This is a genomic window from Novipirellula galeiformis (assembly GCF_007860095.1).
In the GTDB taxonomy this organism is placed as follows: Bacteria; Planctomycetota; Planctomycetia; order Pirellulales; family Pirellulaceae; genus Novipirellula; species Novipirellula galeiformis.
In genome coordinates this window covers 115344-173014 of sequence record NZ_SJPT01000009.1, presented here as the reverse complement: position 1 = coordinate 173014, position 57671 = coordinate 115344, and the positions used below count along the sequence as shown (strand labels likewise).

Below are 57671 nucleotides of genomic sequence, written 5' to 3'. Positions count from 1 at the left end.
GTGCATGTTGGTGGTGGCTTGCGGCTCGAAAAGTTGCCCAATCCCTTCGGTGATCCACTTCGGCGTATTGTTCAAGCGGCTGTGGACGCCGGTGTTAAAGGCCGATTGATGGGCGGCTTCGTGACGGACGGTTGCGGCGACCAACGAGAAGTGTCCACTGTCGTGGGTCATCACTCGATTGCTGTTGTTGGAATAGATTCCGGCAACGCGTGAGACATCAATTTTTTGCTTTTTAAACTCGTCGTACATCGCGTTTGAGTCGGGGAACACGATGGCGACCATGGGAAACCGGCCTTGGCGAACGTGCACGCCACGCTTGCTCATGTAAGCGACAAAGCCACGATGGGATTGCTCGAACAATTTTGCCCATCGATCGCCCCGGTTTTTAGGTTGGACGACCAGAAAGTTTTGGGTTGCGACGACTTCAAAGTCGCTGCCAAACTCCGCACGCAATTGGCTGCGCAGTTCGACTGCCGAGAGTGGCTGATAATCGCCATCGAGCGATTTTAGTTGCGTTTCGGGTTGGGTCGGGTCGATCGAATGCAACCATCCATCCCGCCCCATCACCACGATTTCTTGGGCTAATGAAACCAGGGGAATCCCTCGCTGAAGTCGTCCCGCAGCGGAAAATTCAATCAATCCACTGACTTGCCCCGTCGCCTTGTTTCCGCCGACAATCACGAACAACGCCAGCAATGTTAGGAGGCAAAAGCGAATTCGCTTGGAGGCCATCGATTCAATTCCATCGGTGCAGAAGGAGGGTGAGCGTTCACTGCAAAGGTAGGTTAGAATCGGAGGGATGCCCACAAACGTCTGTGTCGGTGAGGAACCTTCGTTAGGTCAACGGTGATGGAAATGATGATTAAGCCAATTTTGCCGATTCTGCTTCGTTTGAGTGTGGCGACGATTTTTATGGTCGCGTTGGCCGCGGTCGTGCGAAGTCAGGATCCCGCTGCGGAGCTCAAATCCGATGTGCTCCAATGGGTCGACGAGCTTGACGCATCGAGTTTGGCGAAACGCAAAGCGGCGGAAAACTCGCTGATTCAAGCGGGCCCTGAGGTGCTTCCGTTGCTACCTGAGCGTAAGCCGGGGATGTCGATCGAAGCTTCGGAACGACTCACACGCGTGCGGAAAACATTGCTTTCGCTGCGCACCAAAGCGGAGACTCAGCCCTCGGCGGTGGTGATTCGCTTGGACGGAGTAAAAACGGTCGGCGAGGCATTCGAAGCGATCAGCCGCGATAGCGGCGTGGAATTTGAATATCACGGTGACACGTCGGTACCGATTCAAGCGGTGGCAACTCCATTGTCGTTTTGGCATGCCGTGGATTTGATCTTGGATCAAGCCAATTTGGATGTCAACTTTTACGGGGGGGAACGCGAGAGTTTGCAAATTGTCACGCGTGAGTCTGATCGGCCATCTCGGGTCGACTCAGCGGCCTACGCCGGTGTCTATCGAATCGAACCCACGTCGGTCAATTCACGTCGCGTTTTGAATCATCCGAAACTGAGTGCTCTGAATCTCAGTATGGAAATCAGTTGGGAGCCACGGATGACGCCGATCGGTTTAAGTATTCCGATCGCTCAACTACGGGGGACACTCGACGACGGCGCCGCGCTCAAGCCACAAGAAACAGGCGAGACGATCGATATCGCAACCAACAGCGAGATTTCCTTTAGTGAGTTCTATTTGCCCATGCAATTACCCGCCGGGCAACCGGAGAAAGTCGAGTCGCTTTCCGGAGTCATCAAGGCGCTGTTGCCCGGCAAACGCCAAGTCTTTGAGTTGGCCTTGAGCGAGGTTGGCAACAAAAAGAAACTCGATGCCATGGAGGTGCAAGTCGAGGAATTGCGAAAGAACGGACCGCTGCACGAAATCCGTGTCGCGATCACCCTCGATGATGCTGGACGCTCACTTGAGAGCCATCGACAATGGATTTTTGAAAATAGTGCGTATGTCAAACGCCCCGACGGTTCTCGCGCCGATCACCTCGGCTACGAAGTTTACCGGCAAGCCGCCAATGGAGTTGGGATCGGTTACTTTTTTGATCTCGGCGATGCCGTTATCGATTCCACCTTGATTTACGAGTCACCCACCTCGGTCGTGCCGAATGAAGTCTCCTTCGTCCTTCAGGATATCCTGTTGCCATGATCCAACTAAAGCGATGGGGGTGCGTTTTTTTGTTGCTGAAAGTCCTGTTCTCGGCGGACTCGTTTGGCGAAGAAAAATGGAAGCCCGAAGATCCGTTTGCCGCAATTGATGGACAACCCATCTTTCTTGGCGAATTGAACTTGGTGCTCATCGAACGCTTTGGCGTGAATCAATTCAACCGGATTGATGTTCGCGTGCAACAGGCGACTGCGTCGTTGTTGGTGCGACGACATTTAGCACTGAGGTCGTTGCATGACCAAGGCGGCGACGCACTCACGTTACTAGTGGATCGTCAAATGGAGTCACTGCAGCGCGAGCTGAAGCGGCGTGGTAGTGATCTGCATCAATATGCAAAGGAACGTTACTCGACCGAAAAATCGGTTCGCGATGATCTCGATTTCAAGGTCTCCTGGGGACACTTTGTGAAGAGCCGATTAACCGAAGCGAATTTGCGACGTTTTTTTGAGAATCGAAAGTCGCATTACGGCGGCGGTCGCTGGGAAGTGTCTCAGATTTTTGTGGCTGCCGATTCGTCGGATCCTGATCAGGTCGACTCAATCCGCCATCGACTGAGCGACCTTGTAAAAGGGATCCGCGATGCCAGCGATGTCGGACTAGCGTTCGCGGCCGCGGCGCGAGACCACAGCAATTCGGTGTCCGCAGGCGACGGAGGGAGGCTGGGTTGGGTGACAAAGGAGGGCGATTTGCCCGCGAGTGTAATGCAAGTCGTCCGTAACACGGAAACCGGGGCGGTCAGTGACCCCGTGCAAAGTCCGTTGGGAATGCATGTGGTCTTTGTGCATCGATTTGAAGAAATGCCGATCGCCTTTGAAACGCTCTCGGACATTGCTCCGCTGCGTCGTGATGCGACGAAAGCTCTTTTGGAGAAGTTGGTGCAAAGTCAATCGCAGGCAAAAGTCGATTGGTTTATCGAAGCGTTACAACCTCCCGAAGGCAGTCGGCCGTCGCTCGATTCCGGTGCGGTGGACCACGAGGAATAAATGGAAATTACCCTTGCCTGACGTTTTCGTGCGTTGTGGCCTTCCCCAGGACGGGGCATTCTTGTCAGTACAGGGTGTCGTTACTTTTTTACAAAAATCATTGTTGATCCATGACTCAGCCCAATCATCCGGTTCCTCATTTACATTCCTTGGGCAAGATGACGGTCTTTTATATTCCGTCGCACAAATTGGATGATCCGCGGTTCTATCACGACACCGAGACGGCACGCTCGGCGATCCATCGCTTTTTGATGCAGCGATATCGCGCCTACACTCAAACACCAACGCCGGTCAAAGGCTATTGGATCGACGGACACGACGAGATGGTGCACGATGTGATGGAACGGTTTGAAGTCTCGTTCAACTATGAAGCGGAGTTTGATCGCTTGATCGAGTTCTTGGTGGCGATGTGCGTGCGGTTGAACGAAGACGCCATCTATGTCACTCGCGGTGACCACAGCTATCTCGTCTCACGCCAAGATGCCTAGACGCATTTTAAAAAATGATGGGGGATTCACGCCGTAGTTGCGTTCGCACAAACGCGGTCCACCGTCTGGCGACACTACCCCTTGAACAAGCAACTCCTACGCTTAATCCCACTCTTAATCTTAATCCCGTCTGTGCAAGCCCCGCTGGACCGTAACCAACCAGTGAAGATTAGGATTACGATTAAGAAATTAAAGGCGGCTGCCACGCCTATTCGGACAATCCTTGTCGCGAATGCAAACGGGCGACCATCGCGAACGTCGAGAACACCAATAACATGACGCTAAACAGAAAGTAGCCGGCCACGACTTGTCGATTTCCGATATTGGCGGGCTCGTCATTTTCAACCAGATTGGCATCGAGTGGCAATGAAAAGGCGGCGGAGAAGGGACTTGTGACGCCGAGCCACTCGGCGCTGGCAATCGATGCGGCGGGGAAATCAAGGATCGACAATAACGAGACGATCGTGGGCGGACCGACATACAACAGCAACAGCATGATGTAGGTCGACATCAACGCGATCGACGTTTTGCGAGAGTATAGCGAGCACAATTGGGCGATCGTGGCGTTCACCAAGCAAACCATTAACACGATCGCGAACATCCCCAGAACACTGGACCAATTGCTCCAATAGCTATAGTTCAGCAGTCCGCCAAGCAGCAGCGGCCAGAGTAAAAAGCATGTCAGGACCGCAGAGATGCGGAAGCCCACGATGAATTTGCCCCACAAAATTTGACTGGGTGTCAATGTGGTCGTTAACAGCAAGTCGAGGGTTTGTCGCTCACGTTCACTGGTCATCGAACCGGCCAAGAATACGGGGCCAACCAGCATATTGAAGACGATCACATAGACGGTAAACCAGGCAATCTTTTCATCCTGATAGAATAGGAACGCGCCCATCATCGGGATCGCTAACAACATGCTGATTTGAATCACCAACCTCAGCATCAACGTTCCCTGACTAAAAATCTCGCTGTGGATTTCTTTGTCATAAACCGGGTTCGCCCCATCGGCCATCAACTCAGATTTTTTGGGCGGAGCGAACAAGCGGTCCGGGAACTGGTCAGGCTGAATGACAAGCCCCACCGCTTCCTCGGCTTCACGCTCGAGGTCAATCACCTCTTTGCCTTCGCTGCCCACATCGGGCGGATAGAGCATCCGTCCGGCGGCCGCCGAGCACATCAGGATCACTGCCGAAAGTGCAAATGCGGGGATGACCAACACCGCTAATTTCAAACGCAACTCGCCTTGCCCCTCGAGCGATTGCCAAAACAAAATCGCTCCGATCACCAACGGCAGAATGAACAAATAGCTGACAACCAACGAGCTGCTTGTTCGCGAAAAATAGCTGCTGCAAAAGACGCCGATCGCGCCGAACAAAATGACTGAAACGATGAGCCCGAGGTATGCGGCAAGGACTTCGTAAACACTGACCCCACCGAGCGGTAGACACAACACAATGATGGGTAGCGACGCGAAGATCAGCATGCCCAGGTGCGTCAAACTCGCGACCATTTTGCCAAACACGATTGCGCCCGGTCGCAGCGGACTGGCGAGTAGCATTTCGTAGGTGCGACGCTCCTTTTCGCCGGTGATGGTGCCGGCCGCGAAACTGGGGGCCATCAACGAAGCGATCACATATTGGCCAAGAAAGAACAGGTTGACCAGCTTTGTTGCCGAAGGCGGATTGCGGGTCAAATCGAGGCGTTGTTCCGAAGGCCACGCCATCAGGACGACGGCGGCGAGCAATAATTGGTAAAGTCCAAGCAGCAAGAATGCACGGTGGGTACGCAGATTTCCGAGTAGCTCGCGTTGAAGAACGGGGTTTTCAAAAACGTACATACGCTAATCATTCGAGGAATGCAGGTTCTGCGGCAGGCCGGAAAGCAACGCGTTGCCAAGTCGTTCAAGTGAACAACCGCAGCACTGGAAACCAAGTTTATCGCAACCACTTACAGTGGTGTTTTCGCAGGCTGGCCAGCTTGTTCGGTGACGTACGTCGGCACGGCGTATCCGGGTAACCGAGTGCGGATGTTCGCGATCAGTTCGAGTCCTCGCTCGACCGGAACTTCGAAATGTTGGGTGCCTCGGACCCGATCGAGTTGATGCAAGTAATAAGGTTGGACGCGATGGTTGACGAGCTTCATGAACAAATCGACTAGTGTTTGCTCGTCGTCGTTCACTCCACGCAGCAGGACAGCTTGATTCAAAACGGGGATTCCCGCATCCACCAACATCTCCAAGCGGTCCATGACTGCGGAGTCTAACTCATTTGCATGGTTGGCGTGGACGACGAACCAGACCGTCGCACGCGTTTTTTGTAGTCGTTTACAGATCGCCGGCGTGACCCGTTGCGGAATCACGATGGGCATGCGGGTATGAAACCGGATGCGGCGGACATGATCAATCGCATCGAGTCGGTCGATCAGATCGAACAGCGGCGCGTCGGTTAGGGTCAAAGGATCGCCGCCGCTGAGGATCACCTCTTCGATGTCGCGGTGCGATTGAATGTATTGGATTGCGGGATCCCAGTTTTCGCGTCGCGAACCCGCCTCGCTATACGGGAATTCACGGCGGAAACAGTATCGGCAATGGACTCCACAAGCTCCCGAGACGATCAACAACGCGCGTCCCTCGTATTTGTGAATCAGCCCTCCGGCGGCCAAAGCATCCAAATCGCCTACAGGATCGGCGACGAAATCAGGGACGGAGGCCAATTCTTCGCTGACCGGTAGCACTTGACGCAGCAGCGGGTCGGCGAGGTCGCCGGGGGTCATCCGCTGTAAAAACTCCAGCGGGACAAAGGTGGGAAACGATTCCAAATTCCCGGGAAACGAGCTCGCCGGCAACTGTAGCCGTTCGAGCAGTTCTTTCCCCGAGCGAATCGCCTTGCGCATCGCGGTTTGCCAGTCTACAGGGACCTCTGCAGAGGTGGTGGAGGAGATCGGGAAATCATCGTGGGAACCGGGCAGGACAAGAACCCGCGATGTCGTTAGAATCGTGTCCGGTTGCCCGAGAGGGTCGGCCACTTGCCCATCGTCCGGCTCGCCGGGGGACGTTTTCTGGATCATGTAATTTCTGGGGTTGTCACCCCATTATTCGTAATACTAATACTCTGACTCGTAAAGACGGAACCATCGTCTATGGCTACTTATAACACAAGCGACTTCCGCAAAGGACTTAAGGTCCAAATTGATGGCGAACCATACATCATGACCGAAATGATGTTCGTCAAACCAGGAAAAGGCAACGCGTTCTACAAATGTAGGATGAAAAATTTGATCCGCCAAACCACCTTGGAACGGACCTACAAAGGGGGAGACTCGCTTGAATCGGCTGATGTCGAAACGACCGAGGTTCAATTTTTGTATCGCCAAGGTGACGAGTTCGTCTTCATGCATAACGAATCGTTTGAGCAATATGAAGTTAGCAGCGAAGTTGCCGGTGACATCTGGAAGTATTTGAAAGATGGCATGAGTTGTTCGATGACGTTGTACAACGGTAACGCGATTACCGTCGAACCGCCCAATCATGTCGAATTGGAAGTCACCGATTGCGTGCCCGGAGCCAAGGGTGATACCGCCACGAATGTGACCAAGCCGGCAACCGTGGAAACGGGCGCGGAATTTAACGTTCCTGGCTTTATCAAAATCGGCAACGTGATCAAGATCGATTCCCGATCGGGCGAGTACGTCGAGCGGGTCAGCAACTAGAGCAGGTAGGCAGGAGTCTTTCGGGAGATTAGCCGTTTTGACGTTAGCCACGGTTCAAGTGGTTTAACCGGGGCTAACGCCCAAGCGGCTATTGGGATTTCACCCAATCATTCTTGCCTCCCTGTTTACAGCGGTGTTGGAGTGGTTCGGATCGGTTTTAGCCGATTCGAGACCCCATGGCACTTTCGGGCTCGTTCTCCTGCGTTTGACTGGGAACGGAGCCTGTAACGGTACAAACGCCTGACATTAGCGTCCCCGACGCGTCGCCCGATGCAAACGCCCCGCAGGGCATGGTCATCTTTGCACCATTGGAGGGCGACATTTCATTCCGTCATTTTCATTCTTCTCCGCATTCTTACTGCCTATGAAATGAACGCCGGTGTGCGTTTTTTCTCTTTAATGCCATGGTCAACACGCTCTTCCTGCCTGAATTACGCGAAATGTTGGCCGAGAAAAATCGAGCCGAACTCGAAGAGTTTTGCACGACCCTGAACCCCGGGCGTACGGCGGAGTTCATGGAGGGGCTTTCCAACGAAGAGGCTTGGGAAGTCCTGCAGTTTGCCGAGGCTTCGCGGCGCTCGGAAATCTTTGGCTACTTCAATGAAGAACGCCAAGTGGCGATGCTCAGCGACCACGAACCGTCGCAGGTCGCCGCGCTCGTTGAAGAGATTCCAGCCGATGATCGTGTCGACTTAATCCAAGAGTTGTCGGACGAGCGAGTCCGAGAGATTCTGCCCTTGTTGCCAGTCAAAGATCGTCGCAACATCCAACGTCTCCGCTCTTACCAAGAGGAGACGGCGGGCGGTTTGATGACGACCGAGGTCGCCAAACTCGGCCAAAAGCTAACGGTGCGTCAAGCGCTGGATGAACTGGGACGACAGGCAAGCCAGCTCGAAACGATCTATTACTTGTACGTCGTTGACGAGGATGATTCGCTTCGCGGGATCGTCTCGACGCGACAATTGGTTTCCTCGCTGGCGCACCCCGAACTGACGCTGGGGGAGATGATGGAAACGGATGTGGTCGTCGCCTTGGTCAGCGAGGACCAGGAATCGGTGGCCCAGAAAGTGGAGCGATTTAACCTGTTGGCGATTCCAGTGGTTGACGCCAGTCGAAGGTTGCTAGGGATCATCACGCACGATGATGTGATTGACGTCGTGCGCGAAGAATTGACCGAGGATGCCCAGCGAATCGCTGCGGTGGCGCCGTTGGAGGATGACTTTCTCCGGATCCGGTTGCTGACCTTGTCCTGGAAACGCGGGATTTGGTTGACGATTTTGTTTTTCGCTGCGTTGCTCACCGCATTTGCACTGCGGCATTATGAAGAAGAACTAAAGCAATTTGTTTGGTTGGTGTGGTTCATTCCGTTGATCATTAGTGCGGGAGGAAATTCCGGCAGCCAATCGGCCACGCTCGTGATCACCGCGATGACGAGTGGGCAGGTGAAATTCCGCGACTGGCGCCGTGTCTTGGTTCGCGAGAGTATTGTGTCGTTGGTGTTGGGCGGATTTTTGGCGACCATTGGATTTTGCGTCGCGGTCATGGTCGCCCCCTCGTTTCATGACGCTCTGGTGATCCCCATCACCTTGTTAGCCGTCATTGTCTGCGGATGCATGTGCGGCGCCTCCTTGCCGATTGCGTTCAAACGTGCCGGTCTCGATCCCGCGTTGATGAGCAATCCGTTTGTGGCGGGGATCGTCGACATTTTGGGGATTGTCATCTACATCAATGTCGGACGGATGTTGCTCGGTTAAGGCGGCGGCAAAGCGTGGTGACGTCGAGCGGAGTCTCGATGCTGCATTCACTCGCAGCCTTTGTCGGTACGGTTTTACCTTCGTCAATGCGTTTTTCTCCTCCGCGATGGCGATTCCGGCGTTGTCCCATTGGCAATGGTGGTTACGTCCTCGCTGGTGAAATACAATGAAGCCGCCTTACCGACCCAATCGATCCCTTCCCCGCTGTCCTGCTAGGTCTCATATGACGTTGATGCAAAGAATGATCAAAACATCGACCCTCGTTCTGATTTCGCTATTGTTGCAGCCTGCGTTTGCGGCAGACTCGCTCTTCGTTGAAGCAGAGAGTTTTGAGCAGCCCGGCGGCTGGAAACTCGACACCCAATCGATCATGACGATGGGGTCGCCTTATTTGATCGCCCACGGGCTCGGAAAGCCGGTTGAGGATGCGACGGCTACTGTCGAGTTCCCGAGCACGGGAACGTACCACGTGTTTGCACGCACCAAGGATTGGGTCGCTCGCTGGGAAGCCCCCGGAGCCCCTGGGAAATTCCAAATCGCCGTGGACGGCGAGACGCTCGACCACACCTTCGGAACCCAAAACGCCGATTGGTTTTGGGAGGCCGGAGGGACGGTTGAAATCAGCGACACCAAGGCCACCGTGGCGTTGAAAGATCTAACTGGTTTCGACGGACGCTGTGACGCGATTTATTTCACCAAGTCGGGTGAGGAACCTCCAAACGAATCGATCGTGTTGGGGCCATGGCGTCGCAAGCAACTCGGTTTGGGGGACAAGCCGACGGAAAAAAGTGGCTATGACATCGTGGTCATCGGCGGCGGTTACGCGGGAATGGGGACCGCGATTTCCGCAGCGCGGATGGGATGCAAAGTGGCATTGGTGCAGAACCGTGGCGTGTTGGGCGGAAACGGATCGAGCGAAATTCGCGTTTGGGCGATGGGGCACGTTCGCCGAGGAAATTATCCTCGCGTCGGTGAAATCGTTACCGAGTTTTCCGATAACGCTACCAAGTCACCGGGCACCTACGAAGAGTTCGAGGATGCCAAAAAAGAAGCGATCGTGCGTGCCGAGCCCAAGATCGATTTGTTCTTGAACCATCACGCGTACAAGGTCGATACCAAAGACAACCAAATCGAAAGTGTGATGGCGTTTGACACTCGCACCGGCGATCAAATCCGTTTTTCGGGAACGCTGTTTGCCGATTGCACCGGCCATGCCACGATCGGGCATCTCGCCGGTGCGGATAGTGAAATGACGCCTGAGGGCCGCATGGGCATGAGCAACATGTGGGCTTGGGACGAAGCGGATCGCCCAACGGAATTCCCTGAAACACCATGGGCGCTACCGCTGAACATGGACGATTTTCCCTATCCACGTGACCATCATGGCCAATGGTTTTGGGAGAGCGGGTTTGATAAAGATCCAATCAACCATGCCGAAGCGATCCGTGACTGGAATTTGCGAGCGGTCTATGGAGCGTTCAATGCGATGAAAAACGGTGACGGTGCCGACAAGCACAAGAACGCCTACCTGACCTGGGTCGCTTATATCGGCGGCCCGCGTGAATCGCGTCGTTTGATGGGGGATATCGTGTTGACGCAGGACGATGTGGTCAACAAAGTGGCTTATCCCGACGGTTGTGTGCCGAGTACTTGGTCGATCGATCTGCACTATCCGAAAGAACAGTATGCTGAAAAGTTTCCCGACAACCCATTCATCTCAATCGCCGTCCATGATCGACGTATCGATCGCAACTACGGTTATCCGGTTCCCTATCGAACCTTCTATTCGCGAAATATCTCGAATCTGTTTATGGCAGGCCGTTGCATCAGTGTGACGCATCAGGCCTTGGGCACCGTGCGTGTGATGCGAACGTGCGGGATGATGGGCGAGGTCGTCGGCAAGGCGGCGAGTATTTGTGTTCGTCACGACTGTACGCCACGCGAAGTGTATGGCAAGTATTGGTCGGAGATGGCTGAGTTGCTCAATCAGCCCGGCAAAGCTCGTCGCGATACCGTCAACTCCGAGATCGTGGTGCCCGATGACGCGTTGCCATTGGCACCGCCGACCGGATTCCCCCCTCGTAAAAAGCCTAGCCGAGCGGGAATTGATCCGGCCAAAATCAGTGGTTTGGTGATCGATGATACCAAGGCGAAAAAGACGGGCGGTTGGACTGAGGGGACGGGGTTGCCAAAATTCGTCGGCTCACACTACCTCTACGGTGGCAAAAAAGGTGCCACGATTCGGTTCGAGTTTGCTGCACCGGCCCCAGGCCAACATCAGATCATGATTGCCTACCAGGCTCATGAAAACCGTAGCGATAAGGTGAGCGTGGAAGTCAAAACGGGCGACGATGTGGTTACCAAAATCGTCAACATGCAAACGGCACCTCCCGTCGACGACTTGTTTCTTTCGCTTGGTACGTTTGATCTGAAACTCGGTGAAGATTGCGCCGTGACGCTTTCGGCTGACGGTAGTGGGAATGTTCACGCGGACGCGATTCGTGTGGTTTCTGGCAAGTAATGACGCTGGATCCCGTCCATGCGGATCGATGGCAAATTCGTCGCCTCGTCGTGCACCTCGCACGCTTGGCGGTGTTTGTTTCGATCATCGCACTGATTCATCTTCAATACGCGAGCTCCTCGACCCGCGTGACTGCGATCGCGGATCTCTCGATCGACCAGGTCGCTGCGTTGTTTCCCGCTGCGACGTCGCTTGAGGGCGTTGCGAGTGACGATGGGCGGATGGAGGTTCGAGGTGCGGACGGCCAATCACTCGGATACGTCGTCCAGACCTCTCCGGAGAGCGATCACATCATTGGCTTTTCCGGACCGACCAATGTTTTGATCGGATTCGATCACCAGGATCATGTCGTTGGGATCTCGATCCTTTCCAGCGAAGATACGCGAGACCATTTGTTGGAAGTCCAGCGAAATGAGCGATTCATGTCCTCGCTCGATGGAAAATTAAGAGACGAGATCGGCGGCCACGCCGTTGTGGATGCGGTTTCCGGCGCGACGCTGACGAGCTTGGCGATTCAAGAATCGATGATTCACCGCTTGGGTGGCGAGGTGGGGTCGCTGCGTTTTCCCGCGCCGCTCTCATTGGACGACATCAGCGTGCTGTTTCCCGATGCGGATCGTCTCGAGCCCGATGCGGTGCACGGGGCGCTTTGGTCGGTCGATGCCGGCGGCGATCGGATCGGGCAAGTGTTGCGTAGTTCACCGGCGGCGGACAACATCGTCGGCTATCAAGGGCCGACGGAGACTTTAATCGGTTTTGACCGCGACGGAGCCGTTGTCGGAATCGCGATCGGGAAGTCGTACGACAACGAGCCCTACGTCGGCTATGTTCGCGAGGATTCGTATTTTCGCTCGACGTTTGCCGAGATGAAACTGAAGGAACTCGGCGAGGCCGATCTTTTCGAGATGCGAGTCGAAGGTGTCTCGGGAGCGACGATGACTAGCATGGCGGTGTCCGACGGAGTGGTCGAAGTCGCAAAAAAACATCTCGAAGATTTACAAAGGGAAGCGTCGCGACCGAAACGCCGTTCGGGGCTGCAAGTTTCTGTGCATGATATCGGCACGATGATCGTGATCCTTGCGGCCATCGTGATCGGGGCCACATCGCTGCGAGCCAGCAAGCGAATTCGGATTGCGTTTCAGTTGACGTTGATTGTGTACCTAGGTTTGATTGCCGGTAACTTGGTATCGCAAGCGATGATTGCCGGTTGGGCCAAGCATGGGGTGCCGCTGAAGATGGCACCGGGACTAACGATGCTGGTGATCGCAGCGTTTGCGTGCCCGCTATTTAGTAAACGGAATATTTACTGTTCGCACCTGTGTCCGCATGGGGCGGTGCAGCAATTGATCAAAGGGCGGATCCGTTATCAAGTCAAACTTGGGCATTCGCTTTCCAAGATTCTGATGCTGATTCCTGGTCTGTTGTTGCTGTGGTGTTTGTTGGTAACGATGATGGCGTTGCCATTCAGCTTGGTCGACATCGAGCCGTTTGACGCCTACGTATTTCGCATCGCCGGCTGGGCCACAATCGCGGTCGCGGTCGTCGGGATGGTCGCGTCGCTATTTGTGCCGATGGCTTATTGCCGATTCGGATGCCCGACCGGAAAGTTACTTGAATACTTGCGTTTTAACGCACGTAGCGACCGCTGGACCCTCCGTGATTGGGTGGCCCTCGGCTATCTCGGGCTGGCGTTTTTGCTGTGGATCCGCACGGTCAATTGAGACCGGTTTAGGGCCTCGTGTCGGTTGTTCCGCAGACCGGTGGCGTTCAGCAACGCTCCGCCGCCGCGAACGCGGAGCTCAATCACTTTCCACGTTCTTGCAGCGGTCTCGATTGCATCTGGTACACATTTCGACCGCCTACCCAGGTTTGCTCGACTTGAATGTCTTTGATTTCATCCACGGGACATTCTAGGATGTCTTTGCCCAGCACGATGAAATCGGCAAGCTTACCCACTTCCAAAGAGCCTTTCGTCTGCTCTTCAAAGGTGAGATAGGCGTTATGAGCCGTGTACATCCGAATGGCCTCGGCGCGGGTGATCTTTTGCTCGGGATGCAACGGAGCGGTCTCTCCTCGCGGCGTTCGCGCTAACATGATCCACATTCCGAGAAACGGATTGTAAGGGTTCACCGATCGCAAGCTGCCAATTTTCTGCATATGATCCGACCCGCCTCCGGCGATCACTCCTCCATCGAGCAAGCTTCGATAAGGCTGGAAATAGCTTAGCCGATCGTTGCCAAATTGTTTGGTCAACGTCTTGCCATCCAACCACAGCCACGCGGGCTGCAAATCGGCGACGACTCCTAGCGTTCGCATTAGCTTGATTGCTTCGGGGCTCATGAAATTACAGTGGGTGATACAAGGCCTCGTCTCGCGGACGGGAAACTCTTTGTTGATTTCCTCATAGACTTCGAGTAGCGCGTGGACGGCCCCGTCGCCGACCGAATGGGCGGTGAACTGCAATCCATTCTCCAGTGCCGTTCGCGCCATCCGCAGCAGTCGAGCGTGGGGGATGTACAGCAGTCCCCGGTATTCAGGATCGTTGATCGAATAGATCTCGCTAACGCCCCATGGCTTTCGCATGTAGGCGCTGCCGGTGAGCATGCCGCCGTCTAGAAAGACTTTGACGCCACGCACCCAGAGCATGTTGTCGTACGCATGCGCCGGGTGGGAGGTCACCTGCTTAATGTTTTTCTCCACTTCTTCGATCGGCAACTGCGCGTTGATGCCGTAGTAACAATAAACTCGGCAGGTGAGGGTCTGCTCGTCTTTGAGTTGTTGGTAGAGATCGACCGCCGACTTGCTGGCGTTACGGTCTGCGATACTCGTAATGCCCACCGAGTTGTAATCGGATAGCAGTGCCCGGAGTTGTTCTCGGCGGTCGAGTGGCGTCGCATTCCGGCTGGTCAATCGCGATTTGATCAATCGGGTGCAACTTCGCAGGATGCCTGTTAATCGACCGGTTTTCGGGTCACGCTCGAGGTAGCCCGGTCCGTCGTCGGAGATTTCAAAGTCTTCGTCGATGCCGCTGATCTCCAACGCCAACGAATTCACCGCTCCGTCGGGACCCGTGCGGAAAAAGACGGGATGGTGAGGCGCAACGCGGTCCAGTTCATCGCGAGTTGGAAACCGTTGATCCCGCAAACGAGTGATGAAGACTTGGCTGACGGTGATCCAATTGCCGGGCTCCAATTTCTCGGCACGAGATCCAATGTAGTCGAGCACTTCGGCGATCGACTCCATCTCAGGCACCGGGTGATCGAACTCATACATGGATGCCCCGGTCGGATGCACATGCGAATCGATCAGTCCAGGAAGGACGGTCTTGCCGGCCAGATCGATGCGACGAGTCTTCGGACCCGCGAGGGCAATCATCGCTTCATTGCTCCCCACGGCCACGATTTGTTCACCTTCCACGGCAAACGCCTCGGCAACGGTGAAGTCTTCATCGACGGTGATAATCTTCCCTCCATGGACGACCAAATCAGGAGGCGCCGCGGTCGCCGGGGCCGAGAAAACGCATGTCAACCACGCACCAAGTAAGAAAGGTCGCTTTACCAACATCAGGACGCTCTTGATTAAAGTTCGGTAGGAATGCAGCGGACCAGGGGCGGATCCTGTCGCAGCAGTGAAGTCCCCGCGGAACAGCGTTGGGGTGAAAATCACGCCTGCGGGCCTTGGGGCTGCATCATGGCGAAGGCACCATGGCGTTCTGATTCTATCTCAAACACGAGTGCGTTTGTCGCAAAGAACCAAACCCAGGGACAGAATTGAATTCAGTCATCTTAGGGATCGGGAATGTTTCCGGCGCGGTCTCGATGGCTCCGCTTGCCGGAGTTCCATGGGCTGCAATTTAGCGGAACGGATATCGGGATTGGATTGACATTGCAAAACAGAATGGGGATGCCGGGAAAGGGAGGGGCTCGCACCACACTCAATGCCTATCCGAGCATGACCTCAGGGCACTCGGGCGGTAAACGGCAACAACCGCTGCGCCATCCATTACGGTCTGACGCAGCGGAGTCGTGTTGTGGAAAGCCGCGAGACAATGGGTTACATCTCTTGGCTCACCTCGCTTCCGGCGCGAGTCGCTGCAGCCCGCCATAGGTTCAGCGAGACGGAGTCGCTGACAAACCGCACGCTGCCATCGACCATTGAAGTTTGTACGCCGCCCGCATGGGCGCTACGGGCGCTGACTAATGCGAAATTGTGATAGCCGTTGTGGCAATCGGGAACGTTGGCGTTGGGGGTGTAGTAGTGATTGAACATCGAATCGGCCATGTGGCCGTTGACCCATTTGGCCCCACGTTGCCCCGACCAAGCGGGAGCCGTTGCGGGGTCGCAAGCCGTAGGCGTCGTCTGCGTGGCCATCGACAATTCGACGACGCGGTGACGGTAGTCGGCATTGGGGGACGCTACGTTTTGGCCATCGCCCAACAATTGCTCGCCAAACGCCACCGTATGGCTGGTGCCATCGATCACGTCCCGGAATCCGATCCGCGAATTCGTGAAGAACAGCCCGTCGGCATTGGCCACCGACCCGTCGTCCGCGGCGTTCCCGGGAGCGTTAATTCCTGAGCCGCTCGAGCCAGGATAGCTGATCCCTCCATAGACCGAACCGGCGACAACCTCTCGGTCGCTGGGACAGGTAATGAATGGCAACGCTTGTTGGGCGGCGGAATCGTTTTGCGCCACCTGGGTCGCGTTGAAGCCGCTGCCAAAGGCGGTCAATGGCGGCACTTCATAGATCAATAGGTCCTGTAGGCTCGCTTGTTCGACAAACGGCAGCAATTGCGATTGCGGTGACCAAACAAAGGGGTATCCAAGGCTGCCCGGCGGGAAGACGCGATGAGCCGATTCGTAGTTGTGCAGCGCCAGAGTCAGTTGTTTCAAGTTGTTGGAACACTGCATCCGCCGGGCCGCTTCGCGGGCCGCTTGAACGGCTGGCAACAGCAGTCCAACCAGGACTCCGATGATCGCGATTACGACCAGTAGTTCGACAAGGGTGAAAGCCTTTGCGGGCCGCTGCCGTTGATTCCACATGCGGCAGACGGTTGGGGAGAACGCGGTTTTGATATTCGTCATGTTGGGAGAAAGCTAGATTGGTTGTGTTATTCAAAAATGGGGCGTGGGTGCCACGTTGGCAACAAGGCCCGCTTCGGCTGGGGACGCGCATGTTGTTAGGCATGAACGCATGCAGCGCAGCGACGCGAATCACGCCGACGACTCGGACGTAGAAACGAGCTAATGGAAAATCCGCTCTCATGGGACGATGGTCACGAACGCGCGAGACCAGCGTTGGAGAGTTGGCATTGACGTCGGTTGCCGCGGCGAAGACCACGCTCGATCGGTATCGAACGATGGGGATCAACGCAGCCGTAGCAGTAGCGGACGCTGGAGTCGCTATCTGCTTGGGTCGCCATCTGCGGGCGCAGACCGGATTACGAATGTTTCCGCATCGCGGAGCTATGGCACCGGCGGATCAGGAGCGGAGAAGACCGAGATGGCTCGGTCATTGTCGATGCACAGATAGTACAACAGAGGGGGGGCGAATGGTTGGATCGTTGTCGTTTCCCAATCGACCACCACGCTTGCGAGCAGCGACCAAAACATGTCGATGCCACGACATTTGGCCGCGTCTTCAAAGTGAACCATCCGTACGGTCGACTGACGGGCGTTTGCTCGTTCCCCGCCTGTTTTCGCGGTCGGTGAATCGTCCGTGGCACAGGAGGAATGCTTGTTGGAGCCGCAACACGTTTTCTTTGGCGGCACGGAGATCGCCCCCCGGTTGGCGGTGCGGACAGAGGTTTGCGTCTTGGCGGCCACGCGGTCGACCAGAAACGCTGGAGGTGGAACGTCGTTCTGCGCCGCCCACAGCAGTTTTTCCGCGTCGGAATTGCAGCAACATCTGTCCCAGCAATATTCAGCCGTCGAACAACCGCAAGCCGAATGTTCGCAAGGGAAACGTCCTAGCGTGGGCGAGCTCGGAGCGGTGACGGGGATACCCACGACACTGCACGAAATCACGATCAGCAAAATGATGCTGAAAAAGCGTTTCCAACGAAACGATCCACGCAAGCGTGTTGGGAATGAAGAAAACAATAATGGCCAGACGCTAAAATGACGAACCAAAAGACAGGCCCGCTCCTCACACGCGTCATCCTAGTCACGCGTGGATGGCGCGTAAAGCGTCTCCAAGCCCAAGGGCTGTGGTCCACTGTCGCATGCCGAGGTGGGAGACGTTTGGAGGCGAAAATCGGGCTGAGAACACGTTCGGGGACGTGAGTTTGGCGGTTGCTTCAATCTCAGGCGAGTTGTGCTAGGGGGGCCGTTTACCGCGTTGTCACGGTCCCGTTTTTCCCCATACGTTCCCAAATCGACCCCTCGCAGCCGCGCGTTCGGGAAGCTCAGACTTCGGTACAGAGCAGCCCGAACGCTGGGGTATTTCGCGTAACCAGAGCGTTGGACTTCGGAATTGCCGTTTTTTCTGCTATACTGCAGCCTCCCGCCAGCGGTTTAATGCCGCTAACCCACCCACCCGAGATCACGACATGCGACAGGAGTTCGTGATGCGATGCCACCCTTTCGTAGCGACGACGCTGCTATTCGTAGCGACTGCACCCGCCTTTGGTGAATCGATAACTCAACCGGCCTCGGCTGAGGTTTCGTTTGAACACGACGTACGCCCCATTCTGAAGGCCCATTGTCTGGAATGTCATGGCGAAGGGAGCGAGGCCGAAGGAGGGCTCGATCTTCGTCTGCGGCGATTCATCTTGGTCGGTGGCGATAGCGGTCCTGCGGTGGTCGAAGGCAGCCCTGATGAAAGCCCGCTGTTGGATCGTACTTTGTCGGAGGACATGCCTCCGGGAGACGTGAAGCTCAAGCCGGAGGAGATTGAAATCCTTCGCCAATGGGTGATCTCGGGTGCGAAGACCTTGCGTCCCGAACCCGATTCGATTCCCGATGGGGTTTACGTTCCTCCGGAAGAGCGAGAGTTTTGGTCGTTTAAGCCGATCCAAACACCGGCGGTTCCCGTCGTGAAAAATCAGGATCAGGTACGCAATCCTGTCGATGCGTTTCTACTTCGCCGCTTGGAAGAGAAGCAGCTGCACTTTTCAGCGGACGCCGATCGCCAGACCTTCATTCGTCGAGCGACGATCGACTTGACCGGCTTGCCACCGACTCCCGAAGCGGTTCAACAGTTTGTTGCCGATGAGGATCCACAGGCGGTCGAGAACTTGATTGACCGATTGTTGGATTCGCCCGAATATGGCGAGCGTTGGGGGCGGCATTGGTTGGACGTCGTTGGCTATGCGGACTCGGAAGGCTACACCAATGATGATGTCGTTCGCACCAATGCGTATCACTACCGCGATTATGTGATCCGTGCCTTTAACGATGATATGCCGTTTGATCAGTTCATCCGCGAACAGATTGCGGGAGACGAGATCATCGGTTTTCCCAAGAAAAATCTGACCACCGACGAGGCGGCAAAACTCATTGCCACCGGCTTTTTGCGGATGGTTCCCGATGGCACGGGGAACGTTCCCGCAGCCGAGCAACCACTCGCTCAAAACCAAGTCATGGCCGATGCACTTCATGTCGTCGGCAGCTCGCTGCTAGGGTTGACGCTCAGTTGTGCCCAGTGCCACAACCATCGCTACGATCCGATTCCCCATGCGGAGTACTTTCAGGTTCGAGCGATATTCGAACCCGCCTATGACTGGAAAAAATGGCGGAACCCCAAAGCCCGCTTGGTGTCGCTGTACACCGATGCCGATCGCAAAGCCGCGGCTGAAATTGAGGCCGAGGCCAAGAAAATTGATGCGGAGCACAATCAGCGAGCAACTGAATTGATCGCCGAGACATTGGAGGACCAATTGGTCCAGCACGTTCCCGAGGAACTGCACGATGCGCTCCGCGTTGCCTACCAAACTCCGGCTAACAAGCGGACCGAGGAGCATAAGTCGCATCTGAAGAAGTACCCGAAAATCCTTAAAATTTCGACCTCGTCACTCTACCTTTACGATCGTGATATTCGCGGCAAACTAGCGGGTTTACGAAAAACCTACGACGCCAAAGTGAAGGAGTTCGTTGCCGCGGCGCAAACGAAAGCACTCGCGCCGCTCGGCGAGGATGCCAAACCGATCGCCGAGGCGCTGAAAGTTGCCGCGGGCAAGAGAACGGATGCTCAGAAAACGCTACTTGCTAAGCATCAAGATGTGGTCGTCAGCGAAAGCAATCTCGCCAAGTTTGATGAAGCGGCGGCAGCCGAATTGGCAACGTTGAAGCAGGAAATGGATCAAACCCAGGAGCGTGCTCCTCAATTGGCAGCGATCCGAAAGCGGGCGGCAGAGGTTCGAGCCAAGAAGCCGAAAGAAGAATTCGTGCGGGCGTTGACCGAGGTTCCGGGCACCGTGCCGGATACCTTTCTGTTTGCTCGCGGCGATCATCAAAGCCCACAGCAGCAAGTTCAGCCCGCCGTGCTAAGCATTCCCGCCGCGGGAAACGCGGTGGAGATCCCTGTGAATGACGAACGGTTGCCTACGACCGGACGACGACTGGCCTACGCGGAGTACCTGACAAGCGGTCAACATCCGCTTGTCGCCCGAGTGTTGGTCAACCGATTCTGGATGCATCACTTTGGCAAGGGACTGGTCACCACGCCAAGCGATTTTGGAGCGTTGGGTGATCGACCGTCGCACCCCGAGTTGCTGGATTGGCTGGCGAGCGATTTCATGGCCAACGGTTGGAGCGTAAAACGCTTCCATAAGCAGATCATGACTTCGTCGGCATATCGTCAATCCCTGCGGAAGATTCCCGCCAAGGATGTTGACCCGGATAACCGCCTGTTGAGCGGAATGTCACTCCGCCGGTTGGAAGCCGAAACGCTTCGTGACAGCGTCTTAGCAATCAGTGGACAGTTGAATCCGAAACGATTTGGCCCTCCGGTGCCGGTGATGCAAGACCGAGTGGGACAAATTGTGATTGGCATCGAAAATCTTAGTGCCGGGCGTCCTGGTCCGGTGATCGATATGAAGGGTGAGGATTTTCGCCGTTCCGTCTATGTCCAAGTCCGCCGCAGTCGTCCGCTGGGGGTGCTCGATACCTTTGATGCCCCGCTGATGACGCCCAACTGTGAAAGCCGTTCGTCGTCGACCGTTGCCCCTCAGTCGTTGCTGCTCATGAATAGTGAGTTTCTGATAGCGCGGTCCACTGATTTTGCCAAGCGGGTCACCAAAGAGGCGGGGGAGGACCCTAGGTCGCAGGTCAAGCGGGCCTGGGAACTTGCCCTCTGTCAAACTCCTAGCGAAGCACAAATTGATTCTGCAATCGCTTTCATTGACCGTCAAACGAAGACCTTGGCCGATTCAGCCGAAGCACAGAACCTTGCCAAAGCGGACAAGGCTCAAACGCCACGGTTGTTGGCGCTGGCTAATTTTTGTCAAACGCTCTTGAGTTCAAATCGTTTCCTGTACGTTGACTAAGTTGCTATGAACCATCAAGAACCTAATACGAAACAAGCAATGCAACGTGCCGCTTCCCTCTCGGCGCGGCGGCACTTTATGGCGTCCGGAGCGATGAGCCTCGCTGGGTTCGCGCTGGCGACGTTGCTGCGAAACGAAGAGCTGAGCGCGCAGACGCCCGTCAAGGATCCGTTTGTGCGCCCCGAGGCGGAGCCCAAAGCGTATGACGTGAAGCCGAAGGAGCCGCATTTCCAGCCGACCGCCAAGGCAATGATTTCCTTGTTTATGCAAGGAGGCCCGAGTCATTTGGATTTGTTTGATCCCAAGCCTGTTCTCGACAAGATGGATGGTAAGAACTACGAAGGGGATATCAAATACGATAACGCCGCAGAGGCAAGCTCCAAGCTGATGGCATCCCCGTGGAAGTTCAAAAAGCATGGGCATTGTGGGATGGAAATCTCAGAACTGCTTCCGGGGCTAGCCGAAGTCGTCGATGAGATTACGTTGATCCGCTCGATGCATACGGGCGTTAATAATCATGGTCAATCGATCCGAGCGCTGCAAAATGGGCGCAATTTGGGGGGCCGTCCTACCGTAGGAAGCTGGTTGACGTACGGTTTGGGATGTGAGACCGATGAGTTGCCAGCCTACGTTGCCCTGATTGATCCCGGTCAGTTGCCTGTGATGGGCGTGGAGAATTGGTCAAACGGTTTTCTTCCCTCGCTTTATCAGGGGACGGTTGTCCGGCCACAAGAGCCGCGGATCTTAAATCTCGACGCGCCTGCACATCTGAGCGGTGTGGCGCAACAGGAGGCTCTTAGTTTTCTGGAAACGCTGAATCGCCAACACCTTGAACAACGGGCTGGATTTCACGATCTACAGGCTCGTATCGCTAGTTATGAACTAGCCGCAAACATGCAATTAGCAGCAAAAGAAGCTGTCGATTTTAGCCGCGAGTCGAAGGCCACACTGAAAATGTACGGACTCGAGGATCCCGCAACCAAAGATTTTGGGGCGCGATGCTTGATCGCTCGGAGATTGATCGAACGGGGCGTCCGCTTTGCTCAAGTGTTTACCGAGAATCAACGCTGGGATCATCACAACCGTATCCAAAGCGGGCTACCCTCAGCGTGTAAAAAGGTCGACATCCCGTCGGCAGCACTGGTCAAAGATCTCAGGCAACGCGGGCTACTCGATTCCACAGTCGTTCATTGGGGAGGCGAGATGGGGCGGTTGCCCGTGATCGAAAACGACTCGGGACCCGCACGTGTTGGTCGAGATCACAACACCTACGGATTTAGTATGTGGGTTGCCGGCGGCGGGTTTAAACAGGGCTACGTGCATGGTGCTACCGATGAACTGGGGCACAAAGCGGTCGAAGGGGTGGTTAACCATTTCGATTACCATGCAACGTTGTTGCACTTGTTTGGGCTGGACGCCGAACGCTTTGGCTTTGAAGTCAACAATCGCTCCATGTCGCTGCTGGACAACCAAGGCGGCCAGGTCGTCAAAGAGCTTTTGGCTTAGCAGCCATTTGACAAACGATGTGGGATTCAAGCCTTCGTTGCGTTCGCCGGAACGTGGTTCCCCGTTTCGCGACGTCGCTACCTCAGCATAAAAAAGCTCGTGCAGCGCTCGGCTGACTCGGTCGACAAGCCGCCACGAATTTCGTTCTGCACTGTGATGGGCGGAACGTCTTGGCCACTTCTGCACTCACCCCGATCCTCCACTCACCCGGATCCTCCACTCACCCCGATCCGGCGATGCACTCCTCCTCCTGTGGTGGCGTATCCCGCAGGGATTGCGGGCATTAGCAGCCCAACCCAGTTGTCATCTGCGGTCATCCGTCAAAGCGATGCTTGCCGAACCCAAAGGATGTCGCAGCATCGTTGTTGATGGCACTGCGTCCACCTTCGAAGACGCTATTGGTGTCGCGGTCGGTTGCCAACGGTGTTTGCCATCGCTCGATGGCCGGCTAATCTCTGCTGACGCCTTCGGCGGTATCGTGTCTGGGGAGGGAATCAACTGCTCGCTCCCTCGCCTTGGAACAGGCCCCAACGGGGCAACGAACGGCAGAGGGACGCAGTGAATCGCTGGGGCCGGCGAACGGCAGTTTTGGAAATTGCCGCTGCTAACGGCATGTGCCCCGAAGCAGGATTGCGACCAAGTCCGCCCTCTGTACCCCACAGGGCCGAGAAACGAGGGGGCGTGTGGGCGTCTCTCGCACCTGCTGTAATCGCAACTTGATCCGGCCTCAACGAGGCCTCGGATACTAGCGTTGTTCCAACGGCACAAAGTCGCGTTGGGTGGCGCCGGTGTAGATTTGGCGAGGTCGATTGATTCGAGTCGACGGATTGTTGTGCATCTCTTCCCAGTGGGCAATCCACCCAGGCAAGCGTCCAATCGCGAACAATACCGTAAACATCTGGATCGGAATCCCCAATGCGCGATAGATCACGCCGGAGTAGAAGTCGACGTTGGGATACAGTTTTCGCTCGATGAAGTACTCGTCCTGCAGAGCAACCTCTTCCAACTTTTGGGCGACCTCGAACAAGGGGTCATCCAGTTGTAGTTTGGCGAGCAATTTATCACAGCTTGCTCGAATGATTTTCGCCCGTGGGTCAAAGTTCTTGTAGACCCGGTGACCGAATCCCATCAAGCGGAAGCCATTCTCTTTGTCCTTGGCCATGTCGACATATTTTTGCACGTTTCCGCCATCTTTGGCGATCGTTTCAAGCATGTTGACACAGGCTTCGTTGGCACCGCCATGGAGCGGTCCCCACAGGGCACCGATGCCAGCGGAGATCGATGCGAACAGGTTGGCGTTGCTGCTGCCGACCATGCGGACCGTTGACGTGCTGCAGTTTTGTTCGTGGTCGGCGTGGACAATGAACAACAGGTTCAAGGCTTCGGCGAAATCGGGATCGACCATGTATTCGCGAGCCGGAGTCGCAAACATCATGTGCAAAAAGTTTTCGCAATAATTCAGATCATTGTTCGGATACATGAACGGCTGACCCATCGACTTTTTATAGCTATACGCAGCGATGGTTGGCAGCTTGGCTAGCAGTCGATAGAGCGAAATTTCAACTTGCGAAGGATCATTTGGGTTCAACGAGTCTTGGTAGAACGTTGCCAGTGCCCCGACCACACTGCTGAGGATGGCCATCGGATGGGCATCGCGTGGGAAGCCGTTGTAGAACGACCGCATGTCCTCGTGGATCATGGTGTGATCGCGGATTCCGGCACGGAACGTTTCCGCTTGGGATGCGTTGGGCAGTTCGCCATAAATCAGCAGAAACGCGGTCTCCACGAAATCACAGTGTTTCGCGAGTTGCTCGATCGGGTAACCGCGGTAGCGAAGGATCCCCTTCTCGCCGTCAAGAAACGTGATGGCACTTTTCGTGCTACCCGTGTTGACGAATCCGTCATCGAGCGTGATCAGGCCGGTTTTGGCGCGAAGTTGGCTGATATCGATTCCACGTTCCCCTTCGGATCCTTCAACCACGGGGCAGTCGAGTTCGCTGTTATCGAAGGATAGCTTGGCGATTCCAGCTTGTTTTGTGTCCAATTTGGGAGAGGTGCTCATCAGCGAATCCGCGTACAGAAAGGTCTTAGGGCATGTTTTTAGTCTCGCGATAGTGTAGCCCTGGAAGGCATGATCGACAATCACAGGCGGCTCAGCTTCGGGCATTCTCTAGACACCCACACGAGCGACCGTTCTCGGGGGAACCTCCGTTGGCAAGGGCGTCCCGGTGGAGGGCTTCCGCCGCTTGCGTAAACGAAGGATTGAGAAATTTAACCCACTTTTTGGTCGGTGACGTTTTGCCGACGGATTCGCATGGAATCGATCTTTCGGTTGCTCGCCTTCAGAATTTCGATTTCCGAGTCGCCGAGCGTCAAACGCGTTCCGGTTTCCGGAATCGAGCCGATGTGAGAGAGCACGAAGCCGGCAACCGTTTCGTAGTCATCACTTTCGGGGAGGTCCCAACCGAGCAATTCGTTCAGGTCGTCGATCATCAAACGACCATCGACTTCGACGGTATCGTCGTCGATGACCTCTAAACCGATTTCTTCGTCTTCATCGGATTCATCGACAATTTCACCCACGATTTCTTCCAACGCGTCTTCGATCGTGACAACGCCAGCGGTTTGTTGGAACTCGTCGAGCACAATCGCCATGTGGCTTCGGCTATGCAGGAATTCACGCAGCAGAAATTCGACCGAGCGATCGACCGGGACGAACCAAGGGCGTCGCATGATCTCCGTCACCGGCTCATTGGGTTGGTGATTGGTTTCGAGAAACGGCAGTAAATCTTTGACATACAGCACGCCGACCACATTGTCGAGCGTTCCATTGTAGACCGGCAATCGAGTGCGACCGGCTTCGATGATCGTCTTGAGAATCTGGTCCCAGTCCCACGACACCTCTATCGCGTCGACATCGCTGCGCGGCGTCATGATGTGACCGACGGGATCCTCGTGCAGCGTCATCACGCCCTGAATCATTTCTCGAACGCCTGGCCCAAAGTAGCCTTCACGCTCACCGGCGGTGACGATCGTGCGAATCTCGTCCTCGAGTTGTTCTTCGTCTTCGTCTTCGTGTTCCTGCTTGCCCGCTAAGCGTCGTGTGATGACTTCGACGAGTTCACCGGGCGCCGACAATGGATGCATTAGAACCGAAAGCGCACGCCAAAATGGCCAAGTGTGGTAGAGCACTTGGGTGGAGGCAAAGCGCGTGACCGCAGCGGGAACCCAGGAATGGATCAGCATGATCAACAGCACCGCGCCGCCAAACCAAATCAGCAGGTCGCGGCTAGGCGGGGGCGTTTCGGCAACAAAAAGCCCGGCGGTTCCCGAAATCAGGAAGATCACCGTGCCAATCATTCGCAGGTATTCGCTGCCGCGGATCGCAGCATCTTGGTGATCGATGACGGCACCAAAACGCTCTCGGTTCTTGTTCAGCCGGCAATAGGCTTCCAACGGTCGTCCGGCGAATCGGTCTAGTAACTCGCCGCCGAGTCCCCCAATGCTGCTGAATACGAAGCCGCAAGCTGCCAGCGACCACCACGCTTCCGATTCGGTCATGACTGCGTCTCCGGCGGCAGTGATGTCTCCGGCGGCAGTGATGGTGATGACGACGAGTTCACGTCGATCGTGTCAGCGCCGTAGTGCACGATATCGTTGATGCCAAGCGACTTCATGACCTCCACTTCTGTGTTTCTCATTTCTTGTCGCTGTTCGTCTTCGAGGTCATCCATGCCGGTGATGTGCAAGGTGCCGTGAACGACATACAGCAGCAATTCATTCTCAGCGGACCAACCGACGCGCTCGGCAATGCGTTGTGCCGTTTCAAGGCTGACGACAAGTTCGCCTTCGATCCAGGGCGACTCGGCCGCGTAAGCGAAACTGATGACATCGGTTTCGTAGTCATGTTCAAGATGACGAGCGTTGATTTGGCGAATCTCGGCATCGCCGGTTACACGCACACCGATCTCTCCGTGTGTAAAACCACGATTAGCGGTCGCGTGGGTCACCGCAGATCGAATGCGGCCGAGCCATTGCGGTTCCGGTAGAGGGTCGTCGGTTACGATTTCAATCGAGAGCGTTGGGCCCGCGGGCTCGCCACTCTCGTTAGGCTGATTGTTGTCCAGGATATTTGACACGTGCGTGATAAATGGCGGTTAAAGATTTGACAAGACTGGTGCGAATGCGGTCGAGTTGGCGGAACGTTAGCCCGCACTCATCGAATTGGCCATCGGACATCTTCTTTTGAGCGATCGCATCAACAAGGCCTTGGATTCGAGAGGGAGTGGGGTCGACGAGCGTGCGGCTAGCGCTTTCGACCGTATCGGCAAGCATCATGACGGCCGCTTCGAGCGTTTGCGGCTTGGGCCCAGGGTAGCGAAAGTCCTTGTCGCTGACCGATTCACCGTTGGGATCTTCTTCACTACGCCGGGCGGCTTCACGATAAAAATACTCGACCAGCGTCGTGCCGTGGTGTTGCAGGATGAAATCGATGATCGATTCGGGCAAATGGTGGCTGCGCGCCAAGTCGGCTCCATCCTTCACGTGAGCAATGATCACTAGCGTGCTCATTGCCGGTTGCAGCGAATCATGTTGGTTGATCCCCGCACTTTGGTTCTCGATGAAGTACTCGGGTTTGAACATCTTGCCGATGTCGTGGAAGTAAGCTCCCACGCGGACTAACAATCCGTTAGCGCCGATCGCATCGGCGGCCGATTCGGCAATCGATGCCACGTTGATGCTATGGTTGTACGTTCCCGGGGCGCGCTGAGCGAGTCGACGCAGCAGCGGGTGACTCGCGTCGCCGAGTTCCAACAGGCTGAGGTCGGTTTGCACTCGGAAGGCTTTTTCGACGAACGGCAACAAGCCGGTCATCGCTGCGGAGGAGACGAGGATACAGAAGCCCGCCCACAATGCTTCACGTCCCAGCCCCCAAAGCACCACGTCAAATTGCGGCCCGCGATACAACGCTTCGACCTCGCCGACAATCGTTCCGGTCACATCGACTGCAGACAACGTCTGTGACGTCACAATGCCAACGCCGATGACGGTGGCCGCGGTAATCGCGGCCGAGACCGCGCCGACATACAACAAGTGCGTTCGGCTACGGATTCGGCCCAGCAACAGAGTGCAACTGGTACACGCGGCTAACATCATCACCAATTCGGAGATGTCCGCACCGAGAAATAGGGTCACGCTCAGGCACGCTGCCGCCATCAACAACAACGCTAATTCGCGTCCATAAACGACCGCGGAAATGATCGATGCCAATACCAGCGGGATCAACTCACTTCGCCATTCATCGCGTGACGCATAAAAACTAAACGCGACGGTAGCGACGATCAACGCCAGTAATTTGGCGAGCTTCGTGCGGTCTTGTAGCAGCCTGCGATCTTCGACGAAGAAGATGTAAGCCCCGCACAGCAAATACAATGCAGCGATCATTCCTGAGAATGCGCCAAACCGAGCAAGTTTGTCTCGCCATCCCATGCGGCTGACGAATTCACGCCACTCCACTCGCAGCAAACCCAGTTCCTTGATCCCCAGTGGTTTGCCAGCGTCGGCTAACTTCGAGTCTCCGGCGTAATAGGACGTCATCACCGGATCGACCTCTTGCGACGCTTTCAACCTCGCCTGCTCGCTCAGTTCGTCATCGTATTGCAGCGTTTCGTATTGCGGCAAACGTTGGACGATCCATTCGCTGATCATGCCCGCGACGACTTGGCCCCGCTCGGTACCAAAGTTGGGGCGAAAGTATTCTTGCAGCAACGACTGTAAATTACTGCTCGCTTGTGCGATTCGCACTTGGCTGACTTCCACCGGCACGGCATCACCGGGTTGCCCGGCGGGATACACCATGATCATCCGCTGGTTGCCCTGGTCCGGGGTGTGTTGCAATGCTTTGAGCAACCCCAGTTTGTACATCGGCTCCATTGCGGTGCCGACGGCAGCATCGACTTTGACCAGCTCGGGATCTTCGGCCAAGACCGATTTAAGGGTCGCGAAACGCTCGGCCGATGTGTCGCCCGGTTTCGCCGTTTCGTCACCTTCGTAGAACTGCGCGAAGGCGATCCGCTCGTCCTCGTTCATTTGGTCGAACGCTTGGGCTCCGAGCGCCAAGAATAATTGGTCCTTGAGCACCGCCCGTAACTGATCCAGCGGCTTGGTGCGATTTCGATAGAGCACCGGTTCTTCGCGTCGTTTCTGACGACGCACTGCGTCGGTTTCTAGTTCGTCTTTGACTTGGAAGGTGACCCGGGTGACTAAATCACGAGCGGGGATTGCGTTCTTGCGATAAGCAAACGAAGGACGCCATGTATGGCAAAGAACCAGCATCAAGACGGCGGCTAGGATCGCCATCCCGACGCGCATCGAAAAATCAGCTTTGTCGCTGCGCTGCCACCACTGGATCAACCGGGGCTTGGGGATGCCAAGGGAGTCGATCCGTTCTTGGCGAGTTCGTTGTTTGGTTGTGCCACTCATCGCGATAAACCTCGAGTCCGCGGGAAAGCGGATGTCATCGGACGCACCGTACGGTGGATGCGACGCATCCGCAGGACGTTGCGTTGAAGCTACTCGGGGTTCTTAGGGTCCTCGCTAGGATGATGCGGGTGAAGGGATTCATCATGGCGAATGTCGCTCTCGTGATGTTTTTCATCATCGTCATAGGCTTCGACGATTTTTTGAACCAAGCGGTGACGAACGATATCAGAGCGGCGTAGCCGTACGATTCCGATTCCTTCAATATCGCTCAAACGGTGGATGGCATCGCGCAATCCGCTGGTGATCCCTCGCGGGAGGTCTTGTTGTGAGATATCGCCGCTGACCACCATTTTGCTTCGTTCGCCCATTCGCGTTAGGAACATTTTCATCTGTGCGACGGTCGTGTTTTGTGCTTCGTCCAAAATGATAAAGGCGTCGTTGAGGGTGCGTCCACGCATGTACGCTAGTGGAATGATTTCGATGACATCTTGTTCCATCAAGGTGCGAGCTTGATCGAAATCGATCATTTCACCAAGGGCATCCATCAACGGGCGTAGGTAAGGGTTTAGTTTGGCTCTTAAATCCCCCGGCAGGAACCCCAAGCTTTCGCCCGCTTCGACCGCGGGACGAACCAGTACAATTTTACGCACTTGTCCGGCACGCAGTGCTTCGACAGCCGTGGCGACGGCCAGATAGGTTTTTCCACAACCCGCCGGTCCGGTGGCAAACGCGAGGTCAAAGCGGCGAATCGCCTCGACATAGCGGGCTTGTCCCGGCGTTCGCGGTTTGACACGTCTTCCAGCATGCTGGATATCAATCTCTTCGCCCGTGATCGTCGGCACCGCCCCTTCGATGGTGGCGCCTTCTTCGATCGCGGCCGCATCGACATCTTCGGTCGCCAAGGTCCCTTTTTTGCGAGAAAGATGTCGCATTTTCTCTAGCGTTCGCGTCGCGCGATTGACGTTCTCTTCCTCCCCCGCGATCCGAATTCGGCCGTCACGCAACGTGATGCTGACGTCGAACGCGCGACGCAATTTACGCAAATGTTGATCGCGTGGCCCAAACAGGGTCAGGATTTCGGCGGGGTTCGCAATGGATAGCGTTGCTTCGGTCATTCAAATGCCTGAAAGTGTCAGTCTTCTACTTCGCTTGATTCTATAATGAGCGAGTCCCTGTATTACATCCGAAATCGCCGAGTACAGAAACGTTTTTCTCACCCCGTTGGGCCCGCCACACCGGCGGCAAAACACAGAAACGCAGGCATCGATGCGGCGATTAACGAATCGGTCACGTCCCAGACCCCCCCCAATCCGGGCAGCCACGAGCCGCTGTCTTTGACGCCCGCATCGCGTTTTACCAGCGATTCCGCCAAATCACCCATTATTCCGGTGATCGCTAACACCGGTCCTAGCACCATAGCCCCCGTGAGGCAGTGCAGCAAAGAAAGTGCCCCCCCGGAGGGTGAGAGCTCTGGGAAAAGCCAACGCAGGCAAGCGAATGCAACGATCGTGCTGGTTAAAATTCCGCCGCCAGCACCCTCCCAGGTTTTTCCAGGGCTGAGTCGTGGGATCAATTTGTGTCGCCCGACCGCACGTCCCACAAAGTAGGCACCCGCATCGGCTGATTTGGTGACCGCAATCATCGTGATCAGCGCCGCCAACCCCCAGTTGCCACCGCTGGTGGAGCTGGAATCCAACGCCAACGAACCCACGGATTCCAGTGAGCGCAGCGAAACCAATAACGCCATCGGCAGGCCAACGTAGAGGGACACAAAAACAGCGGACAAGGTGCGGTCGATCGCGTAGCCTTTTTCCCTGGGGACCTCAGGTCTTCCGTAAGTCCACATTTCGCAACCGAGCGTGACCATGATCGCCGCGACGGAGGCTGCGACAATCCAGCCCAATCGTCCGATCGGGCAATCGGCGGGATACTCCAAACCGAAAAACGGCCAACCCATCGGAACGCAAGCCGACATCGTGACCATGGCGGTGTTGAACATCACGACCGCCCGCGAGACATTGCGGCCGCTTGCTAATAACAATGAGGATAAATCCCACGCGGTGCCGATCGCAAAGAACAATAGCAGTGGCACCAGCCACAGCCCTTCTGCGTTTCGGAGCGAATACGTTGCATCAAGATAGATCAAGACGCAAACGATGGTAATCAATACAGCCGAAGTTTTTAGTCGGTCAATGAGCACGCGTTTTTCCTATGCGATGAGCGGGGAATTTGGGGCGTGGTCTGCTCTGGAGGCCCACGTTTTGACCGCGGAGCGATCAACGACGATGCCCACGTTTTGACCGCGGAGCGATCAACGGCTTTCGGCTAATCCTTTGCACTGTCATTCAGGTCTGCTGCGTTGGAGACACCGTCACTCATGCACACCGTCACTCATGCACACGGTCACTCATTCACATTCAACCCACCGAAGCGGCGTTGCCGCATCGCAAAGTCATCAATCGCACCTAGAAACTGCTCGCGGGTGAACTCGGGCCAACACTTGTCGGTGATCCATAGCTCGGAGTAACTCAATTGCCAAAGCAGGAAGTTGCTCACCCGCATGTCGCCCCCCGTGCGAATCATCAAATCGACATCGGGCAACCCCGCCGTGTACAGTCGGTTGTTGATCAAGTCTTCGCTGATATCGCTCTCGCTAAGCGAACCTTGGGCCACTTCGCGAGCCAATTGACGCGCCACGTGGGTGATCTCGTCGCGTCCACCGTAGTCAATCGCGAGCACGAGTTGTGTCCCAGGATTGTTTGCGGACATGGCCAACGTCTTGTCCATTGCTTGCAGCACGTTCTCGGGCAATCGGTCGCGTCGTCCGATCGTCTTCAACCGCAATCCCTGGTCCATGATCGTTCGGCGTTCCTCGACCATGTATTGCTCGAGCAAGTGCATCAGGAACTGGAGTTCCGTTTCAGGGCGTTTCCAGTTCTCGCTCGACAAGCAATACAGTGTGATCGCATCGATCTTTAGCTCGCTAGCCGTTTCGCTAATCATGCGAACCGTTTCGACCCCTCGGCGATGGCCTTCGATGCGAGGCAACCCACGTGTTTGAGCCCAACGGCCATTGCCATCCATAATGATCGCGATGTGGCGAGGACGTTTTGTCTCGCCACGTTCGCTGGATGTATCCTCAATGGCTTTGATTGGATCCTTCATCTTGGGTTCGCCTCAGCAGCGATGATTCCTCTAGCCAATCGATTGCAACGCAAGTTCCGACGCGGCCTCGGTGAAGATCGTTTGGGCACGGTCCGGGCCAACCGATAGGACACCGACGGGAACCCCGACTAGTTCTTCAATCCGGCGGACATAAGCCAACGCGCCTTCAGGGAATTGGTCCACGCGACGAACATCGTCGACCGGTTGTTTCCAGCCTGGGATCGTTTCGTAGATCGGTTTGCAGCGACGCAATTCGTCCGCGTGACTTGGGAAGCGTTCGATACGTTTGCCATCCAATTCATAGGCAACGCAAACCTTCAGCTCGTCCAAGTGAGCCAGAACGTCCATCATCATCAGCGCCAAGCGGGTGACACCACTGAGTCGTGCGGTGTAGCGAACCGCAACCGCATCAAACCAACCGCATCGCCGTGGACGTCCGGTCGTGGTTCCGTACTCGTTGCCGAGTTGACGGATTCGATCTCCGGTTGCGTCTTCGAGTTCGGTGACGAAGGGGCCGCCGCCCACTCGTGTGCTGTAGGCTTTGCAAACGCCGAGTACCGTGTTGATCCACTTCGGTGGGACGCCGGCACCGGCACAAACGCCTACGCCGCTGCTGTTGCTGCTGGTTACAAACGGATACGTACCGTGGTCGATGTCCAACAGGGCGCCTTGGGCACCTTCGAACAAGATCCGTTTGTCCGCTTCGGCAGCATCGAGCAGCAGATCGGTGGTATCGCCAATCATGCCTTCGAGGCGTTTGGCCCATGAGGCGGCTAGAGGTACGACGACTTCGGGGGCGATCTTTTGCAGTTCCTCTTCGGAGGCGCCCAGGTTTTTCAGCAGCTGGATTTTTTGCTCCGCTACCGTACGGATGCGTTCATCGCGTTGCGGTTGGACTAAGTCAGTCATGCGAATCGCATGAGTACGTCCGACCTTGTCGCGGTAACACGGACCGATTCCTCGGTTCGTGGTACCGATCGATTCACCGCGGACTTCGGTCGCGTTGATCTGGCGATCCTCAGCGATATGCCACGGCATCACCAAGTGAGCACGCTCGCTGATCATCAGATTCTTTGCACAGTCGACCCCGCGAGGCGCCAATGCATCGATTTCGTCGAGCATCGTCGACGGATTGATCACCACGCCAGGCGTGATGAGGTTTTGCACCTGAGAGTGCAAGATCCCGCTAGGGATGTGGTGCAATTTGTAGGTTTCATCGCCAGCGACCACGGTGTGCCCAGCGTTGGCACCCCCTTGGTAGCGAACCACGATATCGAATTGAGGCGCAAGCAGATCGACAAGCTTGCCTTTCGCCTCGTCACCCCACTGCAGACCAATGACACAAGTACCCGACACCAAACGAACTCCCAAGAACTTTGGGGGGGGAAATTCCCGAGGGGAACTCCCCACGGCGCAAACGGAAAAGCCTAAGCCCCGACGCGGATGCTGGCAAGCAGGCGGAGAACAAGTCGCAGAGAACAAGTCTCGCAAAAATCGGGGGCCCGCTACCGCTTAGGGGCGGGCAATTTGCCAAATTTTTTCGTCGGCCGATTGAATCAGCGGAGTGAACTCCGCAATTTCGGCAGCATTGTTCCCCTGTTCGTGCTTGCGAAATAACAACAAATACGTCTCGTTCTGAGGGCGGTATTGGTTGAAAAATAGCTCGTTTTTCCGCACGATCTGCTCACGCAGTTCGTGCGAAGGCCGTTGGGAGTCTCCGCCCACCAAGGCATCGGAAAGCTCGTTTGCTAAAACCGCAAATCCCGCCTCGTTGGGGCACAAACCGTCGGCGGTTAGCTGTTCGCCGCTCGGTTCCCATTGGATTGATGCCACGGGAGAATCGGTTTCGCTTCCAATCGCTTGGGTGATTTGGCGAGTCTGGGCGATCAAAGCCTGGTAGTTTTCGGTTTTATAGCCGGGCAGCGCAAATGGGGTGATCAAAATAACCCGTCGGTTCGCTTGCTTCAGATGATCAACCAACCGTTTCAAGCCCTCGGAGAACCTTGCCACCGCGTCTTCTCCGTCGCTGGCTTCGGCAAATCCGTATGCCAGTAACACGACCGTGGGATTGGCCAGTTCGATATCGGCCAACAGTCGCGCATAGCCTCCTTTGGGCGAATCAAAGCGTTTGCGGGCGTAGCCATGAACGTCATCTCCGGACCAGCCGAGGTTTCGCACGGTCAATTTCCATTCGGGGCGGCGGGTTTGCATTTGCGCTTCGAGTTGACCGCTGTGCTGCATCCGCTCGACGACCGTTCCACCCACGATCGCCACCCGATCATGGGGGCGAAGCAGCGGCTGCGGTTGGTCGGCCACGCTACTCAGTGACGCGAAGAAACAGGGGGCGGCAAAGCCGACGAAGGTCGCTACGAAAAGGGAGAGGGGACGCATGGCGGGCATCTTCGGCGAAGTGGTCGGAAGGCGGGGGGGGGCACAGGAATGTATGCAAAATCTAGAGATGTCTGCGGAATCAAGGTCTGCGGAATCAAGGTCTGCGGAATCAAGGTCTGCGAAATCACAGGTCTGCGAAATCACAGGGAAACGCGAACGCGACGCAGTGAAACCCAATGATAAACGGCGAGTCGCCCGTCGAGCGACTCGCCATTGGATTGGCTTGATCACGATTTCGTGCAGCGGCGATTACAGTTGCGATTCGATCGCTTTGACGAGTTCCGCATCGTCTGGAGCGGTTCGCGGGCTGAATCGATTGATCAGGTTTCCATCGCGGTCGATTAGAAACTTTTCGAAGTTCCAGCTGACTTTGCCTTTCCCAGCGGGTTTGACGTCCTTGCTGGTCATGTACTTGTAGATCGCGGTGGCGTCTTTGCCGTTGACGTCCACTTTGCTGAACATCGGGAAGGTGACGTTGTACTTCGTCGAGCAGAACGATTTGATGTCGGCTTCGCTGCCGGGCTCTTGGCTACCAAATTGGTTGCAGGGGAAACCGAGCACGACGAAGCCTTTTTCCTCGTACTTTTTGTACAACTCTTGCAGTCCTGCGTACTGAGGGGTCAACCCGCACTCGCTCGCCGTGTTGACGATCAATACAACATTGCCCTCGTAATCTTCGAGATCAACGGTTTCGCCATCGATGTTTTTGACCTTGAAATCGAGGGCGCATTCGTGCTCATCGGCAGTCGCCATGGTCGTGAAAACTCCGCATAGGAAGGCTGTGGCAAGTAGAAAACGCATCCAGAGGCTCCGGTAGGTAGGAGGGGGGGGGAGGTTGGGGTTAGCCGTGTTAGCAGCAAAGAGATTGTTTAGAGAAAGTATAGCGAGCGAGTCAGTGGCAGCGAGCATTGTGGTGGATTAATCTCACATTGCTGCCCAAATAAAGGCAGACTTACTTGACGAAACCACTTACGATTGCCAGCATTTCGTGGTTAAGCTGCATTTCACCCCCCCCTCCAACGGACAGAGCCGGCCTTATGGAAAACCGAAAACTTCTTCTCTCTGCAGGCTTTCTGGCCTTGATTGCTGCCGGTATCGGTTTTGCCGTGCGAGCCGGGCTGCTTGATGTTTGGTCGACCCAGTACGGGTTCACCATGACCGAGTTAGGGCAAATCACCGGCGGTGGATTGCTTGGATTCGGGATCGTGATCCTCTTGGCGGGTTTTCTGACCGACTGGGTTGGGTACAAGCCGCTGATGTTGGCGGCGCTGGTGTGTCACGTGATTTCCGCGGTGATGTTGTTCTCGGCGACCCCCGTTTTTAACGCCGCCGGTAAGGATGCGGTTTACATGATCTTGTTTTGGTCCGCGTTCATTTTCGCGGTCGGTAACGGGATTTGCGAAGGAGTCATCAACCCGTTGACCGCTGCGATCTATCCGGAACAGAAGACCCATTACCTGAATATTTTGCACGCCGGTTGGCCTGCCGGATTGGTCATCGGCGGTTTGATCGTATTTTTGAAAGGCAGCGTTGGCTGGGAAATCCTGCTGGCGACCTACCTGATTCCAACCGCCATGTACGGTTTCATCGCGGTGAAGGAACGGTTCCCTCAAACCGATGCACAATCGGGGACGGTTTCTTACGGTGGCATGATTGCCAAGTTGATCGCTCCGTTTTTTGTCATTCTGTTGTTGACCCACGCCTTGGTCGGTTACGTCGAGTTGGGAACCGACAGTTGGATCAATAAAATCACCAGCAGCATTTTGAAAAGTGCAACGTTGGGCACCGCGTTGTTTATCTACACTTCGCTGTTGATGACCGGGTTGCGATTCTTTGCGGGACCGATCGTTCATAAAATTTCGTCGCTGGGGTTGCTGTTCTTCAGTGCCTGTATCGGAGCGACCGGGTTGTACTTGATTAGCATCGGAACCAACGTTTACTTCATGTTCCTTGCTGCGACCGTGTACGCGTTAGGTAAAACCTTCCTGTGGCCGACGATGTTGGGGGTGGTTGGCGAACGCTATCCGCAAAGCGCCACCGTTGCGATGGCGATGATGGGGTTTGCCGGAATGACCTCGGCTGGATTGCTGGGCGGCCCTGGAATTGGATACAAGCAAGATTACTTCTCGTCGCAGTACATCCAAGCGAACGCTCCGGAAACGTTCGAGCGAGTGAAAGCTCCTAACGAGAACCAGTTCTTGGTCTTCCCACCGATCGTCGGCATCGACGGGGCGAAAGCGGGGATGCTTGCCGATAGTGGGGCGTCGATTGAGAACGAAAAGACGATCGCCGGCGAGGAATGGTCGAGCAAGAAATTCGAGGGACTTCGCAACCAATACGATTGGTGGCAAACCAACAAGGGATATGCCCCGGTCGATGCGGCTCCGACCAGCGAAGCGGCCCTATACGGCAGTCGGATGGCGATTCGAGCGACTGCATTGGTCCCCGCGGCGATGGCGATTTTGTACTTGATTCTGATTTTCTGTTTCAAGGCACCAAAACAGAAGGGAGACGCCTCGCTCGCCGATGAAGCTCCCGGAACCGAGCTCTAAGCCCTCCCCTCGTAGCCACTTTCCCTAGGGACTCGCGAGGCACGCTCGCGTTTGTTCCTTGGCGGCGTCCGCAGGATGTAAAACTAGCCAAAGCCGGCCTCGTTACCGAAGCCGGCTTTTCTTTTAGCTCCACGGGCGTTTGCCCCCACTCAGCAAAAGCAACTCGGGCGGCTAGAATCCTGCTCGTTGACCCATTCCGTTTCCCTAGCCCCCGATCGATCTGTGCTACGCACCCATACCTGCGGACAACTCCGCAAGACTGATATTGGAACCGAAGTGACCCTCTGTGGATGGGTCGACAGCAAACGTGACCATGGCGGCGCCGTCTTTATCGATCTGCGCGATCGTTACGGGCTGACGCAGGTCGTCATGGGGCCTCCCGAAGCGGATGCCAAGTTGATTGACGAAGCGGGGCGAATCCCGGCCGAAAGCGTGATTCTGATCCGAGGCAAGGTCGCCGATCGGCTCGAGGGCAAAACAAACGATAAATTGCCTACCGGAGCGATCGAAGTTCGCTGCGAGCACGTCGAAATCCTCAACGCTTGTGCCAACCCGCCATTCACTCCCGGCCAAAGTGATATGCCAGGCGAAGATCTGCGGCTGAAGTACCGCTTCTTGGACCTGCGCCGCAAAGAGATGCAAAACGCGTTGATTCAACGCAGTCGCATCATCAAGGTGATGCGTGACTACTTTGCCGAGCACGATTTTATCGATGTGGAAACGCCGATCCTCGGTCGCAGCACTCCCGAAGGAGCTCGCGATTATTTGGTGCCCAGCCGTGTGCACGCTGGAAAATTCTACGCGTTGCCGCAATCGCCTCAGCTTTACAAGCAAATTCTGATGGTCGCCGGGTTCGATCGCTACGTGCAAGTCGCGAAGTGTTTCCGCGACGAAGACTTGCGAGCCGACCGCCAACCCGAGTTCACCCAACTCGACCTCGAAATGTCATTCGTCGATGCCGATGACATCATGGCGTTGATTGATGGCTTGGTCGCTCGGACGGCCAAAGAAGTGCTTGGCAAAGAGGTCAAAACTCCTCTTCCGCGAATGACTTACGACGAAGCGATGCGTCGCTACGGTCATGACGCACCCGATTTGCGTTTTGACATGGAGATCGTTGACGTCACCTCGGTCGCCAAGAAAACCGATTTTCGTGTTTTCCGAGCTACCGCTGATGCCGGTAACTATGTCCGTGGTATGAACGTCAAAGGGGCCGCCACGAAGTACTCGCGTCGCCAAATCGACGAAATGACCGAATACGTCAAAGAGTTCGGGGCGAAAGGTTTGGCTTGGTTCCGTGTGGAAGACGACGGCACATTGTGGAGCCCGATCAGCAAGAATTTGGACGAAGCTCATCTCGCCGAGATCAAGGAATTGATGCAGGGAGAACCGGGCGACTTGTTGATGTTCTTGGCCGATACTTGGGAAGTCACCTGTAAGGGCTTGTACGCACTTCGCAAGCGTTTAGGTGCCGAGCTGAAGCTGTACGGCCCCGATCAACTCAATTGCAGTTGGATCACCGAGTTTCCGATGTTCGAGCGTGACGAAGAATCGGGCAATTGGACGGCGATGCATCACCCCTTCACCGCTCCGTTGGCGAGCGATTTAGAAAAGCTCGAAAGCGATCCGAAGGCCTGTCGCGCGCAAGCGTATGACTTGGTCATCAACGGTAGCGAAGCGGGCGGAGGGACGATTCGAATTCACGATTCCAAGACTCAATCGAAAGTGTTTGAGTTGTTGGGGATTGATGAAGCGACCGCCGAAGATCGTTTCGGATTCTTGCTCAACGCACTTCGTTTCGGGGCACCGCCACACGGCGGGATCGCACTCGGCGTGGATCGCTGGGTGATGTTGTTGGCGGGGCTGGAGAACATTCGCGAAGTGATCGCGTTTCCGAAGACTCAAAAAGCCACCGACATGATGACCGAGGCTCCCGGCGAAGTCGATTCGGGACAACTCACCGAGCTGCACCTGCGTACCGTGGGCGTGAAGACTCAGTAGGGTTTGGAATTCGCGGAATGAAGTAACAGCGGAGGTAATGGATCTTGCTAAAGATCCATGCAGCATGGGGATCATTAGCAAGATCCACTGCGGTGTAAAATTCGATAAGTGCCTCTTCCGCAAAAAAAAAATCCCGCTCCATTGGAGCGGGATTTTTTTTCGTCTCGGGTCGCGATCGTTTGCATTCGATCGGCTTATTGCGGTCGGCGGCTGATCCAATTGTTGTCCGACAATCGCGAGATCGCTCGTTGCAAAACAGCGTCTTCACGGTCGGTGGTCATTTCACCATTGGAATTGGGGCGAGCGGCGATGTAGGTCGGTTCAACCGGCACGCTTGGGGTGACTCCGTTTAGGCTGATCGCTCGGCCGCTGGGTGAGTAGAACTTGGCCGTGGTTAGGCAAAGTCCAAACTTGGCGGATTGCATGCGGAAGATCCCTTGGACACTGCCTTTGCCGTAACTGGTCTCGCCGATCACGTCACCGCGTCCGCTGTCGGCGATCGCTCCCGCAAAAATTTCACTCGCACTCGCACTGTCGCGGTCAATCAAAACCGCTAACGGAATGTTCCAAGTGTTCGAGCGATGAGCGGTGTAATCAAAGTTCTCGCGAGCGTTGCGACCACGGGTGGTCACAATCCGTCCGTCACCGAGAAAGCGATCCGCTACTTCCACGGCCGCCGAAAGCAATCCGCCGGGATTGCCACGTACGTCCAGGATCAGCGACTTCATCCCTTGGCGGTGCAAGTCCCAGAGTGCTTGTTCGATATCGCGAGTGGTTGTTTTTTGAAAGTTCGTTAGTCGCAGGTAGCCGACACGGTTTTCGGTGTCAACGATGTGGACGTTTTCCACACAAGGCACTTCCACGCGGCGACGCTCGACTTTCAGATCATGCTTGCTTCCGTCCGCTCGCAACACGCCCAGCGAAACGAATGAGTTTTCGGGACCGCGTAACAGATCGGCCGCGTAGCCTGGGTCTGCGGAGGCGGTTTCGGTTTGTTCGACACGAATGATGCGATCGCCGCCGATCAAGCCTGCTTCCTCAGCGGGGCCGCCTGAGATCACCGATAAAATTCGCAGCGAGTCGCTTTCCGCTTTCAATTCAATCCCTAGACCGACAAAGTTGCCTTCGATGTTCGAAAACATTTCGTCGAGTTGATCGCCCGACAACAAGCGAGTGTAAGGATCGAGTGTCGATACGGCACCACTCATGAATTCCAATGCGGTGGCGGTTGGCGACAACCCAATTTCGGATTTTGCCAAAGCCGCTACATAGGCCACGTTCGCTCGCAAATCAAAGCGAGTCGCCGTGCTGCGGTTGGCCAATTGGTGATGCACGTTTTGCCGAAATCGCTCCACCGCGGCAGGGTCCGCATGGGGAAGCATTTGTTCGACGAACTTCTCTTCGGTCAATGCGACCTCTACCGCAGCGGTGCCATGCAGCATCACGCGGGCCCAATCGACGTGATCGACGTAATGGGTTTGTAAGTTGGCAAGGATCTCCGCGTACAAGTCGAGTGATTGTTCGCCGGAAAGACGCTTGACCGATTCCAAGTAGCTTGAGTCTTGGTAGCGACGGTTGACGTCATAATGCAGCTTGGCAATCGTCAATCGTTGATAGATCGACTTGCTAGCGGGATACTTTTTCGATGCCTCCTCGTAATGTCGAACCGCATCGGCCCACAATCGCTCCTGTTCGAGTTCGAGTCCGCGTTGGATCGCCTGCTGTTCTGGATGCACCGCGATCGCTTCGGCAGCGGTGACTACCTGAGCGGAAAGGGGGCTGGTGTGGCTGAGCAGCAACGCTGCGGCAACCAGACTGAAAAGATATCCAGCGGATAGACGAATAGAGATCAGGGAGATCCGATTCATACGAGCAAAATCCAGTGGAGCATCGTTCGGGAGGATCCCCTAAACATCAGGGAGGTGATGTTTAGATGAAGCTGTGCAAAGACGCTCAGACCACACAGCTACGGGAATATAGGACACAAAGGGTGCCTGGTCAAAAAAACGGTGTGCTGGAAAGATGGGAGATTCGTGCTAACCCGACCAAGCCGAAAAGTGGCGAATGGGTCGATGCAAATATTCCGATACTTCCGGTCAACTTTGAAGAGAGTGTGACCGCACAGGTGTGTTTCACGCCTGTTTCCTACCGCTGTGCCTCCACTGCACAAGAGACGACTCAGCTGTCGTCGTGGCTTCCAGTTCAAACATACGCATTGTCTAGTTCGCAGGCAACGAGATTTTGGCAGGAGCGTTGGGGTAACCAGTCAAAACGATCGACCCTGCTGATGCGATCGTGTCCTGCCGACCTGCACGCGCCCCACCGGCGGTGCGTTCCACATGCGATCGTGTAGGGGAAATGTCCCCCGAATTTGCGGATTCCGCGGGGGGTGAGGATTAGGGAAACGGGGGGCGGTTTTCCGCTACTCGGGGAGGTTGCGTCAAAGTTCTCTTCAAACGATTGGAGTTTTATGGCGATAATAGAGAAAGACTCGTCGGGCCGTGCCCGATATCGGGCACGGCCCATGCGCGTTCACTGATACCAAGTTGCACCCAATCATGCGGGGAAGGTCAGGTGATTGTCGCCGCTGGCAACGTCGCTTGCTGGTGCTCAATCGCCCCGCTTCCTCACACCATACGTGGTTCACGCCACGAGGCTCGGAGTGAGTCCGAGGAAAGTTGAGGGGTCCAAGGATGAAGTGGCGAATGCTGTTAGCCGTTGTTCTCGGCTTGTCCGTTTCATACGTGGCGACTTTTGCTCAAAGCCCGCCCGAGGCTGAGCGTCTTTCCTTAGGGCGAGCCTCGCCACAACCGGACACCTTCTTTTCAGCCAGCGGCGTGGTGCAGTTCCAGTTGATTCAAGGCCGTTTAGGGCTCAATCCCCCGCGGCATCGTAAGGGGGCTCAACAGCGGAGTGGCGAAGACGGTTATGAACGGATTATCGTCACCGCGGTACGGGGAATTCCCTCGCTGCACTATGTTTCTCATCGCTCCCATTCGGCGCCGCCCGTTTTTTCGCAGTCCCCTGCCCAACGTGCCGCCACGCTGCCCTCGGGCCAACATCTTACGCTAAGCGTGCAGGAGGCCAGCGATGTGAAGATCGATTCAGAATGGCTCAGCACGGGCGAACGTTGTGTCTTGCATCAACCTGAATTCGGAATGATTCGCTGGGAGATTACGCGTGGGGCAGACACCCAAACCTACCGCGGTACGACGCTCTTTCACCTGCGTTTGCAGGACCCCCTCGTATTTGATCTTCATTATGGGAATTTGATCTCACGGGTATTGCGGGGAGAATCGCTCGCCGAACTTTCAGATCAAATTCATGCATCGGTGCTGAGTGATCAATTCAAATTGCCGCAGATCGGTTTGGACGATGTGGCCCGGTGCGCCGAGCAACTTCGCTCGCCACGCCAAGGGGTTCGTATGTCGGCGCAACGCCAATTGTTAAGTTGGGGGACACCCGTCATTCCGATGTTGCAGCAAGTGCTTGCAACCGATTTTGATTTAGAGCAACAAACTCGTGTGATTGAGACGCTTCGCATGCTTCGTCCGCGAGTGGATGATACGCCTCGTTCGCTTGCGATGTTGATGGTCAATGACCGCGAGTTTTGGTCGTTAGCCAAAGCACGACTGAGCGAACATCAATGGATCGCGGTAAAGCAGCATCTCCAACAAGTAGGGTTGCCGGTGCTAGAGGCGGGCGAGCAACCGGTGAGCCGAGTCGCGCGGCAATCGCCCTAAACCCCAAAGCAAGATAGACGCCGGTGTCATCCCTTCTGGTCTGGGCCGCGAAAGACGCGTAACCGCCTAGGTTGCGGCTTACTCGCGGTGCTCGCAAAACCCTGCCCTGGGCTAGGTTGCTTAACGCCGTTGGCGCCAGTGAAAGCAAGCCCCAGTGAAAGCAAGCCCCAGTGAAAGCAAGCCCGTGGAATGGAGCCCGTGTAAACCATTCCGGCGACAATGCCACCGTTGGAACAGCCCAGCGTTCGCCCCGATATTTCATGACCCGACGCGTCAGGATTTAAGGTTATGAGGTTGCCGTTTTTTCCAGCTAATCATAACCCGAAGCGTAAGCGAGAGACCGAGTCACGAGTGATATTCCGTCGCGGAAAACTCGCAACTTCAAAACGTGTAAGCGAGGGATGATTGGGTGGCATGATGATTGGGTTTCATCCACCTTAGCCGCAACCCCTTGGGGTGACAGCAGCGATCATTGCGAAGCGATCATTCCGACGGGGGCCGATTGGCCAGTCGCAGATCGGCATTGGTGATCTCTTCGCCACTGATCAACGCCTGGATCTTCATCTCAACGGTGCGCTCCCCTCGTTCTTCGAGCCCCGGCGGATTGCCCCAGAACAATCGGCGATTGTCGGTGGTGGTGATTTCAAGTTGGGGGGCGTCGTTTTGTCGGGCGTCGCCATGGACTCCGATCGCGCGAATTTTGGCTTGCTCTCGAACGCTGGACAAGACGCCGGCAAGCCTCGCTGCGGCTTCTACCCGCGTGTCGCCAAATGGTCCGCCGACGACGCCGGTGGGATAGACGTCGGGCACCTCGATATGGATGTAGTCGAGCGTCTCGGATTGAGCGAACTCGGTCGTCGGCAGTAGCGTGCCGGTGCCATCGATCGGGAAAAAGAAACTGCCTGACTCGCTTTGGTTGGGTTTGAAGACATGGACCATCGCGACGGGGCGTCGATACTCGAGATGAACGTCCACGTTGCCTCCCGGCAATTTACGGACGCTGATCACTCGGCTGACCCACGGGTGGGTTGAAAACGCCGAGGCAATTTTGGCGGTCGCTTGGACATCCAGCAGCGAAAGTTGGTCGAGAGCGGTGTCGCGAAAAACGGTCTCCGACACATCGGTGCGGACATAGTTCGGGGGCGCGGTGACCTTAATTTGGTCGAGTTGGACGCCATAGAATTGCGAGGCGACGTGTTCGGCACCCCAACGATCCCAGGCCACGTAGCCGCCCACGATCAGCAACACAGGCCAAATGAAGGATAACGCCGCCGGGGCCACGATCAGCCGCCGGATCAGGTCGCGAATCGGGCGTGGGCGGTCTTCGCGATTCGATTTCATCGCCACCGGGGTTGCCTCTTACAATCCATTGTTGTTTCGTCGCACCATGCGCCGCGTCGGGGTTCGCATCGCCGAAAAATCGGTTCCGCTTGCGATCCGGTTCTCGCTGCGAGTCGGATCGCCAAGTCGCTTGTCTACCAAATCTGTAGATTCAATTGCAAGTCGATCCCCGTTTGCAGGAGCACCTGTTCACGTACGCGTTCAATCAATTTCAGGCATTGTTCGCTCGTCGCTCCGGTATGAGCGATCAAGTACTGAGGATGAGTCGTGTCGAGCGACACCTCCCCCTCGCGAACCCCCGCCAGACCACAGTTTTGGATCAACGTATTGGCGGGGATTCCATCGGGATCGACAAACGGGGTGGCGATGCGGCGTTGTTCGCTGGGGCGAGCGGCATTGCGGCTGATCCACTGTTTCTGCATCCGTTTGGTCAACGCCGAGACATCGCGGGGTTCAAGTGCGAAGGTGACCTTCAGGACCCCGAGGCCATTGAGCGACGTTTTGCGGTGGGAAAAGCCCGCTTCGTGTTGCGTTAGGACGCGGGTGGTACCGTCGTTTTCGATCACCGTAATGCTTTCCACGACCGATCCGATGTCACGGCCGCCGTTGGATACGTTGCCCACGACCGCGCCGCCGACGGTGCCGGGGATCCCGACGAGGTGTTCGAGTCCGCCTAGCCCGGCGCCGACCGATTTGATCACTGCGTGCGATAATTTCGCACCAGCGCCGGCGATCAACTTATTTTCTTCAATCGCCAATTCGCTGGTGGCTGCAGCGGCCAGCGAAATCACCAAGCCATCAAAGCCCGATTCGCGGACCAACACATTGCTACCCCCGCCGAGGATGCGGATGGCGAGCCCTGCTTCACTCGCTTCACGATAAATCCGTTGCAGCTCGGCTTCGTCGACCGGTTCCGCGAAAAAACGAGCGGGGCCGCCGATACCAAGCCAAACCAACGGTGAGAGAGGTTCGTCAGTGCGAATCAGATGGTCCAGGTCCTCAGAGAAACTCATGCTTTGGGTCTGCCTTGTTGATTTCGATTTCAGTCGATTTCGAGTACGGTCAATCGCTACACAGGATAACCGATATGACAAAAAAAAGCGTCAGTAGTGAACCGGGGTCACAACTAACGCTTCGAGTGTTTGCGGTTAATTCGATCGTAGCGAGTTAGCCTTGCCGGTCCAAGATCGCCTTTCGAATCAGCGACCGAACCGGTTGTTTCGGTTGGAAACCGATCAAGCGGCGACGATTCCACTGGCCCGACTCGGACTTGGTGAACATGATGATCTGAGGCAACAGGTTCTCACCCTTGGTGAGCTGTTGAACCAGTTCAGGCTCGAGGTCTTTATTGATGACGGCCACACAGACGTCATTTAATTCGCCCGTCTGGGCCATTTGCTTGAGCGTTGAGTTCTTCAAGACTTGGCATGCCGGGCACCAATCGGCGCTGACAATGACCATTAGCGGCTTGTTTTCTTCAATCGATTGCTTGTAAACCGAAGCGTAGTTCTGCTGCATCTGTTGTTCGCTTGTCACGGTGGACAAAATCAAAGCGAAAAGCAACGAAACCATTCCAGACTCCCTAGATTTTGGATGAACATCTCCTGTGGGCGGCGGCACTCTGCCGACCGGATCGAGAAATCATCGCAATGACCGCTCGTTCAAAAGTGAATTAGGAGAACCACAAGGATGTTGAGACAAGATTCCTTCGCTGGCACCTTAGCCACTTCCATGATTCAGTCGTCGTCTCCGGTCGCCTCGCGATCGGATCCTGGTTTTCAGTGAATTTCGCCCACGAGACGCAATTCTGCTTTACGCTGCTGAAAACTAACTGTTGGCTAAGGTGGGGCTTGCTTGAGAAGGAATGCCGCGATCGGGTGAATTCAATCGTTCCCTCGATTGAGCCCCAAACGCACACAATTGCATATCGCTTCCTAAGCTTGCCTATCTCACCGAATCCACTTGCTAGCTAAACTAGTCCATGTTTGCCGGTTCGTGGTTACCGGTGAGTTGGGAGGATTCTATGGATGCGTTTGGCGGTCACAAGGGTGACCCGAGCGAAATCGAGAAATTTGATCTTGATGGAGAATCTTGATTTTGTTCTTTAGAACTTTGTTTTTTGGGGGCTGCAACGCTAAACTGTTGTTCGTAAACGGTTTCGGGCGTGCCAAAGCACTGTGCTAAGTTGCCGCACCCACCTGCATTCGGCTCGGGAAAATTTTTCAGAAGTCGGTATTGTGCTGCGGTTTTCTGGGAAGGCGGGGCGCTTTGGGACCTTTTTCGCCGCGTTCTCGCTGACACGAACTTTCGTTCGATTGGAAATGTATGAAGCTTCGCATCGGATTGATTGGGCTGGGGGACGCTTGGCAAACCCGCCATCGGCCTGCGTTGCAGATGTTGCAGGACCGGTTTGATGTGCGTGCGGTCTTTAGCACCGTGTCGAAATTAGCGGAGAACGCCGCTGCCGATTTCCAGGCGGATCCGGTCGATGGCTACCAAGCTCTCGTCTCGCGTTGTGACATCGATGCGGTCTTGGTGTTGCAGCGTAGTTGGCTCGGATGGTTGCCGATGTTGGCGGCTTGTGATGCGGGCAAGGCGATTTATTGGGCCGGCGACTTGGATTTTGATCCTGTCGAAGCGGGGAAAATTCGCGATGTGATCGACCGCAGTGGCGTCGCGTTCATGACCGAGTTCCCGAAGCGGTTTGCCCCGGCAACCCTGCGAATGAAGGAGTTGATTGCAACCCATCTGGGGCCTCCGCGTCTCGTCTTTTGCCATCGTCGCGTGCAAGTCGATCCCGCCCCCCCCAAGGCCAACATCGTGGGGGTGAACCCGTTACAGCAAGAGTTGATCGAATTAATTGATTGGTGTCGCTACGTCGTGGGGCGTGAACCGCAGTCCGTTGTCTCGACGGGGCTCAGCCATACCTCGCCGGCCGATTACGAATGCATGAGTCTGCAATTTGCTGGCGAGAAAGCGAAGCCGGCTGTTACCGCCCAGATCAGTTGCGGTAGTTACATTCGTCCGACGTGGCACGAAGCGGTTAGTTTTCGGCCTCCATCGGCGATGCAGATCTGTTGCGAACGTGGCGTGGCCTTTATCGATCTGCCCTCCACGTTGGTGTGGTTTGACGATGCCGGCCGACATGTCGAATCATTGGAAACCGAGTTGCCCGTGGGCCAACAATTGTTGACGCAGTTCTATCGAGCGGTCACCAGTTTGGTGCGAAACATGAGCGACTTGAATGACGTCTATTGTGCCAGCAGTATCTTGGTGGCGGCACGCGAGAGTTCGCGTACCGGGCAACGCAAGGATTTAAAAATGCGGTAGCACGCATAGCCTGGGGCGCGAGCCCCCAGGCTTTATGCTGTCGCCACGGTCGTGGCTAAAAACACCATTTCAAAACGGACGCATCGGGTTGGGAGACTGTTTTCTTTCGGCCGCCTTATCGAGGCATGCGGGGGGCGGTGAAGGCGGCGATGGGAGCCGAGCCGATCGAAGTCATCGATCGAGTTGCCAGCCCCGCCGAGGCAAACAACCGCTTCATCCCCACCATCAAACGGTGCCACATTTCAATCGTTTCAGGGGTGCCGATTTGGATCGCATCGTCACGGTGAAAGCCTTGTTCGCTAATGCGCACCGACGGTTCGAGGTGCAGCAACGCTTCGATCATCAAATGATCTCGGCAATCTTGCTCGCTGAGTCCGCTGTCGTCGTAAATCCACAAATGGGTTTGCAGCATCTGGTCCAGTGCGTTCATTGCCGCCGACTCCGCCGAATCAGCAGCTAGAATGGTTTCGATCGAGCCACATTGAACGTAGAACTTAGCCATGAGATTTTCTTCCGTGATAGCGTGGAGGTCGTTTGCGTGTCACCCCGTACCGTTGGGCGACATGAATAGAATCGCAGGCGGCTGGACACGTCTGGTCACAACGAACACGAAAGCCGAAAGAAAATTTGAGAATTGGTGAAAACACGGTGTTTTAGCCGTCTTTTCTGCCTCACACCTAGCAGGACGTGCCGTTATTCAGTCATCGTTTCGTAACGATTTACGTCCTGACTTCACTCTCCGCTAACGCTGTTAGGGGGGCGGCGTGGATCTCGCGAACGCGGTTGATTCTCAACAATTGTCAGTCACGATCGCGACGATCGTCGTGAGCATCATTGGCCTTCGTGGCGATCGTGACGAAGGCAAGCATGAGGGGGATAGCACAGCCCGTTGAGCCCGACGAGTGGCGAACGCCGCGGTGTTTGGAATCCCACGTCAATTTTCAAAATTGCTCGAGCGCCAAAACGGCGAATCGCTTCAACCGTCATTCCTAGCTGTAGCGCAGCACGGGGCCAATGATTAGGGCCATTGCTTGGCCTTCGGCCCCCCCCCAAACGCATCGCAATCACGTCACTTCAAAACGGACGCGTCGGGTATAGAGGTAACGCGTCCTTCGGGCGAAGTGACGCTGTCCAGCGAGAGCGATTTGAGAAATGACGTAGGTAAAAAATGTAGCTGCGTTCACCAGAACGTGGTCCACACTCTGGCGACGGTAGCTACATCAAAGATGAAAATGTGCTAGTTCCCTGTGGTGTATTGATCGGGGCCGCCCGCGATTGGCATGTGTTCGTACTTGACGACTTTCCACTGATCGTTGGAGTCTTTTTGGAATCGCAGCAGCAAGCGACGTGGAATACGAAAGTCGCGGATGCTCCCGCTCTTGCTGCTGACGTCGACTTTCACACTCATGTCGACATCGGCCTCCAACGGATAGCTGCCCTGGGCGATCGTGATGCTGCGAATGCGATTCACCCGCGCGAGGCTGAAGACATAGTTCGGCAACTCTTGCGCCGCCTGGGCCTTGGCGTTCGGATCGTTGATGTACGCTAGCGCCGCGTCGTGATCGTTGGCTTCCACCGCCGCAGCGACTTCGTAAATGATCGCCTCGATTTGTTCGCGATCGGTGACCATCATCGATGAAACGATCCAGACCGTGGGGATCAACAATAAAAAGACAAGCCCCAGAATCGCGGCGGCTCGTTTGCCTGTTTGGGTCCACCCGTAAAGTAAGGCACCGCCGATCAGGCCGACCATCAACGAAATGAGAAGCGGTTGTTCAGCAAGGACTTGCATCGTCACGGAGTCTCTGGATTGGGGGGGCAAATCGAATGTCGGCAAAGGGAGCAAGCAGGCATCTCTCGTGTGCTGCCTGCGCCGTTTGGGTGTTAACCACCGTTCCCGCGTTTTGCTGGAGCTAACGCCTAACGGCGAAGCGAATCACAGCGGATCAATGTAGCCTACTCGATTGTCGAGGCGGCCATGAAAAAAGGGGCGATGTTCTTAAAACATCGCCCCTTCAAAATCGTCACAAGCGAGTGTCGCTTTTCGGAGACAAATCGTCCCCAGGCGATCGCTAACGATTTACGATCGTTTTTGGAACAACGGTCCGCCGTATTGAGCGGCATCGCCAAGCATCTCTTCGATACGTAGCAATTGGTTGTACTTGGCCATCCGGTCACTGCGGCTTGCCGAACCGGTTTTGATTTGTCCGGTGGAGAGCGCGACGGCGAGATCCGCGATGGTCGCGTCTTCGGTTTCACCGCTACGGTGACTCGTCACAGCGGTGTAGCCATTGCGGTTGGCAAGTTGGATTGCATCGATCGTTTCGGTCAACGTTCCGATCTGGTTGACCTTGATCAGAATGCTGTTGGCAATGCCTTCGTTGATACCGCGTTGGAGTCGTTCGACGTTGGTGACGAACAAATCGTCGCCGACCAATTGAACTTTGTCGCCCAATTTCAGGGTCAACTTTTTCCAGGTGTCCCAATCGTCTTCGTCGCAGCCATCTTCGATGCTGCAGATCGGGTACTTGTTGCACCAATCGGCAAAGAAGTCGACCATTTCGTCGCCCGACAATTCTTTCTTGTCGATCGTGTACTTCTTCGTCGAGCTGTCGTAGAACTCGGTCGAAGCGGCGTCCAAGGCGATGAAGACTTGTTCTCCAGCCTTGTAGCCCGCTTTGTCGATCGCGGTCATGATCACGTCGAGCGCTTCTTGGTTGCTCTTCAAGTCGGGAGCAAAGCCACCTTCGTCGCCCACGGCGGTGCTGTAGCCCTTGTCGGACAACACTTTCTTCAAGTTGTGGAACACTTCGGTGCCACAGCGAAGGGCGTCGCTGAAACGCTCGAAGCCGAGTGGCATGACCATGAATTCTTGGATGTCGACACCGTTGTCGGCGTGTTCACCCCCATTGATGATGTTCATCATCGGCGCGGGCAACAATCGAGCACCGGCACCCCCGAGGTAGCGGTAGAGCGGTTGGCCGGTCGAAGCGGCGGCGGCGTGCGCGACAGCGAGTGAAACGCCGAGGATCGCATTGGCACCGAGGTTCTTCTTGTTGGGAGTACCGTCAAGTTCGAGCATCGTGGCATCGACGGCCGCTTGATCGGTGGCGTCGAGTCCTTCGAGCGCTTCGGAGATTTGGGTGTTGACGTTATTGACCGCCGTTTGGACACCTTTGCCCATGAAGACCGATTTGTCGCCGTCGCGAAGTTCCCATGCTTCGTGAGCACCGGTGCTCGCTCCGCTGGGGACTGCAGCACGTCCGTGAGCGCCGTCGCTCAGCAGGACTTCGCATTCGACCGTTGGGTTTCCGCGGCTATCAAGGATTTGCCGCGCGTGAATTGCTTCGATCAGAGTCATCTGGGGGCCTCGTAGGTTTTGCTGAAAGAGGAGTATTGTCGAAAAAGTGGGTAAGTTGTTTGGTAAATGCGGCGAATCGCAGCGGACTGCGTTGTGCAAACCGTCGGCATTTTGTCCAATGCGGCACGCTGTGGCTACCCGTCACTGAATCCAAAACGGGGCTGGTTGCCTGCAAATCGGTTGCCTGCAAATCGGTTGCCTCCAAATCTTTCCTCGCCAGAGAATTTATAGACTGATGTTCACGGGACTTGTCGAAACGGTCGGACGTATTTCTGAGATCCGAATCGAGGCACCGGGAAGGCAATTCCAAATTGAGGCCGCTGCGATTTGCGAAGGAGTCCAAATCGGAGACAGTATTGCGATTAATGGTTGTTGCTTGACCGTTATCGAAATCAATGGCGGTCGGCTCCGCTTTGAAGCGGGGGCCGAAACCCTCTCGCGAACCAATTTGGGGCAGCTCGAGGTCGACAGTCCTGTCAATTTGGAGCGATCGTTGGCGGTCGGAGATCGATTGGGAGGCCACTATGTGACCGGCCATATCGACACCGTGGTGACCCTAAAAGAGCGCCGAGACGATCCCCCTTGGGCGAATTTATATTTTTCGGTACCCGAAAATTGGATCTCTCAGATCGCGTCCAAAGGCAGCGTCGCGGTCGACGGGGTAAGCTTAACCGTGGTGGATGTGGAAAGTGACTGCTTTAGTGTGGCGTTGATTCCCCACACGTTGGATCAAACGACGCTGGGACGCTTGGTGATCGGCGACCGCGTCAACTTGGAAACGGACGTCTTGGCCAAATACGTCCAACGTTCACTCGAATGCAGCAAATCTTAATCGCACCCCGTTTCGTTACTGCCATTGCTTTTTCGTTACCGTCATTGCTTTGCTTTTCCGCTAAACGCTCCTGAACCCCATTTCAACGTCCACTTTGATCATTGTCACTTTGATCGATCGTTGTCACTAGAAACCCAAAGACTCTAAGCACGTGAACCAGCCACGACAAACCGCATCGTATCTTTCCAAGCGACTCACCGCCGCCGGGCTGCAACCGGTCTCGCGATATGGCCAAAACTTTTTGATCGACCTGAATCTTGTCGACCTGATTGCGAATTCAGCGGAACTGCGCAAGGACGACGTCGTGTTAGAGGTGGGCACCGGGGTCGGTTCGTTGACCTCGCGATTGTCCGATGCCGCCGGAGCGGTGTTGACGATCGAGATTGATGCAAACTTGCATCGTTTAGCGAAGGAAGAAGTGGGGTGGCGGCCCAATGTACGGTTGCTGCACGGTGATGCATTGCACAATAAAAACACCCTGCGTCCCGACATGATGGTACAGATTCGCGACGCGATGCAGCGCATCGGTGACGACGCTCGCTTCTTGCTCGTGGCGAATTTGCCTTACAACGTCGCGACGCCGATCATTAGCAACTTGATGCTCGAAACTCCCTCGCCCGATGTCGTGGTCGCGACGATTCAAAAAGAACTCGGCGATCGAATTATCGCGGAACCCGGCAGCAAGGATTACGGAGCGCTGAGCGTTTGGTTGCAATCGTTATGCAAATGCAGCATCGTTCGCATCCTGTCCCCCAAAGTGTTCTGGCCGCGACCCAACGTCGATTCAGCTATCATCCGCTTGGATGCCCAGCCCGAGTGGCGCGCACAAATTCCGGATCTACGCTACTTTCATGAAACGGTCCGCGCGCTGTTCTTTCACCGCCGCAAGTTCCTGCGCAGCGTCGTCGTCAGCGGCATGAAGGGGCGGTTGGATAAACGGCAAGTCGACGAAGTGCTCGGCGCGCTCGGGCATTCCGAAAACGCGAGAACGGAAGAGTTGCCCGTTGCCGAAATTCAGAAATTGGTGGAAGGGCTGCGGCAAGCCGAACTGAAAGCACAAGCCGACGCGTAGCGTCAACGCGGCCTAGGGAATCAGCGACGGATCGTCGCCTGCGCGTTGCTAAACGAGTTCGCTAAACGAGTTCGCTAAACGAGTTCGCTAAACGTTGTTGCGATCAATGCGGTTGCGATCAATGCGGGCGTTGCAGACTGGGGTGACGTTGGAGACGGATTCCAGCCGCGGTTTCGCTCGAACACGCTACGGTGCCGAGACGACCAGCACCGCGTCGCTCCAACGAACGTGCACTCCAGCTTGTAAGGCCACTTCGGCAACCAATTGGCGCAGCGACGCTTGCTCCATGCTCATCGTGATCAATTTGCCGCAGGCCGCTTCGGCCGACGCTTCGATTTGACAGGCACGGCCCGCGGCGCCCGCCAACTTGGTGAACACTTGGCTGGCCGGGGTGTACTGCAGCTTGAGCGTCAAGTTCGCATTGTCGAGATCGACGTTGGCGGCTTGCTTTGCCGATTGGCTGATCAAAAACGCTTCGATCCCAGCTCGGTGGGCTGCCGCGGTGGCGGTCACCTCCGTTTCCATCGCCCGAATTTCTTGCCCCGCTCTCCTCACGTTGCTTTGTCGGTCGATGCTACGAATCGCAGCGATCACGGGAGTCCGATTGGCATCGAGCCGATAGCGGAGGGCAAAGCGTTTTTCGCTAGGGGGCGAGTTCGCCGCCGCTGCCGGCGAATCGAATTGGCTAACGACCAACGTCTTGGCGACGTTCGGGGCGATCGATTTCCAATCGGCCGCAGCCCACAAGTCGTGGGGCAGTTCATCGGCCGGCTCGGCTTTACCGCTGGCGCGTGCGATCAAACGCAACGCCTCGGTCGGCGTGGTCGCCTCGGACCACTGGACATCGATCCGGGACGATTCAGCCGATTCCGATGCGGACGCAACGGACAAGATCGCTTCGCTTGTCGCATCGATCCATGCCGGGCGTCCGACGATGATCACGCCTGCGATGGGCATCACCACGCAATCTTGCGCCTGGGCGACGCGTTGGATTCCCGCAAACACCGTGGGCCCAATCGATCCCACGTTCACGATGGACGACGGATCCACGCGGCGATCCAGAATGACGGGGATCTCCACGCGATCAGCCAAGTCCGTTAACGCGATTCGAAACGGTTTGCCATCGACGATCGCGCGACTGCCTGCGGACAGCTTGGCGTAGAACGGATTGGCAAGCGAAACGGAGTCCGAAGACGTTGGTGGCTGCTGCCCAAGCGTGGTTTGTTGAGGTTGGGAAATCCCCCAAAGTAACAGCGTTGTTAAAATAGCGAAGGTTTTCATTGCTGAGTTGAGAGGCGAGAGTGACGCGTTAGGGAGCGGCCGACTGCGGAGAATCAAATCACAGGTCCGAGCGGGCTTTGTCGCACCACGTGGGGCATCGATCGTGAGTGTCCGATCGAATTACCACTCGCGGCGATAAGTTAGAGTTTGCTTGGTTGCCGAGGGCATTAGCGGCAACTAGACTCGCAGGAACTGAACATGATTCTACGCGAAATCACGATGTTTCGCGATTCAGACGTGCGGAAGATCCAAGGAGGGATGGCTGCGGGGTGGCGGGGGGCGGATGCGTTTGTGACGCAGGCCTCCGAGACGTTATCGCTTGCCGCCCCCAGTCGCTTGCGTAACATGCCAGTCGCACTGCGAAACATGACTCGCGGCTGACCTCTGTTAATTTTCTCACCTTGATGGACTCCCTTGTGACTGCTCCCTTCGTGCGAACGACTCGATTGACGGTCGCCTATCGGCGTTATCTCACGTCAGCCAACTCGCCTCAATTCGTCGCTGAAGTCGATGAGTACTATTCGGCGTCAACGTTGGCAAGTTTGCTGCGGCGTAGCGATGTCGAAATGCGACGCGCTTCCGCGTTGGCCTTAGGGATGCTCGGCGATCACCGTTCGATTGAATCGCTTGGCCAAGCGCTTTCGGATCCCGATCGTGGCGTGCGTCTGGCTGCCGATGATTCGTTTCGAGCGTTGTTGGTTCGCGATGCCGCGCCGCGTCATCATCAACAACTGCTGCAAGTGATGCACCTCAACGACGGCGCCGAGTACGCCGCCGCATTAGCACCGACGATGATTTTGGTGGATCAATCGCCTCGTTACAGCGAAGCGTTTCATCAATTGGCGATTTGCTGGCAAGGCTTGGATGACATTCCGCAAGCCGAAGCGGCGTTCCGCGGATGCCTGTGGCATTGCCGTTATCACTACCTTGCATGGCAGGGATTGGCACGCTGTCGGATGTTAGAACATGATTATGAGGCTGCGATTTCGGCCCTTCGCCGCTGTGTCGGAATCTGTCCCGATGTTGAAAACGCACGCATTCAAATCCGTGTGCTTGAGCGGCGTTTGCGACAAACCGACGCTTGAGCTGCAGTGAAAGACGAAGCGGACTCCCTCAAGCGGAGCGGCGCGAGTCGACCAGTGTCGAGTAAGCCAGTGTCGGGTAAGCCAGTGTCGGGTAAGCCAGTGTCGGGTAAGCCAGTGTCGTTCGAACCTTTTTTCTTGCTGTGACCCGACGGTTCACGCCGCACCGCTACGAAAATAGATTGCATTGAGCGGTCGCTGAGTCCCTGCAATCAGTGTCCCTGTAATCAGTGTCCCTGCAACCGAAATCTAAAACGGCTGCCCGCTCAACGGTTTGCAGGCTAAAATCCCTGTATTGCAACATTTCACATGCATCCTGGATCAGAGGAAGCTGAATGAGTTATGACGAACCGCTTGTAGGATCCCTTGCGGTGGTGTTCGCTGTGGCATCAAGCGTGGTCGCCGTGGGGCCCTGGGCGGGGCCGTATCGTTTACGAAGTATCGCGGCGGTCGAGCATCGCTTTGGCAAACTCGCCGCACGCTGTCTTTGGTTGGCCGTGGCGATTGCCGCCTTTGCTGCTGGGATCGCTATCCTCAGCGGGGTGCGTCCCTCTTATGTCGAGCCCGTCGAGCATCACTCCGTTGAGTGATCAAAGCCGTTGAGCGTTTAAAAAGGTTGAACGATCAAAAAGGTTGAGCGATCAAAAAGGTTGAGCGATCAAACGGCAAACGCCGCGAAACAGAATCTCTGTTTCGCAGCGTTCGGGGGTATTCAGTATCCGGCCTCTATTGGGGCTGCCGTTTTTCGGTGTCGCGTTTAGGTGCCTGGGTTGGCATCCTTGACCGCTTGGTCCATCACCTTGATCGCCGCGTCAGCGTAGCGGTGATGCTCGTTCCAGAAGTGGTTCATCGCGGCTTCATCGGCGAAGAAGAACATGCGATTGTGCGTGGGGTCTTTTAATCCCCATTCGCGTTTCCCAGGAACGATGCGTCGCTCTTCAAAGAAGCGAACCACGTCGATCTCGTTTAGCACAGGAGTGTAGGTGACCGGATCGGCAAGGAAGGTTTCCATCGCTTCGGCACTCGCAAACAGATAGAGCTTGCCCAAGTGAATCGCACCAAAGTCGGATCGGCCTTCGATCCAACGATCTTCTTTGATCACGGTTACGGCACAGAAGCCTTCCATCGCCAGTTCAGGCTGTCCCGATTTGTCCGTTGCGGTCGGTTTCGACTCTGGTGCTGTCGTGGTTTCGGTTGCCGCCGCGATTTCGGGGGCGGTATCGATTGCCGGCACGGCTTCCGTCTCCGCCGCGGGCGAAGCGGGTTCGGGGTTGAGCTGTGCAGGCATTCCTAGGGTCATGCCGTCAGTCCGTGCCCCGGCCAAGATGCCTTGCGCTCCACCCGGGAATTGGGCTGGTGAATTGGGGGCCGCAGCGGGAATGGCGGCGGTTTGTGGCGGTGTCGCCGCTGCCGCTGGTGCTGCCGCTGGTGCTGTTGCAGCAGGCGCTGTCGCCGCGGGAGCTTGTTGAGCGACAGCTTCCACCGCGGGTGCGGCAGCCGCAGGAGCTTGCGGAGCCGGAGCGGTTGGGGAGCCAGCCTTGGGGACCGCTGTTTGCAGCATCGCAATGTAGCGATCGGCCGCTTGCGGGCTCACGGAATGTGACAATGTTTTGCCAGCGGTCGTGACAATCACGTCGGTAGGAAATTTGGTGACGTGGAACATCTCCACCAACTGAGGGTTCTTACCCGCGTGGATTTTCACCGGAACATAATTTTGAGTCAAAGCGGTGTTGACCGCCGGTACTTGGAACGCTCCCTCTTCAAGTCGATCACAGAAAACACAATTGTCGCTGTAGAAGTGCAGCAGCAACAGTTTGTTTTCAGCTTGGGCTTGCGCGTGAGCCGAGCGAAGGTTTTCGTTCCAGGCGATTTCTGCGGTCGCTATTGAGGAAGCGGTCGCGGTAATCGCGGCGGAAAATAACAGTGTGAGGGCTACCGTACGCATCAAACCTGTCCTGACGTCGTGAAAGCGTGGGTGCGAATGGAGAGCAAGAACGCTCAATTGAGGTTAATATCGGCAGGAACCCTCCTACCGCTTGAACCGAAAGTACAAGTTGGGTGGACTTTAACGCCACTGCAATTCAGTCTCCCTCCGGCGGATTTCAAACAACAACGATCCGGGGCGTGTTTCACGCGGCGTCCGCACCCGCGGTGTGCAACACGAATGCCCCGCCCGCGACCCGGGAGATTCTTTTAGGGATGATTCAAGCTCATCCGTCGCCGACCCCCTTTCCCCGGCAGCGAATCGGCCATCGCTGCCGCACGCTACGCTTGAGTCAAAACGCGTTTTTAGGCCGCGATTAGTGAAGGGAATGAACGTTCGTCGTCCTCCAACGGTTCTTCGGGGGTGGGGGCAACGACTCCCCTTGGGATCGGCCGTTTTTGCTTGCTTGTTATTTGCCGTGTCGTAGGCTTTG

General features: G+C 55.8%; 45 protein-coding genes (1 of these 45 only partly in view). 20 read left to right on the top strand and 25 right to left on the bottom strand.

What is annotated here, in order from left to right; translation table 11 throughout:
• Positions 1-732 carry the 5' portion of a DUF1570 domain-containing protein gene (locus tag Pla52o_RS21780; RefSeq protein ID WP_146596745.1) on the bottom strand. The gene continues 357 nt to the left of window position 1, outside the view, so only the first 732 of its 1089 coding nucleotides appear in the window; it begins with the start codon at positions 730-732; its stop codon lies beyond the left edge, outside the window.
• A 117-nt stretch (positions 733-849) separates the two neighbouring features.
• Here Pla52o_RS21780 and Pla52o_RS21775 point away from each other — a divergent pair, with 117 nt between their 5' ends.
• The 3 genes from Pla52o_RS21775 to Pla52o_RS21765 all read left to right on the top strand — a co-directional run bounded on the left by Pla52o_RS21775 (position 850) and on the right by Pla52o_RS21765 (position 3640).
• Positions 850-2151 (top strand): hypothetical protein, encoded by a 1302-nt coding sequence (locus tag Pla52o_RS21775; RefSeq protein WP_231612545.1) that lies wholly within the window; start codon positions 850-852, stop codon positions 2149-2151.
• Positions 2148-3152 (top strand): peptidylprolyl isomerase, encoded by a 1005-nt coding sequence (locus Pla52o_RS21770; protein ID WP_146596744.1) that lies wholly within the window; start codon positions 2148-2150, stop codon positions 3150-3152. The genes Pla52o_RS21775 and Pla52o_RS21770 overlap by 4 nt, the downstream gene beginning before the upstream one ends.
• Positions 3153-3262: 110 nt before the next feature.
• Complete coding sequence (locus Pla52o_RS21765; protein WP_146596743.1) at positions 3263-3640, top strand: hypothetical protein; 378 nt, start codon at positions 3263-3265, stop codon at positions 3638-3640.
• Positions 3641-3848: 208 nt separating this feature from the next.
• On the opposite strand, the gene Pla52o_RS21760 is transcribed toward Pla52o_RS21765, so the two are convergent.
• Both Pla52o_RS21760 and epmB read right to left on the bottom strand, forming a co-directional pair.
• Positions 3849-5480 carry an ABC transporter permease gene (locus Pla52o_RS21760; protein WP_146596742.1) on the bottom strand — a complete coding sequence of 544 codons (1632 nt, stop codon included), beginning with the start codon at positions 5478-5480 and terminating at the stop codon, positions 3849-3851.
• A 110-nt stretch (positions 5481-5590) separates the two neighbouring features.
• Positions 5591-6709 carry an EF-P beta-lysylation protein EpmB gene (epmB, locus tag Pla52o_RS21755; RefSeq protein WP_146596741.1) on the bottom strand — a complete coding sequence of 373 codons (1119 nt, stop codon included), beginning with the start codon at positions 6707-6709 and terminating at the stop codon, positions 5591-5593.
• Between the two features lie 72 nt (positions 6710-6781).
• Here epmB and efp point away from each other — a divergent pair, with 72 nt between their 5' ends.
• The 5 genes from efp (at position 6782) to Pla52o_RS21730 (ending at position 13347) form a co-directional block, all read left to right on the top strand.
• Positions 6782-7351 carry an elongation factor P gene (efp, locus tag Pla52o_RS21750; RefSeq protein ID WP_146596740.1) on the top strand — a complete coding sequence of 190 codons (570 nt, stop codon included), beginning with the start codon at positions 6782-6784 and terminating at the stop codon, positions 7349-7351.
• A 404-nt stretch (positions 7352-7755) separates the two neighbouring features.
• Positions 7756-9105: a magnesium transporter gene (gene mgtE / locus Pla52o_RS21745; RefSeq protein ID WP_146596739.1), complete on the top strand. Its 1350-nt coding sequence runs from the start codon at positions 7756-7758 to the stop codon at positions 9103-9105.
• Positions 9080-9265 (top strand): hypothetical protein, encoded by a 186-nt coding sequence (locus tag Pla52o_RS27530; RefSeq protein ID WP_146596738.1) that lies wholly within the window; start codon positions 9080-9082, stop codon positions 9263-9265. The genes mgtE and Pla52o_RS27530 overlap by 26 nt, the downstream gene beginning before the upstream one ends.
• 81 nt (positions 9266-9346) lie before the next feature.
• Positions 9347-11626, top strand: coding sequence for an FAD-dependent oxidoreductase (locus Pla52o_RS21735; protein WP_231612544.1), 2280 nt, complete (start codon positions 9347-9349; stop codon positions 11624-11626).
• Complete coding sequence (locus Pla52o_RS21730; RefSeq protein ID WP_146596736.1) at positions 11626-13347, top strand: FMN-binding protein; 1722 nt, start codon at positions 11626-11628, stop codon at positions 13345-13347. Before Pla52o_RS21735 ends, Pla52o_RS21730 begins: the two co-directional genes overlap by 1 nt.
• 82 nt (positions 13348-13429) lie before the next feature.
• Here the strand turns inward: Pla52o_RS21730 and Pla52o_RS21725 are convergent, their stop codons facing one another.
• The 3 genes from Pla52o_RS21725 to Pla52o_RS21715 all read right to left on the bottom strand — a co-directional run bounded on the left by Pla52o_RS21725 (position 13430) and on the right by Pla52o_RS21715 (position 17281).
• Positions 13430-15190 (bottom strand): amidohydrolase, encoded by a 1761-nt coding sequence (locus Pla52o_RS21725; RefSeq protein ID WP_146596735.1) that lies wholly within the window; start codon positions 15188-15190, stop codon positions 13430-13432.
• Between the two features lie 489 nt (positions 15191-15679).
• Entirely contained in the window at positions 15680-16711 is a 1032-nt protein-coding gene (locus Pla52o_RS21720; RefSeq protein WP_146596734.1) for a DUF1559 domain-containing protein, read from the bottom strand.
• 381 nt (positions 16712-17092) lie between these two features.
• Positions 17093-17281 (bottom strand): hypothetical protein, encoded by a 189-nt coding sequence (locus tag Pla52o_RS21715; RefSeq protein ID WP_146596733.1) that lies wholly within the window; start codon positions 17279-17281, stop codon positions 17093-17095.
• A gap of 82 nt (positions 17282-17363) precedes the next feature.
• Between Pla52o_RS21715 and Pla52o_RS21710 the strand changes: the two genes are divergently transcribed.
• The 3 genes from Pla52o_RS21710 to Pla52o_RS21700 all read left to right on the top strand — a co-directional run bounded on the left by Pla52o_RS21710 (position 17364) and on the right by Pla52o_RS21700 (position 22620).
• The gene (locus Pla52o_RS21710) at positions 17364-17750 is read left to right on the top strand and encodes a hypothetical protein (RefSeq protein ID WP_146596732.1); all 387 of its coding nucleotides are present in this window, start codon (positions 17364-17366) and stop codon (positions 17748-17750) included.
• A gap of 445 nt (positions 17751-18195) precedes the next feature.
• The gene (locus Pla52o_RS21705) at positions 18196-21114 is read left to right on the top strand and encodes a PSD1 and planctomycete cytochrome C domain-containing protein (RefSeq protein WP_197169419.1); all 2919 of its coding nucleotides are present in this window, start codon (positions 18196-18198) and stop codon (positions 21112-21114) included.
• 6 nt (positions 21115-21120) lie between these two features.
• On the top strand, positions 21121-22620 hold the full coding sequence (locus tag Pla52o_RS21700; RefSeq protein WP_231612543.1) for a DUF1501 domain-containing protein: 1500 nt from the start codon (positions 21121-21123) through the stop codon (positions 22618-22620).
• A gap of 745 nt (positions 22621-23365) precedes the next feature.
• Here the strand turns inward: Pla52o_RS21700 and Pla52o_RS21695 are convergent.
• The 10 genes from Pla52o_RS21695 to Pla52o_RS21650 all read right to left on the bottom strand — a co-directional run bounded on the left by Pla52o_RS21695 (position 23366) and on the right by Pla52o_RS21650 (position 35460).
• Entirely contained in the window at positions 23366-24682 is a 1317-nt protein-coding gene (locus Pla52o_RS21695; protein ID WP_146596730.1) for a citrate synthase, read from the bottom strand.
• 209 nt (positions 24683-24891) lie between these two features.
• Positions 24892-26181, bottom strand: coding sequence for a hemolysin family protein (locus Pla52o_RS21690; RefSeq protein WP_146596729.1), 1290 nt, complete (start codon positions 26179-26181; stop codon positions 24892-24894).
• The gene (gene ybeY, locus Pla52o_RS21685) at positions 26178-26759 is read right to left on the bottom strand and encodes an rRNA maturation RNase YbeY (RefSeq protein ID WP_231612542.1); all 582 of its coding nucleotides are present in this window, start codon (positions 26757-26759) and stop codon (positions 26178-26180) included. Before ybeY ends, Pla52o_RS21690 begins: the two co-directional genes overlap by 4 nt.
• Positions 26728-29103 (bottom strand): HD family phosphohydrolase, encoded by a 2376-nt coding sequence (locus Pla52o_RS21680; protein ID WP_146596728.1) that lies wholly within the window; start codon positions 29101-29103, stop codon positions 26728-26730. The genes ybeY and Pla52o_RS21680 overlap by 32 nt, the downstream gene beginning before the upstream one ends.
• Positions 29104-29192: 89 nt before the next feature.
• Positions 29193-30218, bottom strand: coding sequence for a PhoH family protein (locus tag Pla52o_RS21675; protein ID WP_146596727.1), 1026 nt, complete (start codon positions 30216-30218; stop codon positions 29193-29195).
• A gap of 98 nt (positions 30219-30316) precedes the next feature.
• Positions 30317-31303, bottom strand: coding sequence for a phosphatidate cytidylyltransferase (locus tag Pla52o_RS21670; RefSeq protein WP_146596726.1), 987 nt, complete (start codon positions 31301-31303; stop codon positions 30317-30319).
• A gap of 203 nt (positions 31304-31506) precedes the next feature.
• On the bottom strand, positions 31507-32268 hold the full coding sequence (gene uppS / locus Pla52o_RS21665; RefSeq protein ID WP_146596725.1) for a polyprenyl diphosphate synthase: 762 nt from the start codon (positions 32266-32268) through the stop codon (positions 31507-31509).
• 30 nt (positions 32269-32298) lie between these two features.
• Positions 32299-33624 carry an adenylosuccinate synthase gene (locus Pla52o_RS21660; RefSeq protein ID WP_197169418.1) on the bottom strand — a complete coding sequence of 442 codons (1326 nt, stop codon included), beginning with the start codon at positions 33622-33624 and terminating at the stop codon, positions 32299-32301.
• Positions 33625-33780: 156 nt separating this feature from the next.
• Positions 33781-34659 (bottom strand): GDSL-type esterase/lipase family protein, encoded by an 879-nt coding sequence (locus Pla52o_RS21655; protein ID WP_146596724.1) that lies wholly within the window; start codon positions 34657-34659, stop codon positions 33781-33783.
• A gap of 249 nt (positions 34660-34908) precedes the next feature.
• Entirely contained in the window at positions 34909-35460 is a 552-nt protein-coding gene (locus Pla52o_RS21650) for a glutathione peroxidase (RefSeq protein WP_146596723.1), read from the bottom strand.
• A 236-nt stretch (positions 35461-35696) separates the two neighbouring features.
• Between Pla52o_RS21650 and Pla52o_RS21645 the strand changes: the two genes are divergently transcribed.
• Positions 35697-37211, top strand: a complete 1515-nt coding sequence (locus Pla52o_RS21645) for an MFS transporter (protein ID WP_146596722.1) — start codon at positions 35697-35699, stop codon at positions 37209-37211.
• Positions 37212-37433: 222 nt separating this feature from the next.
• A complete protein-coding gene (aspS, locus tag Pla52o_RS21640) occupies positions 37434-39212 on the top strand; it encodes an aspartate--tRNA ligase (RefSeq protein ID WP_146596721.1) in 1779 nt (592 codons plus the stop codon).
• A 194-nt stretch (positions 39213-39406) separates the two neighbouring features.
• On the opposite strand, the gene Pla52o_RS21635 is transcribed toward aspS, so the two are convergent.
• Positions 39407-41080 carry a S41 family peptidase gene (locus tag Pla52o_RS21635; protein WP_146596720.1) on the bottom strand — a complete coding sequence of 558 codons (1674 nt, stop codon included), beginning with the start codon at positions 41078-41080 and terminating at the stop codon, positions 39407-39409.
• Between the two features lie 825 nt (positions 41081-41905).
• Between Pla52o_RS21635 and Pla52o_RS21630 the strand changes: the two genes are divergently transcribed.
• Positions 41906-42955: a hypothetical protein gene (locus tag Pla52o_RS21630; RefSeq protein WP_146596719.1), complete on the top strand. Its 1050-nt coding sequence runs from the start codon at positions 41906-41908 to the stop codon at positions 42953-42955.
• A 483-nt stretch (positions 42956-43438) separates the two neighbouring features.
• Here the strand turns inward: Pla52o_RS21630 and Pla52o_RS21625 are convergent, their stop codons facing one another.
• The 3 genes from Pla52o_RS21625 to Pla52o_RS21615 form a co-directional block, all read right to left on the bottom strand.
• Positions 43439-44296, bottom strand: coding sequence for a cell division protein FtsQ/DivIB (locus Pla52o_RS21625; RefSeq protein ID WP_231612557.1), 858 nt, complete (start codon positions 44294-44296; stop codon positions 43439-43441).
• 134 nt (positions 44297-44430) lie between these two features.
• A complete protein-coding gene (murB, locus tag Pla52o_RS21620) occupies positions 44431-45309 on the bottom strand; it encodes a UDP-N-acetylmuramate dehydrogenase (RefSeq protein ID WP_146596717.1) in 879 nt (292 codons plus the stop codon).
• Between the two features lie 154 nt (positions 45310-45463).
• On the bottom strand, positions 45464-45868 hold the full coding sequence (locus Pla52o_RS21615) for a thioredoxin family protein (RefSeq protein ID WP_146596716.1): 405 nt from the start codon (positions 45866-45868) through the stop codon (positions 45464-45466).
• A gap of 753 nt (positions 45869-46621) precedes the next feature.
• Here Pla52o_RS21615 and Pla52o_RS21610 point away from each other — a divergent pair.
• Entirely contained in the window at positions 46622-47626 is a 1005-nt protein-coding gene (locus tag Pla52o_RS21610; protein ID WP_146596715.1) for a Gfo/Idh/MocA family protein, read from the top strand.
• Between the two features lie 115 nt (positions 47627-47741).
• Here the strand turns inward: Pla52o_RS21610 and Pla52o_RS21605 are convergent, their stop codons facing one another.
• From Pla52o_RS21605 to eno, 3 genes are all read right to left on the bottom strand, one after another.
• A complete protein-coding gene (locus tag Pla52o_RS21605; protein ID WP_146596714.1) occupies positions 47742-48128 on the bottom strand; it encodes a hypothetical protein in 387 nt (128 codons plus the stop codon).
• Between the two features lie 735 nt (positions 48129-48863).
• Positions 48864-49418: a hypothetical protein gene (locus tag Pla52o_RS21600; RefSeq protein WP_146596713.1), complete on the bottom strand. Its 555-nt coding sequence runs from the start codon at positions 49416-49418 to the stop codon at positions 48864-48866.
• Between the two features lie 288 nt (positions 49419-49706).
• Complete coding sequence (gene eno, locus Pla52o_RS21595; protein ID WP_146596712.1) at positions 49707-50987, bottom strand: phosphopyruvate hydratase; 1281 nt, start codon at positions 50985-50987, stop codon at positions 49707-49709.
• A 235-nt stretch (positions 50988-51222) separates the two neighbouring features.
• Between eno and Pla52o_RS21590 the strand changes: the two genes are divergently transcribed.
• Together Pla52o_RS21590 and rsmA are read left to right on the top strand one after the other, a co-directional pair.
• Positions 51223-51819: a riboflavin synthase gene (locus Pla52o_RS21590; RefSeq protein ID WP_146596711.1), complete on the top strand. Its 597-nt coding sequence runs from the start codon at positions 51223-51225 to the stop codon at positions 51817-51819.
• Positions 51820-51970: 151 nt separating this feature from the next.
• Complete coding sequence (gene rsmA / locus Pla52o_RS21585; protein WP_146596710.1) at positions 51971-52891, top strand: 16S rRNA (adenine(1518)-N(6)/adenine(1519)-N(6))-dimethyltransferase RsmA; 921 nt, start codon at positions 51971-51973, stop codon at positions 52889-52891.
• Positions 52892-53077: 186 nt separating this feature from the next.
• On the opposite strand, the gene Pla52o_RS21580 is transcribed toward rsmA, so the two are convergent.
• Positions 53078-54172, bottom strand: coding sequence for a hypothetical protein (locus tag Pla52o_RS21580; RefSeq protein ID WP_146596709.1), 1095 nt, complete (start codon positions 54170-54172; stop codon positions 53078-53080).
• Between the two features lie 198 nt (positions 54173-54370).
• On the opposite strand from Pla52o_RS21580, the gene Pla52o_RS21575 reads away from it, so the two are divergent.
• The 3 genes from Pla52o_RS21575 to Pla52o_RS21565 all read left to right on the top strand — a co-directional run bounded on the left by Pla52o_RS21575 (position 54371) and on the right by Pla52o_RS21565 (position 55844).
• Positions 54371-54553: a hypothetical protein gene (locus Pla52o_RS21575; protein ID WP_146596708.1), complete on the top strand. Its 183-nt coding sequence runs from the start codon at positions 54371-54373 to the stop codon at positions 54551-54553.
• 23 nt (positions 54554-54576) lie between these two features.
• On the top strand, positions 54577-55257 hold the full coding sequence (locus Pla52o_RS21570) for a HEAT repeat domain-containing protein (RefSeq protein WP_146596824.1): 681 nt from the start codon (positions 54577-54579) through the stop codon (positions 55255-55257).
• A 332-nt stretch (positions 55258-55589) separates the two neighbouring features.
• Positions 55590-55844 carry a hypothetical protein gene (locus Pla52o_RS21565; RefSeq protein ID WP_146596707.1) on the top strand — a complete coding sequence of 85 codons (255 nt, stop codon included), beginning with the start codon at positions 55590-55592 and terminating at the stop codon, positions 55842-55844.
• 167 nt (positions 55845-56011) lie between these two features.
• Here the strand turns inward: Pla52o_RS21565 and Pla52o_RS21560 are convergent, their stop codons facing one another.
• Entirely contained in the window at positions 56012-57199 is a 1188-nt protein-coding gene (locus Pla52o_RS21560) for a DUF255 domain-containing protein (RefSeq protein WP_146596706.1), read from the bottom strand.
• Positions 57200-57671: the final 472 nt, after the last annotated feature.

Bases quoted from the DNA above. Each gene is read 5' to 3' on its own strand.
- Pla52o_RS21735 (WP_231612544.1), top strand. From the start codon at position 9,347: ATGATCAAAACATCGACCCTCGTTCTGATTTCGCTATTGTTGCAGCCT.
- mgtE (WP_146596739.1), top strand. From the start codon at position 7,756: ATGGTCAACACGCTCTTCCTGCCTGAATTACGCGAAATGTTGGCCGAG.
- Pla52o_RS21630 (WP_146596719.1), top strand. From the start codon at position 41,906: ATGAAGTGGCGAATGCTGTTAGCCGTTGTTCTCGGCTTGTCCGTTTCA.
- Pla52o_RS27530 (WP_146596738.1), top strand. From the start codon at position 9,080: ATGTCGGACGGATGTTGCTCGGTTAAGGCGGCGGCAAAGCGTGGTGAC.
- efp (WP_146596740.1), top strand. From the start codon at position 6,782: ATGGCTACTTATAACACAAGCGACTTCCGCAAAGGACTTAAGGTCCAA.
- Pla52o_RS21770 (WP_146596744.1), top strand. From the start codon at position 2,148: ATGATCCAACTAAAGCGATGGGGGTGCGTTTTTTTGTTGCTGAAAGTC.
- Pla52o_RS21695 (WP_146596730.1), bottom strand. From the start codon at position 24,682: ATGAGCACCTCTCCCAAATTGGACACAAAACAAGCTGGAATCGCCAAG.
- Pla52o_RS21680 (WP_146596728.1), bottom strand. From the start codon at position 29,103: ATGAGTGGCACAACCAAACAACGAACTCGCCAAGAACGGATCGACTCC.
- Pla52o_RS21690 (WP_146596729.1), bottom strand. From the start codon at position 26,181: ATGACCGAATCGGAAGCGTGGTGGTCGCTGGCAGCTTGCGGCTTCGTA.
- Pla52o_RS21615 (WP_146596716.1), bottom strand. From the start codon at position 45,868: ATGGTTTCGTTGCTTTTCGCTTTGATTTTGTCCACCGTGACAAGCGAA.
- Pla52o_RS21580 (WP_146596709.1), bottom strand. From the start codon at position 54,172: ATGAAAACCTTCGCTATTTTAACAACGCTGTTACTTTGGGGGATTTCC.
- epmB (WP_146596741.1), bottom strand. From the start codon at position 6,709: ATGATCCAGAAAACGTCCCCCGGCGAGCCGGACGATGGGCAAGTGGCC.
- Pla52o_RS21730 (WP_146596736.1), top strand. From the start codon at position 11,626: ATGACGCTGGATCCCGTCCATGCGGATCGATGGCAAATTCGTCGCCTC.
- Pla52o_RS21565 (WP_146596707.1), top strand. From the start codon at position 55,590: ATGAGTTATGACGAACCGCTTGTAGGATCCCTTGCGGTGGTGTTCGCT.
- Pla52o_RS21700 (WP_231612543.1), top strand. From the start codon at position 21,121: ATGAACCATCAAGAACCTAATACGAAACAAGCAATGCAACGTGCCGCT.
- eno (WP_146596712.1), bottom strand. From the start codon at position 50,987: ATGACTCTGATCGAAGCAATTCACGCGCGGCAAATCCTTGATAGCCGC.
- Pla52o_RS21725 (WP_146596735.1), bottom strand. From the start codon at position 15,190: ATGTTGGTAAAGCGACCTTTCTTACTTGGTGCGTGGTTGACATGCGTT.
- Pla52o_RS21605 (WP_146596714.1), bottom strand. From the start codon at position 48,128: ATGGCTAAGTTCTACGTTCAATGTGGCTCGATCGAAACCATTCTAGCT.
- Pla52o_RS21600 (WP_146596713.1), bottom strand. From the start codon at position 49,418: ATGCAAGTCCTTGCTGAACAACCGCTTCTCATTTCGTTGATGGTCGGC.
- Pla52o_RS21575 (WP_146596708.1), top strand. From the start codon at position 54,371: ATGATTCTACGCGAAATCACGATGTTTCGCGATTCAGACGTGCGGAAG.
- Pla52o_RS21760 (WP_146596742.1), bottom strand. From the start codon at position 5,480: ATGTACGTTTTTGAAAACCCCGTTCTTCAACGCGAGCTACTCGGAAAT.
- Pla52o_RS21590 (WP_146596711.1), top strand. From the start codon at position 51,223: ATGTTCACGGGACTTGTCGAAACGGTCGGACGTATTTCTGAGATCCGA.
- uppS (WP_146596725.1), bottom strand. From the start codon at position 32,268: ATGAAGGATCCAATCAAAGCCATTGAGGATACATCCAGCGAACGTGGC.
- Pla52o_RS21560 (WP_146596706.1), bottom strand. From the start codon at position 57,199: ATGCGTACGGTAGCCCTCACACTGTTATTTTCCGCCGCGATTACCGCG.
- Pla52o_RS21635 (WP_146596720.1), bottom strand. From the start codon at position 41,080: ATGAATCGGATCTCCCTGATCTCTATTCGTCTATCCGCTGGATATCTT.
- Pla52o_RS21650 (WP_146596723.1), bottom strand. From the start codon at position 35,460: ATGCGTTTTCTACTTGCCACAGCCTTCCTATGCGGAGTTTTCACGACC.
- Pla52o_RS21720 (WP_146596734.1), bottom strand. From the start codon at position 16,711: ATGACGAATATCAAAACCGCGTTCTCCCCAACCGTCTGCCGCATGTGG.
- Pla52o_RS21705 (WP_197169419.1), top strand. From the start codon at position 18,196: ATGCGATGCCACCCTTTCGTAGCGACGACGCTGCTATTCGTAGCGACT.
- Pla52o_RS21645 (WP_146596722.1), top strand. From the start codon at position 35,697: ATGGAAAACCGAAAACTTCTTCTCTCTGCAGGCTTTCTGGCCTTGATT.
- Pla52o_RS21625 (WP_231612557.1), bottom strand. From the start codon at position 44,296: ATGAAATCGAATCGCGAAGACCGCCCACGCCCGATTCGCGACCTGATC.
- Pla52o_RS21775 (WP_231612545.1), top strand. From the start codon at position 850: ATGGAAATGATGATTAAGCCAATTTTGCCGATTCTGCTTCGTTTGAGT.
- Pla52o_RS21570 (WP_146596824.1), top strand. From the start codon at position 54,577: ATGGACTCCCTTGTGACTGCTCCCTTCGTGCGAACGACTCGATTGACG.
- murB (WP_146596717.1), bottom strand. From the start codon at position 45,309: ATGAGTTTCTCTGAGGACCTGGACCATCTGATTCGCACTGACGAACCT.
- Pla52o_RS21715 (WP_146596733.1), bottom strand. From the start codon at position 17,281: ATGGTTCACTTTGAAGACGCGGCCAAATGTCGTGGCATCGACATGTTT.
- Pla52o_RS21675 (WP_146596727.1), bottom strand. From the start codon at position 30,218: ATGACCGAAGCAACGCTATCCATTGCGAACCCCGCCGAAATCCTGACC.
- Pla52o_RS21655 (WP_146596724.1), bottom strand. From the start codon at position 34,659: ATGCGTCCCCTCTCCCTTTTCGTAGCGACCTTCGTCGGCTTTGCCGCC.
- Pla52o_RS21765 (WP_146596743.1), top strand. From the start codon at position 3,263: ATGACTCAGCCCAATCATCCGGTTCCTCATTTACATTCCTTGGGCAAG.
- Pla52o_RS21610 (WP_146596715.1), top strand. From the start codon at position 46,622: ATGAAGCTTCGCATCGGATTGATTGGGCTGGGGGACGCTTGGCAAACC.